The sequence below is a fragment of the Desulfovibrio sp. genome, from assembly GCF_047607245.1.
GTDB lineage: Bacteria > Desulfobacterota > Desulfovibrionia > Desulfovibrionales > Desulfovibrionaceae > Desulfovibrio.
Genome location: NZ_JASGDK010000002.1, coordinates 1 through 52,135 on the forward strand (window position 1 = coordinate 1; position 52,135 = coordinate 52,135).

The 52,135-nt window shown below is 52.8% G+C and carries 35 protein-coding genes, 3 tRNA genes and 1 pseudogene; 24 read left to right on the forward strand and 15 right to left on the reverse strand.

Going from position 1 to position 52,135, the window contains the following annotated elements; genetic code table 11:
* Both QM579_RS00070 and QM579_RS00075 read right to left on the reverse strand, forming a co-directional pair.
* Positions 1-2,676, reverse strand: a pseudogene (locus QM579_RS00070) (hypothetical protein); the annotation flags it as partial.
* Positions 2,677-2,737: 61 nt separating this feature from the next.
* Entirely contained in the window at positions 2,738-3,862 is a 1,125-nt protein-coding gene (locus QM579_RS00075; RefSeq protein WP_414997203.1) for a sigma-54 interaction domain-containing protein, read from the reverse strand.
* Between the two features lie 110 nt (positions 3,863-3,972).
* Here QM579_RS00075 and hrpB point away from each other — a divergent pair, with 110 nt between their 5' ends.
* On the forward strand, positions 3,973-6,684 hold the full coding sequence (hrpB, locus tag QM579_RS00080; RefSeq protein ID WP_414997204.1) for an ATP-dependent helicase HrpB: 2,712 nt from the start codon (positions 3,973-3,975) through the stop codon (positions 6,682-6,684).
* Positions 6,685-6,789: 105 nt separating this feature from the next.
* On the opposite strand, the gene QM579_RS00085 is transcribed toward hrpB, so the two are convergent.
* Positions 6,790-7,788, reverse strand: a complete 999-nt coding sequence (locus QM579_RS00085) for a YheT family hydrolase (protein ID WP_414997205.1) — start codon at positions 7,786-7,788, stop codon at positions 6,790-6,792.
* A gap of 105 nt (positions 7,789-7,893) precedes the next feature.
* Here QM579_RS00085 and QM579_RS00090 point away from each other — a divergent pair, with 105 nt between their 5' ends.
* Positions 7,894-9,231, forward strand: coding sequence for an NAD(P)/FAD-dependent oxidoreductase (locus tag QM579_RS00090; RefSeq protein ID WP_414997206.1), 1,338 nt, complete (start codon positions 7,894-7,896; stop codon positions 9,229-9,231).
* A 15-nt stretch (positions 9,232-9,246) separates the two neighbouring features.
* On the opposite strand, the gene QM579_RS00095 is transcribed toward QM579_RS00090, so the two are convergent.
* A complete protein-coding gene (locus QM579_RS00095) occupies positions 9,247-9,450 on the reverse strand; it encodes a dual CXXC motif small (seleno)protein (protein ID WP_414997207.1) in 204 nt (67 codons plus the stop codon).
* Positions 9,451-9,928: 478 nt separating this feature from the next.
* Between QM579_RS00095 and QM579_RS00100 the strand changes: the two genes are divergently transcribed.
* The 14 genes from QM579_RS00100 to QM579_RS00165 all read left to right on the forward strand — a co-directional run bounded on the left by QM579_RS00100 (position 9,929) and on the right by QM579_RS00165 (position 30,947).
* Positions 9,929-10,726 (forward strand): glycine zipper domain-containing protein, encoded by a 798-nt coding sequence (locus QM579_RS00100; RefSeq protein WP_414997208.1) that lies wholly within the window; start codon positions 9,929-9,931, stop codon positions 10,724-10,726.
* 77 nt (positions 10,727-10,803) lie between these two features.
* Complete coding sequence (locus QM579_RS00105; protein ID WP_414997209.1) at positions 10,804-12,018, forward strand: S1 family peptidase; 1,215 nt, start codon at positions 10,804-10,806, stop codon at positions 12,016-12,018.
* Complete coding sequence (locus tag QM579_RS00110; RefSeq protein ID WP_414997210.1) at positions 12,015-13,358, forward strand: SrfA family protein; 1,344 nt, start codon at positions 12,015-12,017, stop codon at positions 13,356-13,358. The genes QM579_RS00105 and QM579_RS00110 overlap by 4 nt, the downstream gene beginning before the upstream one ends.
* Positions 13,359-13,360: 2 nt before the next feature.
* On the forward strand, positions 13,361-16,471 hold the full coding sequence (locus QM579_RS00115; RefSeq protein ID WP_414997211.1) for a virulence factor SrfB: 3,111 nt from the start codon (positions 13,361-13,363) through the stop codon (positions 16,469-16,471).
* A gap of 22 nt (positions 16,472-16,493) precedes the next feature.
* Positions 16,494-19,121, forward strand: coding sequence for a putative virulence factor (locus QM579_RS00120; RefSeq protein WP_414997212.1), 2,628 nt, complete (start codon positions 16,494-16,496; stop codon positions 19,119-19,121).
* A 2-nt stretch (positions 19,122-19,123) separates the two neighbouring features.
* The gene (locus QM579_RS00125; RefSeq protein ID WP_414997213.1) at positions 19,124-20,200 is read left to right on the forward strand and encodes a sel1 repeat family protein; all 1,077 of its coding nucleotides are present in this window, start codon (positions 19,124-19,126) and stop codon (positions 20,198-20,200) included.
* Between the two features lie 38 nt (positions 20,201-20,238).
* A complete protein-coding gene (locus QM579_RS00130; RefSeq protein WP_414997214.1) occupies positions 20,239-22,230 on the forward strand; it encodes a vWA domain-containing protein in 1,992 nt (663 codons plus the stop codon).
* A gap of 10 nt (positions 22,231-22,240) precedes the next feature.
* Entirely contained in the window at positions 22,241-23,050 is an 810-nt protein-coding gene (locus QM579_RS00135) for an ATP-binding cassette domain-containing protein (protein WP_414997215.1), read from the forward strand.
* Positions 23,047-24,330: an FtsX-like permease family protein gene (locus QM579_RS00140; RefSeq protein ID WP_414997216.1), complete on the forward strand. Its 1,284-nt coding sequence runs from the start codon at positions 23,047-23,049 to the stop codon at positions 24,328-24,330. The genes QM579_RS00135 and QM579_RS00140 overlap by 4 nt, the downstream gene beginning before the upstream one ends.
* Before the next feature lie 25 nt (positions 24,331-24,355).
* A complete protein-coding gene (locus QM579_RS00145) occupies positions 24,356-26,023 on the forward strand; it encodes a formylglycine-generating enzyme family protein (protein ID WP_414997217.1) in 1,668 nt (555 codons plus the stop codon).
* A gap of 15 nt (positions 26,024-26,038) precedes the next feature.
* A complete protein-coding gene (locus QM579_RS00150; RefSeq protein ID WP_414997218.1) occupies positions 26,039-26,941 on the forward strand; it encodes an NAD(P)-dependent oxidoreductase in 903 nt (300 codons plus the stop codon).
* Between the two features lie 104 nt (positions 26,942-27,045).
* The gene (locus QM579_RS00155) at positions 27,046-29,079 is read left to right on the forward strand and encodes an alpha-amylase family glycosyl hydrolase (RefSeq protein WP_414997219.1); all 2,034 of its coding nucleotides are present in this window, start codon (positions 27,046-27,048) and stop codon (positions 29,077-29,079) included.
* 54 nt (positions 29,080-29,133) lie between these two features.
* Positions 29,134-29,210, forward strand: a tRNA-Pro gene (locus QM579_RS00160).
* A 126-nt stretch (positions 29,211-29,336) separates the two neighbouring features.
* Positions 29,337-30,947: an AAA family ATPase gene (locus tag QM579_RS00165; protein ID WP_414997220.1), complete on the forward strand. Its 1,611-nt coding sequence runs from the start codon at positions 29,337-29,339 to the stop codon at positions 30,945-30,947.
* 79 nt (positions 30,948-31,026) lie between these two features.
* On the opposite strand, the gene QM579_RS00170 is transcribed toward QM579_RS00165, so the two are convergent.
* The 4 genes from QM579_RS00170 to QM579_RS00185 all read right to left on the reverse strand — a co-directional run bounded on the left by QM579_RS00170 (position 31,027) and on the right by QM579_RS00185 (position 32,133).
* Positions 31,027-31,103 (reverse strand) — tRNA-Pro (locus tag QM579_RS00170).
* A 70-nt stretch (positions 31,104-31,173) separates the two neighbouring features.
* On the reverse strand, positions 31,174-31,437 hold the full coding sequence (locus tag QM579_RS00175) for a helix-turn-helix domain-containing protein (protein ID WP_414997221.1): 264 nt from the start codon (positions 31,435-31,437) through the stop codon (positions 31,174-31,176).
* Positions 31,421-31,696 (reverse strand): helix-turn-helix domain-containing protein, encoded by a 276-nt coding sequence (locus QM579_RS00180; RefSeq protein ID WP_414997222.1) that lies wholly within the window; start codon positions 31,694-31,696, stop codon positions 31,421-31,423. The genes QM579_RS00175 and QM579_RS00180 overlap by 17 nt, the downstream gene beginning before the upstream one ends.
* Positions 31,697-31,782: 86 nt before the next feature.
* Complete coding sequence (locus QM579_RS00185) at positions 31,783-32,133, reverse strand: helix-turn-helix domain-containing protein (protein ID WP_414997223.1); 351 nt, start codon at positions 32,131-32,133, stop codon at positions 31,783-31,785.
* 9 nt (positions 32,134-32,142) lie between these two features.
* On the opposite strand from QM579_RS00185, the gene QM579_RS00190 reads away from it, so the two are divergent.
* Complete coding sequence (locus tag QM579_RS00190; protein WP_414997224.1) at positions 32,143-32,508, forward strand: helix-turn-helix domain-containing protein; 366 nt, start codon at positions 32,143-32,145, stop codon at positions 32,506-32,508.
* Positions 32,509-32,725: 217 nt separating this feature from the next.
* On the opposite strand, the gene QM579_RS00195 is transcribed toward QM579_RS00190, so the two are convergent.
* The 4 genes from QM579_RS00195 to QM579_RS00210 all read right to left on the reverse strand — a co-directional run bounded on the left by QM579_RS00195 (position 32,726) and on the right by QM579_RS00210 (position 36,028).
* Positions 32,726-33,190, reverse strand: coding sequence for an OB-fold protein (locus tag QM579_RS00195; RefSeq protein WP_414997225.1), 465 nt, complete (start codon positions 33,188-33,190; stop codon positions 32,726-32,728).
* Between the two features lie 444 nt (positions 33,191-33,634).
* A complete protein-coding gene (locus QM579_RS00200; protein WP_414997226.1) occupies positions 33,635-34,636 on the reverse strand; it encodes a DUF362 domain-containing protein in 1,002 nt (333 codons plus the stop codon).
* A gap of 237 nt (positions 34,637-34,873) precedes the next feature.
* Positions 34,874-34,950: transfer RNA gene (locus QM579_RS00205), tRNA-Met, on the reverse strand.
* Between the two features lie 280 nt (positions 34,951-35,230).
* Positions 35,231-36,028, reverse strand: coding sequence for an undecaprenyl-diphosphate phosphatase (locus tag QM579_RS00210; protein ID WP_414997227.1), 798 nt, complete (start codon positions 36,026-36,028; stop codon positions 35,231-35,233).
* A 146-nt stretch (positions 36,029-36,174) separates the two neighbouring features.
* On the opposite strand from QM579_RS00210, the gene QM579_RS00215 reads away from it, so the two are divergent.
* Positions 36,175-36,366 carry a hypothetical protein gene (locus tag QM579_RS00215; RefSeq protein ID WP_183719584.1) on the forward strand — a complete coding sequence of 64 codons (192 nt, stop codon included), beginning with the start codon at positions 36,175-36,177 and terminating at the stop codon, positions 36,364-36,366.
* Positions 36,367-36,390: 24 nt separating this feature from the next.
* On the opposite strand, the gene metG is transcribed toward QM579_RS00215, so the two are convergent.
* Together metG and QM579_RS00225 are read right to left on the reverse strand one after the other, a co-directional pair.
* Positions 36,391-38,394, reverse strand: a complete 2,004-nt coding sequence (metG, locus tag QM579_RS00220) for a methionine--tRNA ligase (RefSeq protein ID WP_414997228.1) — start codon at positions 38,392-38,394, stop codon at positions 36,391-36,393.
* A gap of 25 nt (positions 38,395-38,419) precedes the next feature.
* A complete protein-coding gene (locus QM579_RS00225; protein WP_414997229.1) occupies positions 38,420-39,529 on the reverse strand; it encodes a PSP1 domain-containing protein in 1,110 nt (369 codons plus the stop codon).
* A 340-nt stretch (positions 39,530-39,869) separates the two neighbouring features.
* Here QM579_RS00225 and QM579_RS00230 point away from each other — a divergent pair, with 340 nt between their 5' ends.
* The 5 genes from QM579_RS00230 (at position 39,870) to QM579_RS00250 (ending at position 49,355) form a co-directional block, all read left to right on the forward strand.
* Entirely contained in the window at positions 39,870-40,427 is a 558-nt protein-coding gene (locus QM579_RS00230) for an HD domain-containing protein (RefSeq protein WP_414997230.1), read from the forward strand.
* Positions 40,428-40,444: 17 nt separating this feature from the next.
* Entirely contained in the window at positions 40,445-41,752 is a 1,308-nt protein-coding gene (locus tag QM579_RS00235) for an ATP-dependent 6-phosphofructokinase (RefSeq protein WP_414997231.1), read from the forward strand.
* 5 nt (positions 41,753-41,757) lie between these two features.
* On the forward strand, positions 41,758-45,081 hold the full coding sequence (locus QM579_RS00240) for a UvrD-helicase domain-containing protein (protein ID WP_414997232.1): 3,324 nt from the start codon (positions 41,758-41,760) through the stop codon (positions 45,079-45,081).
* Positions 45,078-48,050: a PD-(D/E)XK nuclease family protein gene (locus QM579_RS00245; protein WP_414997233.1), complete on the forward strand. Its 2,973-nt coding sequence runs from the start codon at positions 45,078-45,080 to the stop codon at positions 48,048-48,050. The genes QM579_RS00240 and QM579_RS00245 overlap by 4 nt, the downstream gene beginning before the upstream one ends.
* Before the next feature lie 162 nt (positions 48,051-48,212).
* The gene (locus tag QM579_RS00250; RefSeq protein WP_414997234.1) at positions 48,213-49,355 is read left to right on the forward strand and encodes an NAD(P)H-dependent flavin oxidoreductase; all 1,143 of its coding nucleotides are present in this window, start codon (positions 48,213-48,215) and stop codon (positions 49,353-49,355) included.
* 77 nt (positions 49,356-49,432) lie between these two features.
* On the opposite strand, the gene QM579_RS00255 is transcribed toward QM579_RS00250, so the two are convergent.
* Entirely contained in the window at positions 49,433-50,245 is an 813-nt protein-coding gene (locus QM579_RS00255) for a phosphoribosylformylglycinamidine synthase subunit PurQ (RefSeq protein ID WP_414997235.1), read from the reverse strand.
* Between the two features lie 261 nt (positions 50,246-50,506).
* On the opposite strand from QM579_RS00255, the gene QM579_RS00260 reads away from it, so the two are divergent.
* Positions 50,507-52,135: CTP synthase (locus tag QM579_RS00260; RefSeq protein WP_414997236.1), on the forward strand; the 1,629-nt coding region annotated here is incomplete at its 3' end.

The following is a 52,135-nucleotide window of genomic DNA, read 5'->3' on the forward strand; positions in this document are numbered from 1 at the left end:
CAACGAATTGGACAACTCTTTCTGAAAGGCTTCCCATATAAGATCGCGGGCTTCAGGAACATTGGCATTATCAGGGTAGGCGTCAATAAAATCTGCTGCCTTCCCCATTGCTTCGGTGTACTTTTTATCCCAGTAAAGCCACATGGCCTCTTTGAGGCGAGCCAGAACAGCTTCTGGAGCTGTATTTGATGCAGCTGCCAGATCACTGTAAATTTTCCACAGTGCTCCACTATCAGCTTTCGCAAATACAGAGCTCATTTCTTGATAGGTAATGGGCGAGTCGTAAATCCCTTTTTCCGCCAACCGTAACTGAGCTGTGGCGGCAGGTGAAGTGCCAGCATACTGGCGTTCAACGTAGCTGTATACAAACTCGGCGGTAGTCCAAACTCCTTGCCGCGCGTATATGTCGCCCAATTCAAGCAAAAGCGAATCATTGCCAGAATGAGCTGGAACGAGGTTATAATACAACCAGTACAGGTTTAAAGCTGTAGCGAGCTTGCCCAGTGCCTTGTCATTTCCAGCCTGTAAAAGCAGAAATGCGGGCTGATCAATATAGTAACGCGGCCAACGTTTGCTGATAAAATCAAGAATAAGCTGTGCGTTCTGAAATTTTTTCTGTTTGGTTAAAGCCTCGGCCAAACCCACAGAAGCTTCTTGTAGATAAGAGGATTCCGGGTACTTATCCAGAACAATGGAAAAAGATTGTTCCGCGCGCTCGTTAAGTCCACGTTTCAACTGTGCTTTGCCCAGGCTGGTAAAGCCCTGAGCAACACCAGGATAATCTGGATAACGGCGCAGCAAGGCCACAATGTATCCACCAGCATCCACCAGATTGCCAACGTTGACGTTAGCCAGACCAAGGCGCAACAACGCTTCTGGCACTCGCGGAGAACGCAGGTTGGCATTCATTGCCTCGCTGGTGGACGAAACAATCGCTTCGTAACCTGCAAGGGGATTGTCCGCATAGCGTGCCCACATGCAGTCACTAATGTAGTATAGTGTTTTTTCTAACAACTCCGGGCTGACGCCGGGCAACGTTTTGAGCTTTTCCAGTTGCGGCAGTGCTTCAACATATTTGTGTTCACGAAGAAGTCTCTCAGCCTCTTCCATTACAACTTCAGGCTTAATGGGCTTGGTTACGGGATTGCCCTGCTCGTCCACATAGATGACCGGGCGGTCTTCAGGCGCTTTGGCTGGCTCTTCAGGAGCGTGTTGCCCGGCTGTCAATCCCACGGTCTGCCCGCTTACCTTGCCGGATACGCTGCCTGAACCGCCAGCCTTGCCCTGTTCATCTGTGCTTCGTTGGGTGGTTTTTCCCGATGGCGTTGCGGTCGATTTGGTTGGTGCAGATACTGGTTGCGTCACAGGGGAAGTTGGCGTTGTCTTGCCTGCTCCACCAGTTGAGACTTGTCCGCCCTTCGCCTGCTGGTCAACAGGCGCCGCTGAGGGCTGCCCCGTGGTTTCAGAATGTGACGCGCTACTGGAAGAAACGGGGCTGTTTTCAGCAGAAGAATCCATACTGGTTGCAGTACCAGTGGTGGAAGCACCAGCGGCTCCATCACCTTGTTGCTGCATATTGCTGGAACTTTGTACTGGTGCTGCGTTGGGTGCGGGATCGCTTTTTCCGGAATCAGGCAGAGATTCTCTTACGGTTGAAAGCGCCTTATTTTCAGGCCAATCCTCGGGGCCCCCGCTATTCACCCTGCCAAGCACCGTTTGGCGATCAACCATGCCGCCCCGATCGCCAAGACTTTGCGTGACTGTCGGTGCAGATGGGGCCGATTCAGATGGCCGCTGCGCAGCCTGGGCTTCAGAGAGTCCCCAAAAGTCCCAAAAACTTCTGGAAGACGCTTCAGAATCAGCCGTAAATAATTCGTGTGAAGGCTCCGCCGAGCTAAGGCGCATCAGTTGCATAAAACTTAAGGATGATTCAGTGCCGAGCTTCTCACGCAGAACATTTCCCAAACTTTCAGCTGGGGCAGTTGCTACTAATCCAGCCTCGGCTGAAGTGGCATTCTCTCCCCCACCTATCGCTGGCGAAGCATCAAGAACGAAACTGGAACTGGACTTAGTAGCCTTTGGATCACCATAGACCACTTTTCCAGAGCCGGAGATATTCGCTATAAAGCTATCTGTATCGTCGGCAGAAAAGGAATTTTTTTCCTTTCCCAACCAATCGTTATGACTAGATTGGCCGACTGTTTCAAGGCCAGCGGCAAAAAATTCTATGTCCAGTTTATCTGGAGCTGTGCGGTGAACAGCGTGTCTGACGGTACGCGAGGAAAGCAAAATCCGGAGATGGTTATCAACAAGCCCAACATTTTCCAGTAGAGCCCCAGAGGGCGGCATTGAACCAATCAGCTCCAACGGCGGCACAAGCGATTCAGAAGAGTTCAAGTATAAGATTAAGGAATTGCCTCCAGCGCGAACCAAGCTGCTGGGCTGTGCAGGTTCATCAAGCTGTAAATGTAGTTTTTCAACGCCAGCCAGTGGCGTCGACCAACTCCACGAAAGGGCTTGTGCGTCAGGAATTTGGAAGGCAAGAACGCTCATTGCCAGAAAGCAGACAACAAGGGATCGCAACAGGTAATGCAACCCTGCTCTAACATTGAAGGCAAAGCCTTCGCTGGTGAAAAGTTGAAGCTGGGCAACGCCAGTGAGGATTTTTTTATTCACGTACACTTCGCGGGATGTTAGCAGGCATTGAAACTAACAAAATCTTGCAAAATAAATGCCATTAGGCATTGCGTTTTTTCAATTTCTCTATGAGTGTTGTGCGCTTTATGCCCAAAAGCTCGGCTGCCTGGTTTTTAACGCCCTCGGCCCTATCCAGTGCTTCGTCAATAAGACGCCCCTCAACAGCGTCAAGAAAATCCTTGAGGTTTACCGCTTGTGCCTCAAGCACGGCCAGGTCCGGCCAGACGAACTTCCCTGTTCCCTGCTGTGGAGCTGCAATCAATTGCCCCTCAGGGGCTCCGGCTGATTTTACAACTTCTGCTGCCCCTGACGAAACGTCCAAGCAGGACCCTTCATTGTATGCTGCTGCGTCGTCGGCATCTTCCTGAACCTCAGGCAGTTCTGCAATATCGCCAACATGATCAAGAATTTTTCTGGGTAAATCCTCTGGACTAACAATATCATCGTCCACAAGAATACTCAGACGCTCCATAAAGTTTTCAAGTTCACGCACGTTACCCGGCCAAGCATAGGCAGCCAGCACGCGGCGAGTATCAGCAGAGAGCGTAAGGACGGGACGTTTTTTCTTGGAGCAAAAATGATTCAAAAAATATCTGGCCAGCACAAGAACATCCCCGCCCCTTTCACGCAGCGGCGGCAAATGCAATGGAATGACATTAAGGCGATAATAAAGATCTTCACGAAAGCGCCCAGCGGCAACTTCGGCTTCAAGGTCTCGATTGGTGGCCGCAACAATCCGCACATCCACCTTTTTACAACCGCTGCCACCAACGCGTTCAATCTCTTTTTCCTGTAATACGCGTAAGATTTTGACTTGAAGGCTCAGATCCATTTCGCCTATTTCGTCAAGAAAGATGGTGCCTCCATCCGCAACTTCAAAGCGGCCAGGGCGAGATCGGATAGCGTGTGTGAACGCGCCCTTTTCGTGCCCGAAGAGTTCACTTTCAAGCAGCTCTTTGGGGATGGCACCGCAGTTGATGGGCACAAAAGGCTTGTCGTGACGACCACTATTGGAGTGCAGAGCACGCACCAGCAACTCCTTGCCTGTTCCCGATTCCCCGGTTACAAGCACGGTGCTGTCTGTGGGAGCAACCTTGCCCAAAACTTTAAACACTTCAACCAAGCTTGTGCTCTGGCCGATTATGCCGCTTTTGTTCAACTCCATGTGTACTTCTCCACCAATAGTCCTTTCTTGTGTCAATACACTGACGCGAAAAGGATTACCAGTAAAAAAGCTGTTTGAACTTTCGGTTCTAATGCAGCACCCGGCATCGCATGACTAACCACCCTGCCCGTTTAACTTCTGCGACGTTTTTGCCTCCCTGCCCTCTGGACACAGAGCGTCAGTCTCTTCTTGCTGCGCTGAGCGCAGGTTGCAATCTTGTTCTTGGCGCCAGCCCCGGAGCGGGAAAAAGCAGTCGAGTTCCATTATGGCTGCTTGATGCTCCCTGGCTTGAGGGGCGCAACATTATCTTGCTGGAACCTCGCAGAGTCGCCGCTCGCGCCCTTGCAAGTTATATGGCTTCGCTTCTTGGCGAAGACGTCGGGCGCGCTGTTGGGCTGCGCATGCGTGATGAAAGTTATATAAGCCGCCACACGCGCATTGAAGTTGTAACTGAAGGCGTACTTACTCGTCTTCTACAGCAAAATCCTGATTTACCACACACGGCCTGTGTACTGTTTGACGAATTTCATGAACGCTCGCTTACGGCAGATACAGGGTTGGCTCTCTGTCTTGAAAGTCAGGCTGTTTTGCGGCCAGACCTGCGTATTCTGGTGATGTCTGCAACGCTGGATATGCAGGCCGTTTCTCACATTATGGGGCATTGCCCGGTAATCCAGTGCCCTGGCCGTGCCTACCCGGTGGAAATGCGCCATATGCCGCAACCTTCCCGGCTGGGAGGCATGATGAGCACTGCAGGCTCGGCGAATACGTCAGCCTTGTGGCAGCACATGGCTCATTTAATCTTAAATTTACTGAATGAGGAAAAAGGCAGTTTGCTGGCATTTTTACCGGGTGCGGGAGAAATACGCCACGTAACAAACCTTCTTGAAGGCCGTCTGCCTTCAAACATTTTGCTCTGCCCGCTGTACGGGAACCTTTCGTCAGCCAGTCAGGATGAAGCCATTGGCCCAGCGCCAGAAGGCAAACGCAAAGTGGTTTTGGCAACATCCATTGCTGAAACATCACTAACCATTGAAGGCGTACGCATAGTTATTGACGCAGGACTAGCGCGCAGATCGCGCTTTGACCCCGCCAGCGGGCTGACAAGGCTGGTAACAGAGCGCGTATCACTGGCAGGCGCAAACCAGCGCGCAGGCCGGGCCGGAAGAACAGAACCAGGTATCTGTTGCCGTTTATGGCCAATTGAAGAAGAAAAAGGCATGCGTCCTCATATCCGGCCAGAAATACTGGACGCCGACCTAACGGGATTGCTGCTGCAGCTGGCGGCATGGGGCACATTGGACCCTGCGGGTATGTCCTGGCTGGACTTTCCTCCTCCTCCGCATCTTTCTGTTGCACGTCAGACCCTTGAACTTCTGGACGCACTTGATAGCGCAGGAAGACTTACTGATACGGGACGCCACATGGCACATCTGCCCCTGGCCCCCAGAACAGCTCGCATGCTTCTGTGGGGGACCCTGCACGGTCACGGGCCATTGGCATGTTGTTTAGCAGCGTTGCTTGAAGAAAAGGATCCCCTGATGCCAGCGACGCAACATGGCAGTCAGGGGCAACGTCCAATACATCAACCGGATTGCGATCTTGGCAGACGCATCGACTGGCTGTGCCACGAATCCAATGGCAAAAAACGTAACGGCAAAGCATTCGACATGGGGCAAAGGGCACGTTTACGCCGCCAATGCCTTCGCCTTGCCCGTTTTATGCCTACAAACGCAGCAAATTCAGCCGCCACTGCTCAATCAGATACAGACTCTGAGCGTTTTTTTGTTGAAGCGTTGGCAGATACTCAAGCATTAGGCATGCTGGTAGCCATTGCTTGGCCAGAACAAGTGAGCATGCTGCAACCTGGAGATTCCAAGGGCGGCAATATCGGAAACATACCTGCTGCCGTTTATCGCATGCGGAGTGGAAGGGCGTGCCTGCTTTCACAGGAGGATCCACTGGCCCGGCAGGATTTTCTGGCAGTGGCCCATGTGGATGGCGCATTGCCGCACGGACGCATCCGGCTGGCTGCACCGCTTACAGAAAAGATGCTTATAGAAGTTTTTGCGCAGCAGATTATCCAGCAAGACGTGACACGTGTCAGCGAATCCGGCCAGCTTACAACACGTCGCCAAAAAAACTTGGGTTCTCTTTTGCTTGAAGACACGCCCCTTCCACGGCCCAAACCGGAACAGGCCATAGAAGCCTTGTGCGCGTACGTGCGTGAGCAAGGTCTGAACTGCCTTCCCTGGGACGAACAGAGTCTTCAATGGCGCGCACGCGTGGCTTTATTACAACAACTGGACGGCGATCCCTGGCCGCTTATGGATGATCAGGCATTGCTTGGTGAGCTGGAAAACTGGCTTCCTCCAGCTTTGGAAGGATGCACCTCTCTGGCATCCATACACCCTGCTGCTTTTTCAGGCGCATTGAACAGCTTGCTGCCTGGACACTTACGCCGGCAGCTTGAAAACTTCGCCCCGACTCACTGGCAGGTGCCTTCTGGTGCGCAGAGGCCTATATTGTATGGTGAGGAAGGAGGCCCGACTCTGGATGTGAAGCTGCAAGAGATGTTCGGGTGCATTGACACGCCTACTATAGCTCAGGGGCGTGTTCCCTTACTTCTGCGCCTTAATTCTCCTGCTGGTCGCCCCTTGCAGGTTACTCGCGACCTGGCTCATTTTTGGCGCAACGGTTATCTGTCGGTACGTAGTGAAATGCGGGGGCGATATCCGCGGCACCCCTGGCCCGAAGACCCCTTGACGGCTTTAGCTACGGCTCTGACCAAGAAGAAGCTGGCCGCAACAGGCAAGAAATAAAATACGACATGCCGTGACCACATTCGGGATAAATCAGGCACAATGACAGAAGACGAGCATTCAACAGGTGTGTTCTGAGTCAAATAGCTTAAGGTTATTACAATTTCAGGCAATTTTAGCCTGATCCAGCAGGCTACGAACAAAGTCCTGCGCTCGTTGTTCACTGTAGTACATGCCGCCAGCTTGAACAAAACCCACGTGTCCGCCATGCCTCGAAACTTCAAGAAACAGGTGCTGACTTGCTCTTGCTGTGTCCCACGGATAACAGGACGGCGCGCAAAAGGGATCATCCGCCGCCATAAGAAGATACAGAGGGACGGATATGCGAGGCAAGTCCGGTAACACTGTATTTTTTTTCCAGTAGTCTTCAGCTGATGAAAATCCGAAGGTAGGCGCAGTAAAGCGGCTGTCGAATTCCGCAAAGGTTTTAATGGATTCCAGTCCGTCTATGGCCGGGTATCCCGGGAAATGTTCAGCCTTGTAACTCACTTTTTCGCGAAGCGTACGCAAAAAATACCACATGTATACCCGACAGGCAGAACCATCCATAACTGGCGCTGCGGCAGCAAGGTCGCACGGCACCGAAATGGCAATGGCTCCCCTTATCAATGGCGATACTGTTTCACCACCAAGATAACGGCATATCTGGTTGCCGCCCATGCTGAAACCTGCCAACAGCAAGGGACGGTCAAAATTTTCAGCAAAACGGATGACCGTTGAAAGGTCTTCAGTTTCTCCCATATGGTACAAACGGGACGTACGATTTGGTTCCCCCGAGCAGGAACGCATACTCCAGGCGAGCACGTCAAAACCCAAAATTCGCAAAGCCGCAGCCATTCCAAGGATATATTTGCGGCGGCTGTTGCCCTCCAGCCCGTGGGACAAAATAACTATCCCCCTGCCCATGCCAAAGCTCTGGCCGGATGCCTCCGATGTTGGATGCAGATCAACATCCAGAAAATCGCCATCAGGCGTATTAATGCGTTGCCGTGTCACACTGGGCAACAATGCGAACTGTGGCCGAAAAAGTGAAGGCCACATGGTGTTGACGTGGGGATTGGTCATGTACCAGGGGCAAAGATAATTCGAATCAAGTACAGGCATGATCCTCTCAGTTCGCGGTTTGTTGTTCCAGATTTATCAGGTGCAACTGAGTCACGGGGGTGGGGGCACCTTGGCAGACGTCGTCGTCTCGTATATTTTCACGCCATGCAAAGAACTTACTTACATAGCGCTCCCCAGAAAGAGCTGTCAAATCTTGGCGGCAAAACCGAAAACTCGATTTTTCCGCCTTTGCGTATCCCCTATCCAAAAGGCGAAGACTGTCAGCAAGATTCGGCCAAAAATGAAGCCGACGTGCTCATTCTGGGTGCTGGAGCCTCTGGCCTTATGTGTGCCAGAGAAGCCGCCGGGCGCGGTCTTAAAGTAGTTATACTTGAACGTGGAACTGTCCCTGGCCGTAAACTGGCTATCAGCGGTGGAGGCAAGGCCAACTTTACAAATCGGCAGATCAACGCATCCTACTATCGCTGCGCAGGCGTGGAGAACAGTGATTTTTGTGCTCCAGCTTTGCGTTCGTTTACTCCAGCGCACATGATTCGTCTGGTGCGTCACTGGCAGTTACCTTTCGAAGAAAGAGAGCATGGGCAGTTATTTTTGACTGTTCCTGCACAAAAAATTGTCAAAGCTCTGCTTGAAGACTGCCGTCAGCGTGGATGCCACGTTGAATGCAAAAAATCTGTGGAGTCTCTTCACGTTTTGGGTGACTTCTTTGAAGTAAAAACAACCTTGGAAGCATGGCGCGCCAAGAATGTTGTACTTGCTTTGGGCAGTCCTGCATGGCCCCAAGCTGGCGGCAGCGGTCAAGGCTACAGATTGGCTCAAAGTCTTGGACACAGCGTTGTGCTGCCACGTCCAGCTTTGAGCCCCCTGCTTCTGCCTGCTGCGCATCCTTTTACCGAGCTTGCTGGCATCAGCCTGCCGGTATGTATATCAGTAGGGCATCGCCATTGGCAGGATGATCTTCTGTTTACCCATGAGGGGTTAAGCGGACCAGCCGCATTGAAAGCTTCACTGTATTGGGAAGAAGGAGCCGAGATACGCGTCGATTTTCTGCCTGCCCAAAAGTTCAAAACACTTCTGGACGCCAACGAATCGGGAAAGCAGACACCGCGGGCCATTCTTGCCCGCTTGTTGCCGCAAAGGTTGGTAGATGCCCTGCTGCCACAGGAAAATGCAAGGCGCAAGGCGGCAGAGCTGTCGCGAGCAACACGTATAGTGTTGGAAGAAGCTGTGCACAACCATGTGCTGTTGCCTGTGGGGGTGGCCGGATTAAAAAAAGCAGAAATTTGCCTTGGCGGTGTGTCCACCTGTGAAGTGGACCCTTTGACCATGGGCAGTCTTCGTACTCGTGGGTTATATGTTATTGGCGAACTGCTGGATGTGGCTGGACTGCTTGGAGGCTACAACCTGCATTGGGCATGGGCCAGCGGCGTAGCTGCTGCCAGAGCATTATCTTCAGAAACTTGCCACACGCCCAAGGCATAGCGCAAACAACGTGAATCAGATTCGATTGCAATAAACGTTTTCCAAAAAGCTTTCCATCGCATCGTCAGCCTGCTTGATATATTCCTGCAAGGGAAATTCAACCTTGCAGGATGAACAGCGCATGAACACCTCATGACAGGTACGAACGATATGCAGCTTATCCGAGCAATTTGGGCAATCCAACGAAGTTCTGGCATCGCGAGAGGCAAAAAAAGCCATGACAACTCACAGAGTAAAAAAATGTTCGAATTTTGGTCTGCAACTCACTACAGATTGACTATGCAACTGGCATGAGCAGAAGATTATGATTCAGAAATTTTCACACAATCGGCACAACAACCGAAGGCTGTTTAATCACTGACACCATAATCTTGTCAAATACCACAAGAATCCGTTTGGATATCCATAACAACTATCTATTATTATTAGAAATTGATGGGATTTTTTCGATGCTGTGCAAGGGTAAATGTACAAATCAGCGCCCAGGTATTGCTGCGCTGCTTCTTTCAGACAGCTTTTGACCTCAGAGTGGGCTTTATTAGTACTCTTTTTTTTGAGCTACTAAAGCTGCGAGATTAGGCGCACGCACGCGCAATCCAGTGGCGCTTTGTCTTACCGGGACTTGCTGTTTGGCATGACTTTGCAGTATCATTAAAGAAGTGATGATTTTCTTTAACTTTAATCAGGAGGCTGTGGCATGCAGCGGCGCGTATATCTTCCTCTCGTGTTCCTTCTTGCGGGCAGCCTGCTTTTTTCGGGCTGCACCAGCCGTTATGGCGAGCAGAAAACACGAGTAAATTACTATCCCCAATGCTATGAGCCTGTAGCCAAGCTGCGCCAGGATGAAAACAGCACCGGCAAAAGCACGGCTGCTGGCGCTGCTGGTGGTGCCCTGCTTGGCGCGCTTATTGGTGGCCTCGCAACTGGTAAGGTGGAAGGCGCACTGGTTGGCGCTGTTGCAGGTGGTGCTGCAGGGGCTGTTGGCGGCAATATTTACGGAAAATCACAAGAACGGCAGCGTGATGCAAACTATCTGGCGGAATATAATCGCCAGATGGGAGCCGAGGCTGCCAGTATGAACCGTGCCACAGCAGCCGCCAAGCTGGCCACCAAGTGCTACGATCAACAATTCAAGCTGGCTGTCGACCAGTACAAGGCTGGGCAGCTTACCCGTCTTGAACTTCAAGATCGCTATAGTGAAATCCGTAGCGGCATGGAAGAAACCGCCTTCATTCTGAAGGACACTTCAGTCGCAATGGCTCAAAAAGATAGTGAATACGAAAAGGTGCTGGCAGGCTCAACCACTCAGGAACAGCCTGCGGCATCATCGACCACTACCGCCAAGAAAAAACCAACACCTGTTGCCAAGCAGGCGAACCTGACACCGCAGGCCTCGGAATGGAAATCTTCGCGTAAAGAGCTTGAAAGTACGCGCAGTGATGTTGACGCCCGCATGAACAGTTACGAGCAGACTGTCAATAACCTGCTCGGTTAGCCATATGATCGCGCAGCCCCATTCTTTGAGAGTGGGGCGCGCGAACATTTTTTGCGGCGGCACGCCGCGGAGTTGCTATGAGTCAAACGCCCGATCCCGCTGCTCAGGGGCAAGAAGCGCATACCAGCGCTCAGCCAACCCCCGCCTTGCCCTGGTTTCGCCGCCCTCTATTCTGGGGGATTCTGTTCTTTTTGAGCCTTCTTTTATTGGCAGCATGGCTCTTCTGGAAAGAGTGGCAGGCAGCAGAAAATCTCAAAGAACAAACAGCAGCGCGGACAGCTGAGATCCAGAAGCAGAATCAGTCTCGTCAGGATTTTATCGCTCGCTTACGCCAGCTTCTTAAAGAAGAGCCTTGCGAAGTACAGCGGCAATTGCCCTATCTTTCTGCCCCTGCAGGCATTGTTTGGCCGCCATTGGCTGGCAATGCTGAAAAAGCCGGGGGCACACTTCCTGAAGCTTCTGGTGCAACAGCGCGCCCAGCCCCTGTAAATCCTCAGGCTTCGCAACCCGCGGTTGCGCCCCAGGGTTTTGCAGCGCTTATGGAGCAGGCCACTGTTCTTGTTCTGGCCTTGCGGCAGGAAGGTTTGTCTATGGGTTCTGGCTTTTTTGTAGCGCCAGGGTACGTAGTGACCAATGCGCACGTGGTAGGCGCCGCTGAAAAGGCAGCTGTTGTCAACAAGGCTACAGGCTCGCCTCTTTCTGCCCGCGTATTGCGGACCGTTCAGAGCAATGGTCGTGACTTTGCCGTGCTGGCTGTGGATGGGGGCCCCGCAATCACTCCTCTGGCGCTGACCAGCGACGTTTGGCGCACTGAAAGAGTCAGCGCCTGGGGTTTCCCCGGGGCAGTGACCAACGACGATCCACAATTTTTGGCATTACTGAAAGGCAACGAAGCCGCTGCTCCCGAAGTGGTTTACACTGACGGCGTGGTCAGTGTCATTCTTGAGCGCAAACCAGCCCTTATCGTCCACACGGCAACCGTGTCACAGGGCAACAGCGGTGGCCCACTGGTTAATGACAAGGGAGAGGTTGTGGGCATCAACACCTTTATCAAACTAGATGATGAATCCTACAGACAATCCAGTTTGGCTATTGTAAGCGCCAGTTTGGCAGAATTTTTAAAGGCTGCGGGAGTGCCCTTCACGATGGCCCCACCCCGTGCAAGTCAGGGTCAGCCACAGTCCCCCAAGCCTTCTGACAAGGCAGACACATCCAATCAGGATACCACGGGCAACAAGGCACAGGATGCCCCTGCTGATATCGCCAAGGGCGCGCAAGGAGGCAGGTCATGAGCATACGCATTGCCGTAACCATGCGGGGCCCCATGCGGGCACTTGCCAGCCAGGGTATCCTGGCTACTGACTGCCATGCCCAGCTCAAAACCATCCTTCTGCAAAAGCTTAGCCCTGAACATGCGGCACTGCTGGCAGAGCCACAACACGATCCCGAGGCAAACACCGTTGACTGGTATGCTGAAGGCCAGGGATCGGCAATCGCCCTCAAAGATCTTTCAGAAGACGAAGCCAATGCTGTACGTTCCAAAGCCGCAGCCCTTGCACGGGATGTAGCTAATCTGTCAGAGCAACTTACCGCTGATGCTCAAGCCAGACAGGCTCTTTCAGGCCAGCTGTTGCGACAGGCCTTGCAGCATCCGTCCGACGATGATGTCTGGTCTGTAAACGGGCAGCCAGTGCTTATCAACTGGGGCTTTGCCCCCGGCAGCTCCGGGGCATTGCCTCAGGATCTGACGCGCCTTGGCGCGGCATCTCCGCCTCCCCCACCTGTTGCGCCAGTCCCCACGCCTGTGGCCCCTGTATCCGGTGGCTGCTTGCCTTGGCTTTTGCCCTTGTTGCTGCTTTTGCTTCTGCTTTGGCTTTTGGGTGCAGCTTTGGGATTTTTGCCATCACCCATTCCCGCGGGCTGCATGCCAGTAGACCGTCAAAAACTCGCTGCAGAAGAGCAACGCGCAGCTGCTCTTGATGATGAGCTGGCCCTGTTGTGGAACCAGCTTCAAGAGCGCGCAGCCATGTGCAAACCTGTAAAACCAGTTATTCCTCCTGTAGTGGAAAAACAACCGGAACCAGTCGAACCTGCACCTGAACCCGAAATGGTAGAACCATTCCTGGGTGAAACTCCCGTGGAGCCTCCTCAGCCTGAAAAGCCGAAGGAGCAGCCCAAGGAACAACCCAAGCAGCAAAAGCCGGACCCCAAACCCGCAGAACCGCCCAAAGAACCGGAAAAACCCAAGAAAAATAATGAAGATCTGACCATTCCGCAGGACGCAGCCAAAAAGAATGATTTGAGTTTTCTTGAAGGTTGTTGGACCAGCGAAACGGGCCTGTATTCACATCCGTCCAATGAGCCGATCATTGCGGAATACTGCTTTGACAAAAAAGGCAGTGGCCGGCGCTTCGTGCGCGAACGCAACGGTCAGGTGTGCAGCGGCCCGGCTTCGGCCCGCTTCCAGGGCAACAGGTTAAATTTTGACTCAGGCCAGGCCAAATGCCCCAAAGGCGGCACCTACGTTCCTCAGAAGGTCGAATGCACCGGCAGTGAAAACACCACGCAATGCAAGGGCAGAGAGCAAGGTGCGGGCAACAATAAGTGGGATGCCCGCTTCAGAAGGAAATAAGCATGAATGTCATACCCCGTTACCTTTCTCCTGTGAGCATCATTCCTGGTGGCTGCCCGCAGTTTCTGGACTTCTCTCTTCCAGAGGACTCCATTCGGCGAATGCGGCGCTACTTTCGTGAAGAAAAAAAGAATCAAGGCGATCCTGATGGGCGTTACACGCATTATTTGCGCTGTCTGGCCGAAAGTGAAAACGGCTTTATTGACCAACTGACCGGCCAGCCCTGCGATGAAGACTACAGTGTCGAAGCCCGGCGCGCCGTTGGCGTGTGGGAAGGTCACTGGCTGCCTATTCCTTTTTTGCGCACTCTTGACCAGTCGTGGCCCGACGGCGGTAAACGCTTTGAATGTGGCCCCTCAAACTGGGCGCGAGCGCGCGTCATGCAGTCAGAGCGCCATCCCGACCAATTGCGCATTGTTCTGGCCTTTGACACCAATGTGGAACAGCGCCCTGCCGAAGGTGAAAACTATCATGCCCTTTCCCCGCAGGACGTGGCTGCTCACGGCCATTTCATGCTGGCTCACCTGGTGCGCGACAATTCATGGTTTCTCAATGCCGCGTGGGTCGATGAATGGTTGAGCGGTATTTTTGATACCTGGCGGCAATCGCAGCATCGGGGGCGCGGCTCGTGGAAGGATGACACCCCCTATGTTCTGGAGCATCTGGCCAATTACCTCACTTGGCTTGATGTGGTGCGCATGGCCCTCAACGATCTGGCGGCACAGGTCATCAACCCTGACCGCGATACGCCTGTAGACGTGGATCTTGTGCTGGATATTGGCAACTCCCGCACAACAGGCATACTGGTGGAAACGCTGCCCCAGCGCGTGACCAACCTCAATGACAGCTATTTACTGGAACTGCGGGATCTGAGCGAGCCAGAGAATATTTACTCAGACCCCTTTGAAACCCGGGTTGAGTTTGTTGATGCGGCTTTTGGCAATGACGCGCTTTCTCGTCGTTCCGGCAGACAAACTCCTGCCTTTGCATGGCCTTCCGCAGTACGCATCGGGCCGGAGGCTGCACGTCTGGCGACTCAGGCTGTTTGTGCCGAGGGCACAACAGGCATGTCCAGCCCCAAACGTTACCTATGGGATGAACGCCCCTGGCAGCAAAGCTGGCGATACAACACGGGCGGCAAGGCTGAACCTATGGTAAGCCGGGGTCTTTTTCCCCGGCAGCTTAATCCGTTGGGTACCCCGCTTGCCTGTTTTGACGACCCGCTTTTCAAAAAAAGCCCTGCCCTGCAAAAACAGCAGGCTGAACCGATCTTTGAATCATTGTTCACGCGCTCATCGCTCATGCACTTCATGCTCGGGGAAATTCTTACGCAGGCCCTAGTAACCATCAACTCTCCGGCAACCCGCGCACGCCGTGAATTGCCCAATCTGCCACGCCGCCTGCGCAGGCTCATCTTTACTGTGCCTACAGCTATGCCCGTGGCCGAAAAACGCATTTTCCGCCGCTGGGTTGTCTGGGCTGTTCGTGTTGTGTGGAATGCCTTGGGCTGGAGCCAATGGTATACGCCCAAAGCTTTGGTGCGAGGACAAAGTGGTGACTACCGCCAAAGCCCACAGGTGCGTTGTGATTGGGACGAGGCCAGTTGTTCGCAACTGGTGCTGCTTTACAATGAACTGGCTGTCAAACAACACGGCGATGCCCATCATCTTTTCCGCCTTTTAGGCAAACCCCGCGCCTCGTGTCAGGGGCGCCCCTGCGTGCGAATGGCTTCCATTGACATCGGCGGCGGCACGACTGACCTGTCCATCGCCACTTACGAACTGGCCAGCGGCGAAGGCGATACAGCGCGAATAGTGCCGCATACCGAATTCAGAGACGGCTTCAATATTGCGGGAGACGAGGTCTTGCGTGAGGTCGTGGCCAACCATGTAATCCCGGCTATCGGGCAGGCGCTGCTACAGCAGGGATTGGCCGAACCCCGCGCCCTTCTTGGGCAGCTTTTTGGCCGCGATTCCATTGGTATGTCCCAGGAAGATCGCAATACACGGGTCCGTCTGGTGCGACAAATTGCAGTGCCTGTAGCGTTGGGCCTTCTTGCTGCCTGCGAAAACCCGGATATGCGCCACGCCAGCTACACATGCGCATTGCGCGACTTTTTTGAACCTGATCCTCTTGGTTCACCAGATGGCGAACACGGTTCAGGCAAAGAGAACGACGAGGGGGCACGGTTTGAGCCAGCGGCTCTCGCTCCGCGCCCGCTGGCGGCCATCCTTAAGGCCGTGGAAAATATGGTTCGCAGGGGAGCACCCCTCATCCAGAACTTTAACATTTTGGATGTTCCCATCACGGTCAGCCCTGCTGCTGTTGATGTAACTATACGCTCTACCCTTGGCCCCACGTTGTCAGCGCTGTGCGAAGTGGTACATATGTACGACTGTGACGTTCTGCTGCTGACGGGCCGCCCCAGCTCATGGAACGGCGTTGTCGCCTCTGTTCTGGCCAAGCTGCCTGTTCCTCCAGACAGAATAATTCCCATGCGCAGCTACCATGCCGGATCATGGTATCCCTTTGCTGACGCGCAAGGCCGTATTACCGACCCCAAAACCACTGTGGTTGTGGGTGCCATCCTTTGCGCCCTGGCAGACGGGCATCTTGAAGGTTTTTCTTTTGATTCTGGCGCGTTGCATCTCACCTCAACAGCCCGATATATTGGTGAAATGGATATCAACAGCCAGCTCAAAAAACCCAAAGTCTGGTTTGCCGTTGACGTGGACAGTAACGAAGGCACAGAGCAAATACGCCGTGTGGCATTCAGTGGCCCGCTCTCCATTGGCTACCGGCAACTGGATGCAGAGCGCTGGCCCACAACACGTTATCATCTGCTTACTTTCACCAATGAAGATGCGCGCGCCAGAGCTTCCGGCCGCCTTCCCTATGAAGTGGAAGTACGCCTTACTGTTGAAGATGTGTGGGATGATGCCCCTAGAACTGACGATGAAAAAGACCGCAGTGAAGGCGAATTCAGCATCATTTCCATTGTGGACAATCAGGGCCGCGGCGTAGACAGGCGGGATCTTGAGATCCGCTTGCAGACGTTAAAGCTTGATGAAGGTTATTGGCTGGATACGGGCATTGTGACCGATGCCGGTTAACGGCGGTTAAGTGAGGCAATATATGGTTATGCAGCAGGATATGGACCTTGCACGTAAATGCCGCCAATTTGCGGACACCGCCCGAAAGGCCGGAACGTGGCTTCAAGACAATGCCGAAATGGTTGGTGGCGAACGAGTCTCCTTGCTTAAGGATATGCGCCATGCCGCCCGTTTTTTCGGTAAATGCGGGCAGGCAGCCGAACGCAAAATGTGCGCTGGCGTATTTGGCCCCAGCCAATCCGGTAAATCATACCTGATTTCCGCCCTGGCAAGTGATGCCAATGGAGCGTTGTTGGCTGATTTTTGTGGCGAGAGCCATGATTTTCTTAAAAAAATCAATCCTGAAGGCGGCAAGGAGTCCACAGGGCTCGTAACACGCTTTACTACCACGCAGCCCGAGGGGATTTCACCAGAATTTCCCATACGTTTACGCCTGTTGTCCGAAACAGATGTAGCCCGCGTTTTGGCCAACACCTACTATGCTGACTGCGACCATCAGGACGCGCCCAGCGCAGAGGCTCTGGTAAAAGCTCTCGACGCATTGGAGGCAAGCGCTCCCGCCAGCCCCGTTGCAGACGGGCTTAATGTTGACGATGTTGAAGACCTGCGCGATTACGTTAACAAGAATTTCAGCTCCCGCCCGCGTGTGCAGATGCTCCAAAACGGTTACTGGGCACGCGCAACAGCCCTTGCCCCTCGCCTGGACATGGAAGCCCGCGCTCGCCTCTTTGGCCTTGTGTGGGATGAAGTAGAAGAATTTCAGTCAGTCTATCTGCAACTGTGCGGAGCGTTACGAAGCCTTGGCAATGCTGCCGAGGTAAATTGCCCACTTGAAGCTCTTATCCCGCGCGAGCGGAGCATCATTGATGTGGAACGCCTGCAAGGCCTGAAACACCCGACAGACGATACATTGCCGATTCTTGCGCCCAGCGGGCTCAAGGTCAGCTTGCCCAGAGCCGTGGTTACTGCTCTTACGGCAGAAATAACCATTTACATGCGCGAAAAACCTGACGATTTCTTTGATCACACTGACCTGCTGGACTTTCCTGGTTACCGCTCGCGCTACAAGTTCACAGACCTGCGCGCAGCTCTGGGCAGCAAAGAAGAAATGCTTAAAGAGCTTTTCCTGCGAGGTAAGGTCGCGTACCTGTTTGAGCGCTACCGTGAAGAAAAAGAGCTCACCAGCATGCTTTTATGCATTGCCCCCGGGCCGCAGGAAGTTCATGACCTGCCACATGCTGTCTATGAGTGGATATGTTCCACACACGGCGAAAAACCTTCAAGCCGTGCGGGCAAAGCTCCGGCTCTTTTCTTTGTGCTCACCAAGATGGATATGGAGTTTGAAAAAAAGAAGGGTTCTCCTTCTGTCGAGACGCGATGGACCACCCGCATGGAATCGTCGCTGGTCAAGTTTTTCGGTCAGGTGCACGATTGGACGGAAAACTGGGATGGCATCCATCCCTTTAATAACGTCTTTTTGTTGCGCAACCCCAATTTCACCTGCGAAGCCATTTTTGACTATGACAACGGGCGCGAAACCGGGGTTCGTCAAGACCAGTTGGCTTTTGTGGAAGAGGTTCGTCAGTCTTTTCTGCAGTCGCCATTAGTGCAACGTCATGTGGGTTCGCCTGAGGTAGTCTGGCAGGCGGCCATGACGCTCAACGATGGCGGTGTAAGCCTTTTGCGAGACAGCTTGCGCCCTCTCTGCAATCCTGAGCTCAAACGGCAGCAGATCCGCGTCAGTCTTGATGAAAAAAGAGAACAGATTATAACACGCCTTTCGCCCTTTTACCGCACGGACGACAGAGAAGAATTGCGCCGGCAAAAAGAACAGCTTTCGCGTACTTTGATCACCCTGCTTGCCAAGCTGGCTGAAAAACAGCTTTTCGGTGAATTTTTGCGTCACCTGCAGGTGCGGGATTATGATCTTTACGAGCTGTGCCTCAATGCACGGCAAATTCCAGAACAGGGGCAAGGCACTACAAGTGTGCAGGTAGTGGGTACCCGAGTGTCAGCTGATGACATTCTGGGTGACATTTTTGGCGACAGCGCTGAAAGTGCGCCAGTAAATCAGGATAGTGCCGAAGAACAGGCAAGAGATATGGCCGGGGTATTTGCCTCTCTTGTTATGGAGCACTGGATTGGCCGTCTGCGCGACCTTGGCGCATCCAGCGAGGCTCGCGGCCAGTTGGGGCTGCCAGCCCTTGAGCTTGATCAGTTATGCCACGAAATCATATTGGCCGCTTCTCGCTGTCATTTACGGGAAAATCTTGAAGATAACCTGCGGCGCAGCATGTCTTACAGCAATATCGCCCGCGAACGGCTGATCTGGAAGCAGGTCAGCCTGGCTGCTGATGCCATTAATGCCTTTGTGGACTGGTTGGGCTTTGACCCCCGCTTCAAAAACCAGGGTCAACGCACAATTCTTTTTGGCGGCAAAAGCATCAGCTTGTTTGATCCGCCGCCGGATATCGTTGGTGAGCCACGCATTGCCGAACAAGAAGCCCCCTATGACCGTTTCTGGTATACTGACTGGCTGCGTGCTCTGGCTTTCAGCATTACTGCCAATGTAGACTTTGATGGCCAGCAAACGCTGGATCCTGAACAAAATAACCGCCTGCGTGATATTTTGCAGGTTTTCAAGGGATAATTATGCGCGCCACCATTGCAGTGGATCCATCACGTGGGCCCGGTTACGGCATTATTGAAATTGAAGGCGTGGGCGGTATATCTTCCCCGGTCTTTGTGCTGCAACGGGCCTCAGACGGAAAATGCCTTTCTTCTGGCGGCTGGCAGGAAAGTGAAACCACAGTTACGCCAAGCGACTGGAGCGCCACTGACAGCAGCGTGCGCCTGAATGTTGGCCCTGAAGTTGTGGACGAACTGGACAGTCTGGACGCCTACCGCATAAACCTCCCTGGCTTTGGGGCTTGCGCTATGAGCGTAGGCAAGATCATGTATTCCAATATCAGCGGTGGACAGGGCATGGCGGGTGGTTATCAAGCGCCGGAAGCTCCAGCAACACGGCCTGATCCCGATCCTGATCCTATGCCAGTAACACCGCCGGAAGAAATTCCCATACCGGAGCCGGACCCTATTCCGGTGCAAGTAGAACTGCCACTACAGATGGCAAGCACCCCAGAAACTTCAGGCAATGGTTCAGGAAAGTTGATCGCCCTGATTGCGGTGCTTGTTCTTCTGCTCTGTGCCGGTTTTGCGTTATGGTGGTTTGTACTGCGTGAGCCTGCAACCCCGCCTCTGCCAGCTACTTCAGAGCAAACAAGCTCCCCAGCGGCGTCTGCAACATCCCCAGCTCAAGGGGCAAGCGCAAACCCCTCTGAAAAATCTCCTCTGGCGACCGCACGCGAACAGTTGCGAGGCGAAGCTCTGCCCGATGTAAGCCTGGCTATGGCCAAACCCATGCGCAAGGCTGAAGCCAGCCCTGAAGAGAGCGACGCTGCCTTCCTTTTACTGGAAGACGCGGCTCAAAAGGGCAACGCTGAGGCAATGCTGCTTGTGGGACAATTCTACGATCCCACAGCTACCCTGCCCCGTGGCAGTATTCCGATGGACATGACCCAGGCAAAGCGCTGGTATGACGAAGCCCTGCAAAAAGGACAGGACAAGGCGCTGGCACAAAGTTCTCTGGACAAGCTCAAGGAATATGCCAAGGCGGAAGAAGCCAAGGGAAATGCCGAGGCCCGCGCCCTGCTGCAAACGTGGAAATAAAGCCCTAACGGCTGCGAGGATATGCCATGCGCTCTGCCATGACTCAATATTACCGACATTCCCTTTTTGCCATTATAGTCTGCGCCGTTACCTTGGTGTCTGTTCTGTATACTGGCATGGTCTTTTCTGCTACTGACGCGCAGGCCGCGCCATTGCTGCTTGAAGGCAAAAAAACGCTTTTCCAACGCGTAGTGAGCCATCCAGGCGCACGTCTTGTGGCGGCTCCCGCTGCTGACGCAGCTGTGGTGAAAGAAAAAGTAACGCCCTTTACGGTGTTTTATGTCTACGCCCGCAATGAAGGATGGGTTCAGGTAGGCACTGGAACAGCGTCTCCCGAGGGCTGGTTGGAAGCGCCCAAAACTACAGAATGGAATCAGTCGCTCACCCTGCTTTTCACCCCGCGCACGGGCCGTGATCCTGTTCTTTTTTTCAAAACAGAAACCGCGTTGAATGATGTCTGTTCAGCGCCTGATATAGACGCCCGGCTGGACAAGCTTGGTACAGAAGCCACCAGTCTGTTACAGGGAAGTAAAACGCCCCCTGCGGATTTTCCTGTAATTGCCAGTGAACCTGTGGATGCCGCCGGAGCTGTTTCGGAAAAACGTTTTTATCTCATGCCCATTCTGGCCATGAAAGATCCCTTTGATGGCGTAAAGTTTTTGCGGGTAGCTTCCATTGATCCGGGCAGCCTTGGTGGTGGTCAGGATGGAAAAGGCGGTCCTCCCAAAACAGGCATTGCTCTTGTTATTGACACCACGATTTCCATGAAGCCCTACATTGACCAGAGCCTCAATGTTGTGCGGCAGATATACGACAAGATCGAGCAGGACAAACTGGAAGACAACGTCGGCTTCGCCGTAGTGGCGTTTCGCAACAGTACGACAGCTACTCCCGGTTTGGGTTACGTAGCCGAGATTGTAAGCGACTTTGCCACAGCCAAGAACCGTAAGAGTCTTGAAGAAAAACTGGGCAAGGTGCAGGAAGCCACTGTTTCAAGCCACGACTTCAACGAAGATTCTCTGGCGGGCATTTACAAAGCCGTGGAGTCTTTGGACTGGAGCGGCTACTCATCACGGCTCATTCTGCTCATTACGGATGCTGGCCCTCTTAAAAGCACAGACAAATATGCCTCAGTCAGTATGGGCCCCAATGAACTTAATGACTTTGCACGGCAAAAAGGCATCTGGATAACAGCGCTGCATATCAAAAGCCCAAGCGGAGCCAAAAACCACGCCTATGCTGAACAAAATTACCGCGCTTTGAGCAAGCTTTCTGGCAACCGTTCCAACTACCAGGTGGTGGCTGCCCCAACTGCCGCCGCTGGCGCAAAACAGTTTGCTGAAGTTGCCAAGGTTCTGGCTTCTGGCATGGTTGATATGGTCAAAAACACCGCTTCCGGCAAGGTTATGACCAAACCCAAGGACGAAAAGCCCCAAAAGCTTACGGCTGAAGAAGAAGCCGCGCGCCTTGCCGCCACCCTTGGGTATGCAATGCAGCTTGAATATCTTGGCAGAGCGCATGAAAATCAGGCTCCAAGCGTGGTCAGCTCATGGATCGCCGATATGGACCTCAAGCGTCTTGCCAAAAGTGAGCAAAGCCCCAGCGTTGAAGTTGCCGTGTTATTGACCAAAAATCAGCTCAATGACCTCAGCGCCCAGATAAAGGCCATAATTGACAGTGGCGAACGCACCAAAAAAACTGATTCGCGTGACTTTTTCCAGGGTGTGCTTTCTGCCTCTACCCGTATGGCACGAGATCCCAATATGCCTACTCAGGGCAAAAACCTTGCGGAGTTGGGTGTTCTGGCGGAATTTCTTGATGGCCTGCCCTACAAGAGCGACATCATGCTGCTGCGTGAAGAAGACTGGTACCGCATGAGCGTGGGCGAACAAACGGCCTTCATCAACAGACTCAAGTCCCGTCTAGCCCGCTATGAAGAATACGACCGCGACAGAGCCAACTGGGAAAGCTTTGGTCAATCCAACCCTGGTGATTGGGTATACCGTGTGCCCCTGAGCATGCTGCCCTAAAAGAATTTGTATGAATGATCTGGTCTTTTCATTACGCAATATAGGCAAAAGCCGTCCCGGTGCGGATGGCTTTTGCCTGCATATAGCAAACCTTGATGTGGCGCGAGGCAGCCTGCAAGCCTTGGTGGGCCCAAGCGGATGCGGTAAAAGTACTGCTCTGGATCTGCTGGCTGGCATACTTCGCCCTGATCTGGATATTCAGGAAACACCTTCTGCAATAGCACAACGTTTTCTGTTCAGCCCAGTGCATCATGAAGGCATCGACGTACTGCAAACGTGGCGCAGGGGTGGGCTCAACGCTCTGGCCCGTCAGCGGCAACGCCACCTTGGCTATGTGCAACAGACAGGCGGCTTGCTGCCTTTTCTCACAGCGCGCGATAATATTGCATTGCGTTGCAGCAGCTTGGGGTGCCTTGATGAACAGCGTCAGCAGATGCAAAACATTGTGGATGGCCTGGGCATTGGACGCCTGCTCGAACAGTATCCCGCCACTCTTTCCGTTGGCGAGCGTCAGCGGGTAGCCATTGCTGCCGCCTTGGCGCATGCGCCTGAAATGGTACTTGCGGACGAACCCACTGCAGCCCTTGATCCGATGCATGCGCGCAATGCATTACGAATTTTTGCAAACCTTGCCCAAAAGATGGGCATTACCGTGCTTATGGTGACACACAGTCTCGAAATGGCTGTGGAGGCCGGATTCAGCCCCATCCAGGTGACGATTGACCAAAGCGGGCCTAGCTCGATATCCCGCATTGATCATAGCATAGAGCAGAAACCCGTTGCCCCGGCCCCCCACCAACAGCAAGGAGCACGGGCATGAGCAATCAGTCTGCTCCTCCGCGCCGTCGTAAAACATTGAGGCAGATGCTTCGCCTCTCCTGGCGGGATTATGCGCATGAAAAACTGCTCTCCGCTTGCGCTGTTTTGGGATTGGCCGCCGTTCTTACCCCCCTGCTGGTTCTCTATGGCGTCAAGTTCGGGGTGATGCAAACTCTTACGGACAGACTGCGCAGCGAACCACGCACCCTTGAAATTTCTCCGGTGGTCAGCGGCCGCTTTTCAATGAAATACCTTGATGATCTCGCCGCGCATCCTGACGTTGCCTTTGTGTTGCCACGCACGCGCTCTATTGCTGCCACTATGGACCTTGTGGCAGGCCAGGGCACAGACCGAACAACCCTTCTGGTTTCGCTTGAACCGACGGCAAAGGGCGACCCGCTTCTCCAGCGCTATGGCGCAGCACCGCCTGCCATGCCGCAGCACCCAGACAAAGAAGCCATTGGCGTTTCACTTTCAGCCACCGCTGCAGAAAAACTGCATGTCTCGGCAGGCGACACCATTACTGGCCGTGTCGAGCGCCGCTATTCAGGGCAAATGCAAAGCGTGCGCGTCCCTTTGCAGATTGTGTCTGTTCTTCCCCTTGCAGCGCAGCAAAAGGATGTGGCCTTTATTCCGCTGCAACTGCTGGAAGCTACGGAAGACTACCGCGATGGCCGTGCCGTGCCTGAACTTGGCACAGGCAATGGCTGGACGGGCGAAGCCCGCCCGCAAGAGGCCCGCCTGTACCCTGGTTTCAGGCTGTATGCCAAGGATCTGGATGCCGTCATGCGGCTGCGTCAGGGATTTGCACAACAAAAGCTTGATGTGTACACCCATGCCGAAGAAATTGAGCAGATCAACAGTCTTGCACGTGCGCTGAATCTCGTTTTTGCTCTTATTTGCGCTGCCACGGCAGCCGGATTTCTGTCCTCCACAACCAGCAGCACTCTTGCTAGCGTTAAACGCAAAGAACGCACGCTGGGCCTGCTGAATCTGGCGGGCTTCACCACAGGCGAACTGATGTTGCTGCCCCTGACGCAATCCCTGCTCACTGCCTTGCTTGGCACGGCTTTGGCCTCTGGCCTGTACGCACTGGCAGCAGTGGCGATAAACCATTTGTTCAGTGCCAGCCTCAGCGGTATGGAGCAGGTTTGCCGTTTGTTGCCCCAGCATTTTCTGCTGGCTTTCGCGGCCGTGGCTGGCCTGGCCCTGGCAGCGGCCCTTGGGCCAGCGCTACGGGCCGCTCGCATAGAACCCTCGGAGGTCATCCGTGAAGTATAGGTATTGTCATCGCGCAAATTTGCCCTTGCTCGGCCTAATTTTGCTTTGCAGTCTGCTCCTCACGGCATTCCCCGACTCGGCAAATGCCGCACTGGCCCGCAAGGGTGAACTCAGCCTTGCGGACGCCAGCAATCCCAAACCAGCAGATGACGACATCATACTGCCTATGCCCTGTAATCTAAGCATGGCATTCAAGCTCGTAGCAGTACCTGCCAAAGGTTTGCTGTGGGATATGCCTATGCGGCCTGGCATAGACGACAGCGCCAATGCCGACCGCGCCTTCTATGACCGCCGCTATAATACGGCACTTTCCGGGGCATTTTCGCTAGAAGATCTGCCGCCGGATTGGCGCAAACTGGCTCCCAAGGGGCAAAACTATTTTTATCTCATTGCCAAATACGAAGTTTCAAACCTGCAATGGCAGGCTGTTATGGACAGCGCCTGCCCGGTAACGCAACCACCCGCAACTGATGCCGCCAAGCCTGTCACCGACATAAGCTGGTACGCAGCCGTAGATTTTACGCAAAAATACACTGCCTGGCTTTTGCAGAATTCGCCCCAGTCATTACCACGCTTTTCAGGTGACAGCCGCAATGTAGGTTTTGTGCGTCTGCCCACTGAGACTGAATGGGAATACGCCGCGCGTGGCGGTCATATGGCAGGCAGCCAGCAGCTTTTGCAGGAAGATTTTTTTGCCCTGCCACCAGATGCCAACAAGGCAGACTACGCCGTTTACCGGCCCGAAGGTTCAGCCCGCGTTGAAGACACCGCCAATATAGGTTCCCGTAAGCCCAATCCCCTTGGTATATACGACACTGCAGGCAATGCTGCCGAGATGGTGCTGGACGCCTTTCGCTTTTCGCTGGCTGGACGCCTGCACGGCTCTGCTGGCGGTTTTGTGCGCAAGGGGGGCTCATTCCTTTCTGGCGAAGCCGAAATTTTGCCTGGCCGCCGTGAAGAAACCCCTTTCTTTATGGCCGATGGCCCGGCTCATTCGCGTGATATGGGTTTTCGCCCCGTCATTTCAGGCATCAATACCCCCGGCGGCGACCGCCCGCAGGAATTGCAGGCTGAATGGAGCAAAGCGGGCGAATCGATGACCGCAGCAGGATACGACACGCAGGCCGCGCGCAACCCCCTTGAGGAGCTTGACCGCCTGCTGGTGTCTGCCCCCAATGAGGCAGTGAAAAAGAACCTTCAAGAATTGCGCAATACCATCAAAGAAAACAATATCATGCTCGAACGCCAAAAACAGCTTGAGGCTCAATCGCTCTTGCGCACTGGCGTTTACATGACTGAAACCATCCGCAATTACTCCAGCAGGCGCAAATCGCTGCAATCGCAGCTCGAAGGCATGCAAAGAGACAGCAAGACAGCCAAAGGCGCCGAACTTGAAAAACTGCGCCAGATAATAGATACTGCCCATAGAGGGCTTGTCATGCTGGATACCAGCCTGGACAAGTCTTTGACCTTTTATCGCAGCAAGGTTGAAGACGGCGCGCAACTGACGCCGGAAACACTCTCTGCAGCCTATGACTCTTTGAGCAAAGACTTCAGCGGCAGTGACCCCTTCAACGAAAACATGCGGCGCAATCTTGAGTTGTACCGCAAGCATGTAGACTTGTTCCGTAAAAACAAGGCCCTGCCGCGTGAGGCCATGCAAAAGGAAATTTTGGAACGTCGCTTTCAGTAGTCAAAGGAGTTTTTTATGGCTGACAAAATGCGCATTGGGTGGATTGGTACTGGCGTAATGGGTTTATCCATGGCGGGGCACCTGCAGGCCGCAGGCTATCCTCTGACCGTATACAACCGCACCCGCGCCAAGGCCGACCCCCTGCTTGCCAAGGGTGCTCAGTGGGCTGATACCCCGCGTGAAGTAGCGGCCAACTCTGATGTGGTCTTTACCATTGTGAGCTACCCCCGCGATGTGGAAAGCGTAATTCTTGGCGAAAATGGCGTGCTGCAAGGTCTGGCTTCCGGCGGGCTTGTTTGCGACATGAGCACCTCCAGCCCGGTTCTTGCCGAACGCATTGCCGTGGCTGCCCTTCAGCAGGGCTGCGTTTCTATGGATGCCCCGGTAACTGGCGGCGACATCGGCGCACGCAACGCTACCCTTTCTATTTTTGTGGGTGGCGATAAAGAAGGCTATGAAAAGCTTGAACCCTGCTTCAATGTAATGGGCAAAAGCATTCTGCACTGCGGCGCGGCTGGTTTTGGTCAGAAGGCCAAACTTGCCAACCAGGTGGCCATTTCTGGCGTTATGTTCAGCGTATGCGAATCCTGCTTTTTTGCGCAGGAAGCTGGCCTGGATGTAGCCAAGTGGCTGGAGCTGGTGGTGCAGGGCGCTGCTGGCAGCAAGGCTATGGATACCCTTGGCCGCCGCATTCTCAAGCAGGACTTTGACCCCGGCTTTTTCATCAATCACTTCATCAAAGATCTCGGCCTTTGCCTTGATGAATGCCGACGCATGCAGATTGTGCTGCCCGGCATAGGTCTGGCTGAACAGCTCTACCGCAGTATGCAGGCCAGAGGCCAGGGCGATCTGGGCACTCAGGCGCTTATAGACTGCCTTGCCACCCTTTCTGGCAAGCAGTGGCACTCGCACAGCTAACATAGCCTTATTTCCGCCCGGCAGCATTGTCTGCCGGGCGGTTTCGCTTGCATGACGCGCCTGCGCCCCCCTCTCCTTGGGCGAACCAGTCCGTGGAGGCCGCCATGACCCAACATATCCCACAAAATCCTTTACAGGACCCAGAACTGGAGTCCTACCGCTCCTTCCTGCTGGCAAGAAGCGACAGATTCAAAGCCGAAATGGAGCGCATAAATGGCCTCTACGGCTCCTTGCGCTCATATGCCAATCTGCACACCACCCTTGGAGTACATGAAGCCAAAGATGCCTCAGGCAAGCCCGTATGGCGTCTGCGTGAATACATGCCCAATGCAAGCGCGGTGTGGCTGACCACAGACAAACTCAATTTTCAACGTCATGCGCGTTATCAGTACCAGCGCGATAATGATGGCTTTTTTGAACTCACCTTGCCGCATGATGCATTGCAGCACGGCACATATATGGAGCTGCGTGTTCAGGCCGATGGAGCCACTGGCAACGGCACTCAGGGCCGGGCCTTGCGCAGAGTGCCCGCTTTCGCCTGTTGGGTTGAACAAGACCAGACCATGCCTGGGCAATGGTGCGCCCGCCTCTGGCAACCGGAAGAGACATTTCGCTTTAAGCACCGCATGCCCCGCGTGGAGCCGTTCCCCCGAATTTATGAGGCCCATGTGGGTATGGCGCAACCAGCCCTGCACCACAGTGCCGACAGTGTGGGTAGCTACGTCGGCTTTACGCGCCATATTCTGCCTCTCATACGTGAGCGCGGCTACACCGTGGTGCAGCTAATGGGTATTCTTGAGCACCCCCTGTACCGCTCCTTCGGGTATCAGGTCAGCAGCTACTTTGCCCCGTCTTCGCGCTACGGCACACCGGACGAGTTCAAGGCGCTGGTTGACGCAGCTCACGGCCTTGGCCTTGCGGTTGTGCTCGATATTCCGCACGGGCACGCCTGCCCCAATACCGAGCAAGGCCTGGCGCAGTATGACGGAAGCAGTTATTTTTTTACCAATCAGTTTAATCAGTGGGGGACACCTTCATTTGATTTTAGTCAGGAGATGGCACGCCGATTCCTTCTTTCCAACTGCCGCTACTGGATTGAAGAATTCAGGGTTGATGGATTCCGCTTTGATGCTGTGGGCAACATTCTGTATCGCGACCACGGCAAGGATGACGATTTCATTCATGTCAGCCACTGCTTTTACGACAATGTGGGTCTGCCGCGCACTAATGAGAACGGCGAACTATACCTGTGCATGGCTAACACGCTTATTCACCAGCTTTACCCCTCTGCCCTTTCCATTGCGGAGGAATTTTCAGGCATGCCCGGCCTGACCTGCCAGCCAGAAGACGGCGGGCTTGGTTTTGACTACCGCTTCGCAATGGGCATACCAGACTACTGGGCCAAATGTATTGAAGAGCCACGCGACATGGGCAGCCTGTGGTACGAAATGACGAACTACCGCCCGTATGACCGCACCATCAGCTATGTGGAATGCCACGACCAGTGCATCAATGGCGAAGATGCAATGATATGGCGGCTGCTCGGTAATCGCATGTACAGTCATATGTCTGTTTTTACGGATAACTGGCATGTATCACGCGGCCTTGCCTTTTATCGGCTCATGAGGTTCATCACACTGGCAACGGCAGATGCGGGTTATCTTAACTTTATGGGTAATGAATTCGGGCATCCCGAATGGCTGGATGCAGAGGCTTACGCCCACAGGCAGTGGCATCTGGCTGACGCCCCCGAACTCAAATATGGCTTACTGGCAGCATGGGACAAGGCACAGATGCTTGATCTTGTTCGCATCCACCTTGAGAGCTTTTGCCAGAAGCCAGTTTTTCGTTTTATTCATGAAGAAAAACGCCTGCTGGCCTTTGAGCGCGGCCAGCTGCTTTTTGTGTTTAACTTTCATGAACTTGAGGCGCAAAAAGCCCTGACCTTTGCCGTAACGCCCGGCAAATATGTTGAGATAATGAGCTCTGACGAAAAACGCTTTGGCGGGCACGGCAACCTTGATGTTGACGGGCAAATAACAGAGCATTTTACTACCCCGCTGCCCGACAGGCCGGAAGGCGATATTCGCCTGTATCTGCCGCCATTGGTGGGCCTTGCCTTGGTTCGCAAAAAATAATTTAGAAATTGTGTTGACAGACCAGGTGGTTCAGCGTAGTTATCTCTCTCGCGTCGGGATGTAGCGCAGCCTGGGAGCGCACTTGAATGGGGTTCAAGGGGTCGAAGGTTCAAATCCTTTCATCCCGACCAGAGATTTAAAGGGTTTACGGTTAACGCCGTGAACCCTTTTTCTGTTTAGGAAATTCTGGCCCCACTATAGCCCCACCTTTAAAACAGCAACGACTTAGGATATTGATTAAAAATAAGGGGGGGGTAATGAAAGTCTCAAATATTACCTTTACTAATTTTAAAAGATTTACCGGACTGTCCCTAGTTGATATTCCTTCTACAGCCCGCCTAGTCTTACTCGTTGGCCCTAATGGCTGCGGAAAATCCTCCGTTTTTGATGGATTGATGCGCTGGCGAGATACTCACAAAGGCATTGGATTTAGTCCAGACCATGAATATTACAGAAAAGAGCATGACAAACCATTCAATGATACTTCTAATGTTTCTGTGGGATTTCATTCAACCCCCGCACAAGACAACGTTAAAAACTGTATATATGTAAGAACTGCATATAGAAATACGCCTGATTTCAAAATTAATGTTATTGGTACGGAAAGTTCCCCCGAAGCTCATGTTCGTCGTTCCATTGATGTTGACACTGTTGTAAACAAAAACTATCAGGCGCTCATAAGTTCAATTTTTAGTGGGATATTTGATCCAATTAACAATAATACAACAGTAAAGACATTTCGAGAAGGATTTATTTCAAATTTAAACGAATCGTTAAATAATGTTTTTGGAGATTTTGAACTAGTAGACCTCAATAGCCCAATAAAAGATGGTACTTTTTTCTTTAAGAAAGGAGTAGTTGAGTCTATAAACTATAAAAATTTATCGTCAGGCGAAAAATCAGCGTTCGATCTTATTTTGGACTTTCACCTCAAAAAAGTATTTTTTACAAAAACTGTATATTGCGTTGATGAAATCGAAACACACATACACACGAGCATTCAAGGAAATTTGCTGAAGGAGCTGCTACGAATTCTTCCTGCACAATCTCAACTATGGGTATCCACTCATTCTCTTGGTGTGGTACGGGCTGCACAAGCACATGCAGCTGCCAACTCATCAGAAGTTGCCTTGTTTGACTTTAGTGATCTTAACCTTGATGAACAAATCGTGTTGGAGCCGTCTAGCCTGACGGCCGCTAGTTGGAAAAAATGTCTTTCACTGGCGTTAGACGATATGTCAGGCAGAATAGCCCCCGAATATGTCGTCCTATGCGAAGGCAGCAGCTCAGGGACTCGCCGGAAAGATTTTGATGCATTTATCTACAATAAAATTTTCGGGCGGGAATTTCCAAATATTCTTTTTGTATCTGGTGGCAATTGCCACCAAGTAAATGGCGTCGCTGATGCCGTGAGAAATGCCCTTCAGGGGATTCTCTCTAGTGCCAAGTTTATATCGCTAGCCGACAGAGATGGAAAGACCCAACAAGAGGTTGATGATGCGCTCAGGAGCGGCACCATCACTCTTGGAAGACGGCACCTTGAAGCTTATCTATTTGATCCAAGTAATCTGATACTGTTAGCCGAAAAGCAAGGCATGACTGATGCCACTACTTTTCAGGAGATTAAGAGAAAATTTGACGCTGCTATAAAAAATAGCATTTCTCGTGGCAATCCCCACGATGACTTTAAATCAGCTTCTGGAACTATTTATAATGAGCTAAAGCAGATTTTGAATTTAAATCGACACGGTAACAATACAGATGAGTTTTGCAAGCATACTTTGTCTGGTACTGTAGAACAAGACACAAATATATATAATGAGCTTAAAAATGATGTGATTGATAAAATTTTTTCCTATGCTAAATAGAATTATTTAAGGTGGGGTCGGACCACCACCCCAAACGAGAAAAGGGAATTCATGCTTGCATGAATTCCCTTCAAATCTCTGGTCGGGATGAAAGGATTTGAACCTTCGACCCCTTGAACCCCATTCAAGTGCGCTCCCAGGCTGCGCTACATCCCGACGCGAGAGAGATAACTACCCTGAACTGCCTTGTCTGTAAACCCTTAAATCAACCACAATTAAATTTTTCTCAATAATCACAAGATTTTTCTGCATCAGCAACCATTGCGTCAACCATTTCTCCGGGCGCTACCCCTAAAGCTTGGGCAATTTTCACCAGCAGGTTCAGGTTTGGGGCTCTATAGCCAAGTTCCAGTGAAGATATGTAGCTCTTGGAAATTCCAACCTGATCTGCAAGTTCTTGCTGAGACATGCCAGCTGCATCACGATACCTTCGGATCACAGCAGGCATAAAAGTTTTCGCCAACTTATCTTCATCAAAATTCTTTTTCATGCCCTTGAGTACATTTTTTAGGTTCATGCATGGCAGCAAATAACTCCTCAGGCTTCACTTCAAGCGCTCCTGCGATTTTCAGGATATTGAGCAGGCTCAAGTTTCTGCGCCCTTGCTCAACGCCACCGATGTAAGTTCGATGTAAGCCAGCCCTATCTGCCAACTCTTCCTGAGAAATTCCTAACGCATTACGCTTCACTTTAATAATCGCCCCAAATGCCTTCAAAACTCTTGCGTCACTTTGACTATAGCCTGGCATGTCTTTTCCTTGCATCGTTCAAGAATCAATGACGATAACTATACGGCTATAATCTAATTTGCTTGGAGCGCGCTTGAATCAGGCATTCATGAGGTGGCTTTTTTATTTTTTTCGTACTCATCCAGCCACTTATCGGGATTATCTAAGGCCTTTTCTATAGCAGTGACGATCGTCCCTGCTGGAATCTTCAAACCCCTTGCAAGCAGAATCAGCGTTTCCACTCGAATGCCTGACGTGCCCTTTTCAAAGCGACGCAGCCACGCGTAGTCAACGCCCGACTCTTTCGCCAGAGCATAGCGGCTCATGCCTAGTCCTTCGCGAAGCGATTCAACAATTAGTCCCATGATTATTTTCGTTTTATCTTTGTCCATTGCGCCAGTAGATATGAAAGCTATAACTTGATTAAGAGACTTTAGTCCTATAAAGTCAAAATTCACGGAGGCGCTATGAACGATACAAATGCTGACGCGAACTTCGACGAACAAATGGGGCGCATAAAGCTTATTACAGGCAAAAGAACACAGGTTGAGCTAGCTGACCTGTTAGGCGTCAAACAGTCTTCCATTTCAGATGCTAAGCGGCGCGGAAGCATCCCGGCCAATTGGCTGATTGTTCTCATGCGGCTTAACTACGCCAACCCGGAATGGATATTAACGGGCAACGGCCCGCTTTTTGTTTCTTTTTCTTCCATAAGGCCGTTGTACAAAACGGAAGATGAAGAGGCAGACTATAAAGCTAAAGAAAAAGTTTTGCGGCAGCTTCCTACACGAATGCTGGCTGACGAACTGGTGCGCAGAATTTCCATAGCGTGAAGCTGGTGCACCATTTACAGCAGCATTGCCAGCGTTGCTTTTCAAACAGGCGCTGATTGATAATCGTCAGCGCGTCAAAAGCGCTCTGGCCTGCTGACGGCCCCCGAGTTTGCCCACTGCATGCCCATCATCTCGTAATTTTTGTTAACCTTGCGCAAAGCCAAATAAAAAAGAGGCCCACTGGAGGCCTCTTCTTACTATCTATTTGAGATTATAATCAATGCACAATCTGGCTATCGATTATCATCGGCAAATGCTGATCTTTATGGATGATGTTATTCAAATCATCAATGCGCCCGTAAAAGACAGCAATAGAGCCCTGCTTAAGCTCGGCCACTTCATCCTGCTTGTTGAAGTTGAACCGGCAGACAATTCTTTCTGAAACCTTGCCGTCCTTGTCGTTCAGATCAACAAGATAGTAGGTGCGCCCATCAATTATGCTTTTCATCTTGCTGATAGCCGCGATTTTTCCGGTAATTTTAACCCACTTGCCAGCATAGTCTTTATTGGCTTTGACGCTGTTTTCTTTATAGGTAGTAACAAAGTCCGAAACCTGGGCCATAGGGGCTGACGCCACCTTATCTGAGCTGGGGCCAAGCAAATCATTAACAGGTGAATTTTTAAGGCAGCCTGTGGCAGTCAACACTGTGGCCAAAGCAAGAGTGAAAATAAATGAACGCATGTTTGTCTCTCCTTATTTCATTTAGCCGTGGCGTGTATCATGAAAAAAGGATTAAGTCTAAACATACAAATATAAAACATGTTTATTATTATATCTGGCAATAGAACATTTTTTCTGCACCAGATATATTTTACATAAAATCCATCAAGTTCTTAGACTACTGCCAGTAGCACTGGCTTATTACTTTCGAATAATCAGCACGCGCCCTTCTGAAATAACTACTAGAGTGTGCGTAGCAAAAGTTTATGATGCAAAATCAGCAATCAGCAGTTGCCCGTCCGTAGCCGAACAGCACACGTTTACTGCATGGCGGCCTTTATGAACAGCACGTAGGTGTCACAAAGGCAGCAAGAAAAATCCCCTGTCTGCTTATCTCCCGCTTCAGTTACTGCGTGTCTTGTCCGCACTCAGTCGCACCGAGTTGAGCAGAGGCCGAAGCTACTGTCAGGCATCAATGCCCACAAGTGTGTACTGCTGACAGCCAATGCCAAGCGACTCGGCATGATCAAGCGCATGCACTCCATTGCGTGATTCAATACGCATTCGCAAGGATGCGCTCTTTTCGCTGTCTGCTGCGTAAATGAGGTCAACGCAGGCCCGGTCCAGGGCCACTGGGTCAAAAGAAGCCAGAATGCCAATATCGTCCAATTCTGGGGGTGTCGGGCGTCTGTCGCAATCGCAATCAATGGACAGATTGTTCATCAGGCTGACATAAACGATTTTGTCTGTGCCCAGCTTTTCAATCACTGAGCCTGCCGCTTCTGCCATTGATTCCATAAACAGCTCTTTTTTCATTCTGTAGCAACGGCTGAAATTGCCCAGGGCTCGGCTGGTTCCGGCAGTATGAATCCACATTTTACCTTCACCGGAAGCAATACCGATGGATACATTTTTGAGGGCGCCGCCAAAACCGGCCATCGCATGCCCCTTGAAGTGGGACAAAATCAGAAAGGAATCATACTTGGCAAAGTTCGCGCCAACAAAGTTTTCTGTGATATTTTTGCCTCGGGGAAACGGCAGACTGATGGAGCCGTGTTCGTCCATAACGTCTACCGGGGCGATATCCATAAAGCCGTGATCCTTGATGGCGACGAGGTGGTCGGCTGTATTGAAGCGCTTACCCGAATAGGCGGTATTGCACTCGACAATAGTTCCGTTCACAGACTGCACAAGGTCTTTAATCAGTGCGGGCGCAGGGTAATTATGCCCCCCAGGCTCGCCGGAATGCAGCTTCACCGCCACCTTGCCCGGCAGCGCGCGGCCCTGCATCAGATGCTCGTAAATTTTTGTTAGCCCGCTTGAGCTGATATCCTTGGTAAAATATACGGTTGAACCTTCCTGCGCGTTGGCAAAAGCTCCTGTGCCTGACATGGCCAAGGCCCAAAGCGCGATAGCCTCCGATTTGATGAAGGTACGCCGGGAAACGGAACTATTTGAGCTATCCACAGTATTCTCCTCTGTAACCATATAAATCAAACCGTAAGGCTAAGAAATTCTGGTTCTGTAACACTGGCCGCAACTGGGCGGCCAGCCTGCCCCACAGGAACATCGTGTCATGGGACAATGGTGATCGAATAAGGATAAAAAACGAGGCGCTTATGCCTTCTGCGCACGTTTAAGTACACATCGAAGCATAAGCGCCTTTTATTTTTGGCACTCATTTTCTCAAGCGCCTATACTACTTGGTAGCAAGGGAGGGATTTGAACCCCCGACACTGCGGGTATGAACCGCATGCTCTAACCAACTGAGCTACCTTGCCGTGTACTGCCCTCAGGCAGCGCGACGATCTAAATATAAGATTTGCCCAACCTTGGCAAGTAAAATTTTTCCAACACCCTGCACCCTATCAATTTTCGTGCCTCGTCATGCGACAGTCAGCGCAGAATAAACTTGAGAAGATAGATGCTCAATTTTTAAGGAGTATCCGTTCAGATGTTAGAAAAATGCAATAATATTTTCCAGTTACATTTATTTACAGTATCTATCCACTCACCTGCCTGAGCATTTCAAAGTAAAAATGCTCCAGCCTGCTATGTGGCTCAGTTCACCATAAAATAATACACAAAAGGCGCGATGAGCAGCCGATAAACGGCAAAGGGAACCAGTGTCATGCGCCCCACCAGAGCCACAAAAACCTTAACTGCCAGCAAAGCCGACACAAAAGAGCCGATCATGCCCACCAGAAAGAAAGGAATATCAGCGGAGGTGAACATGCTCAGGTTTTTCAGCAGGTCGTAGCCTGTGGCCGCCACCATAATGGGCACAGCAGCGATAAAGGAATACTCTGCCGCCAAAGGCCTTTTGGCTCCCAAAAGCATGCCGCCCATAATGGTCGCCGCAGAGCGTGAAAAACCGGGCCAAAGGGCAAGGCACTGGAAGCAACCGATGCCTAGAGCCAGCTTGGGCGTCATGTCGTCAAGGCTGATGCAGGTAGTCTTGAACTTGCGCTTTTCAACAAAAATCATGCACAGGGCACCCACCACCAAGGCAATAAGCACCGTGGACGGGCGGAACAGATATTCCTTGATGTAGGAATGCAGCAGCAAGCCAAGAACGCAGGCAGGCAACGACGTAAGAATAAGCAGCGTAATACCGCGCATGCCAGCAAAGCGCACATAGGGTTGGGGCCGCACAAGACCCCAAAAGCGCTTCCAGTAAAGCACCACAACGGCAAGTATGGCCCCAAGCTGAATAACAACGTCAAACGTGGCCGCCTTTTCACCGACAAAGCCGAGCAGGTCGCCAACAAGAATGAGGTGGCCGGATGAAGATACCGGCAAAAATTCTGTCAGTCCCTCAACAATGCTCAGAATCAGGGCAGTGAGCAAGTTATCCATATAAAATGGCCTCTATGTGCGCGCCATAAGGCGAGTCTCTGGCTAGAGCGTTGTGCCCGAAACTGGCGCGGTATATTCGCGTATTGATGTTCCGTTATTGCCAAAAAACGGTCAAACAGCTATTGGTGAAAAAAAGGACGTATCCAATGAATACCATCATGCCGCAAAGTGAGCTCGTGCGCAAAGCTGCTGCCTATCTGACAGAAGAGCTGAACCGGAATTCCGGCAAAAGCCTGGCCACACTGCTGGATGAAACAGGCATGCGCTTTAATCTCACACCATTGGATGCTATGTCTCTGGAGCGATTGTTCCAGAAAAACGGCGGCAAGGCAGATTAACCAACCCGCCGCCGTGTCAATTTACTAGGCTATTTCGCTGCCGTTTGGCACGTCTGCGTCAAGACCAAGCAGGGTCAGGGCCGTATCATTTCCGGCTGTGAGCACCATACCGTGCGACATGAGACCGCGAATTTTACGTGGCTCAAGGTTAAGCACTGCGCAAACGCGTTTACCCACCATAGCCTCTGGCGCGTAGTGTTCGGCCAGGCCAGAAAGAATCTGGCGGGGCTGCCCTTCGCCAAAGTCAATTTCCAGGCGCAAAATGCGGTCGGCATTGGGATGCTTTTCAGCAACCAGCACGGTGCCCACACGCATATCCACGGCCTTGAAGTGATCAAAATCTATATTCGGCTTCCCCGCCGCAGCGTCTGCAGGCTCTGCGCCAGCGGGCGCAGTCTGAACCGGGCTTTTCGCCGCAGCCTGCTGCTTGGCAGCTTTCTTTTCTGCCTTGGCGGCCTTGGCTTTTTCCGCTTCGTCCGAATCTTTTTTTACTTCAATGCGCGGGAACAAGTTAGAGGCTTCAGCCACCATCGTGCCGGGCACAAGCCCGTCAAAATGGTCCATTTCAGCTTCCAGTGACTTCACAGGAGGCATGTTGGTTGCAACAGGCTGGCCAAGCTGTTCCAGCATCTTGCTACAGGCTATGGGCATGACAGGCCACAGGCACAGGGCCGTCTTACGCATGGCAGATAAAAGCACATACATAACGGTAGCAAGCCGCTCCATATCACCCTGCTTGTGCAGGGCCCAGGGAGCCTGACTATCCACATACTTGTTCAGCGCACGCACCAGTTCCCACAAGGATTCAAGCCCCTGCGCAAACTGCACGTTGCCGAAAAGCTGGCTGAAATTACGCATGGCCGTGGAGGTCAGTTCAATGATGGCTTCATCCGCCTCATTGAAACCCTTGGGAGCCGGAATACGGCTGCCGAAATATTTGGCAGTCATTGAAAGCACGCGGCTGAACAGGTTGCCGAGGTCATTGGCAAGGTCGGCATTGATGCGGCCAACCATCGAATCATCACTAAAGCTGGCGTCAGAACCAAAGTGCATTTCACGCAGCAGGAAGTAACGGAAGGCATCCGCCCCGAAGCGCTGGCTTGTGGCCTCAGGCTCAACAACGTTGCCCAGCGATTTTGACATCTTGGTGTCGCGCACAAGCCAGTAGCCGTGCACATTAAGATGCTTGTACTGGGGCAAGCCCGCAGCCTTGAGCATTGTAGGCCAGAACACCGCGTGCGGCTTGAGAATATCCTTGGCAACCAGATGTTCGCCCGGCCAGAAGCGTTCAAAGTCTTCGCCATCAGGCCAGTTAAGCGCACTGATATAGTTGATAAGGGCGTCAAACCAGACGTAGCACACATAGTCTTTGTCAAAAGGCAGCTCAATGCCCCAGGTCAGACGCGATTTGGGCCGGGATATGCACAGGTCGTCCAAGGCGCCGGATTCCAGCATGGCCAGAACTTCCGAACGGTAGCGTTCCGGCCTGATGAATGAGGGATTCTGCTCGATATGCTCCTTGAGCCACGGCAGATACTTGGACATACGGAAAAAATAGTTCTTTTCGCTGATGAATTCCGGCTTGACCATATGCTGGGGGCAAAGGCCATTTTCCAGTTCCTTTTCGGTGTAGAACCGTTCACAGCCATAGCAGTAGTGACCGCCAAACTCACCAAAGTAAATGTCTCCGGCATCATAAACTTTTTGCAAAAATGCCTGCACCGAAGCCTTGTGCGCGTCATCGGTAGTGCGCACGAAACGGTCATTGGCAACATCCAGCTTGGGCCAGAGGGACTGAAACCGCGCGCTGATGTCATCCACAAATTCCTTGGGCGATTTACCTTCTTTTTCGGCAGCCTGCACGATCTTGTCGCCGTGTTCGTCCGTGCCCGTGAGAAAGAGCGTGTCCTGACCCATCAGCTTGTGAAAACGGGCCATAGCATCAGCTACAACAGTGGTATAGGCATGTCCAAGATGCGGCTTGGCATTGACGTAGTAAATAGGCGTTGTGATGAAAAAGGTGTTCACTCAAGGCTCCGTAAGCTTGATTTGGCTATTGATTCTCTGGTTTACTATGCGGTTTCCGACGCCTTTTACGCCGGGGCTTGCCTGAATCGCCCTGCCCGTCGGGGCCATGCGCTTCGCCACCGTCGCCTGCGCTGTGGTTAGGAGCGCGTCCGTTGCCCTCTTGCCGACTGTTATTGGCATTCGAAGAGGCTAGGGCATCCTGCGAAAAAAATTCATCCATTGTATCAAGATGATCAAGAGTGTCAGGCGCGGCTGAAACCACCAGCAAGCCGTCGCCAATCTGAGGCTTGGGCGCTTGACGCGGCTGAGTTTGAGCGCATTGCACGGCTTCTGGCCGATGTGGCGAAAGTGCCTGCCACTCTTCGAGTGTCAGTTCAACTTCTTCATTTGTCTCAGTGAGCACAGCCAAAGAGTTGCGGAACATATTGGCCCGCAGCACCTTCATCGGGCCCTTGTCGGTCTGGTATTTTTTGCCAAGCCGCGGGCAATTCTTGTGAAAATGGTCATAGTTGTCCTGCTCATAAGAAAGGCAGCACAATAACCGACCGCAGATGCCGGAAATTTTGGCGGGGTTTAGAAAAAGATTCTGCTCCTTGGCCATGCGAATGGTCACAGGCGCAAACTTGCGCAGGTATCTACGGCAGCAGCAAACCATGCCGCAGTTGCCCACCGCGCCGACCATCTGCGTTTCGTGACGCACTCCAATCTGGCGCAATTCGATGCGGGCGCGATATTCACGCACCAGATCTTTTACAAGATCGCGAAAATCTATGCGCGAGGGAGCTGTGAAGTAAAAGATGAGCTTGCTGCGATCAAAAAAAACTTCCACATCCACAAGCTTCATATCCAGATCACGCTGGCGGATGCACTGCCGGCAGAACACCTGAGCTTCTTTGCTCAATTGCTCATTAGCCTCGCCGCGCTTTACGTCGTCGGGGCTTGCCAGCCGCAGGATTGAAGGCAGCGGTTCACTCTCCTGCCCCGGCAGATTATGGGCCGGACCAGAAACAATAAGGGCCAGAGCATGCCCCTGTTCAGCTTCAATAAGCACATGCTGCCCAGGTTCAAGACCAGGAGGGCCACTATAATAGTTTGTCTGGCCAAGCGCGCGAAAACGCAGGCCATATATAGGCATAGAGGTCACAGTGCAAAACCTTGTGAGACGATTTCTGAAAAAATTCTTTTCGGCCATAAAAAGCCTGCTGTCAACAGCTCAAGCCCGAATAAGGCCGATTGTGGGCGTTTGAAGCCAGAGTTTTGTCACAAAGTAACAGTAGAATAACGGCCCACTGCCGTGCAAACACCTTGATGTAGGCTGGCACGCCCTTAACAGGCTTACGTTCCCAAAAGGCAGGAGCACAGGCCCGAAAGGGGCAAAACGATTAACGCAACGTCACCATTTATAGGGTCGCCCCAGCCTGACTTGCCTTCACCCGTGCTCTGATTTACGTTGATGGAGATATAGGAGCAATACTATGATACAAAGAGACGAAGCTTTAAAACTTCTGGCTGACAATAATACTCCGCCCTCGCTCATGCAGCATGCGCTGGCTACCGAAGCCATTATGCGCGACCTGGCGCGCCGCCTGAACGAAGACGAAGACGTATGGGCCCTTACGGGTTTGCTCCACGATCTTGACTATCCGGCTACGTCAGAAAATCCACAGAGGCACGGACTGGACAGCGCAGACCAACTTGCTGGCAAGTTACCGGAAGCCGCTCTTGCCGCTATTCGCGCTCATGCTGCAGAGATGAACGGTGGACAGCCCGAAAGCCGTTTTGACTATGCCTTGCGCTGTGGTGAAAGCATTACGGGGCTTATCAGTGCCGCAGCTCTCATGCGGCCTACTGGCATTGATGGTATGGAAGTGAAGAGCATCAAAAAAAAGATGAAAGACAAGGCTTTTGCGGCCAGTGTCAGCCGTGAAAATATCCGCCAGTGTGCCGAGGCAGGGTTGGAGCTTGACGAATTTCTGGTTTTGTCTATTGAAGCCATGCGCGCCCATGCCGAAGAACTTGGACTGAGCAAATAACAGAACGCGAGGGTCTCATGAACAACGAATGCACAATGCAAACGGGCATCCGCACCCTTGGCCCCTGCAAGTTGGACTCACATCTGCCCTACCGCACATGGGCCGATGACAAATCCATACAGATATTCGTGGACGAAGAGTTGACTGAAGATGCGGGCCAGCCGTTCAGCATATGCTTTGAGGCCGCAGGGCCGCGCCGCAAGCTTTACTTCGACACCACCCGGGCCAAGTGCGCCATTGTCACCTGCGGCGGACTCTGCCCGGGCATCAATGACGTTATACGTGCTATAGTTATGGAAGCCTTTCATGCCTACAATGTGCCTTCTATTCTTGGCATTCCTTACGGCCTTGAAGGTTTTATTCCAAAATACGGCCACACCCTTCAAGAGCTTACCCCCAAGGGCGTGGCAGACATTCACCGTTTTGGCGGCACCATGCTTGGTTCTTCGCGCGGGCCGCAGTCAGCCGAAGAAATTGTGGACACTTTGGAACGCAGCAACGTCAACGCTCTCTTTGTCATTGGCGGTGATGGCACAATGAAGGCCGCACGGGCCATCAGCAATGAGGTGCAGGCTCGTAACTTAAAAATTTCTGTTCTCGGTATTCCAAAAACCATTGATAATGACATCAATTTCATTCCCCAGTCTTTTGGGTTTGAAACCGCTGTCTTCAAGGCGACGGAGGCCATTGAATGCGCCCACACCGAAGCCTGTGGCGTGCCCAACGGTATCGGCATTGTAAAGCTTATGGGACGCGAATCGGGATTTATTGCCGCACGGGCCGCACTAGCGTTGAAAGAAGTGAATTTTGTGCTCATTCCCGAAGCGCCGTTTACTCTTGACGGTGAAGGGGGCCTGCTGCCTGCGCTTGAAGAACGCCTGAAATCACGCGGGCACGCTGTCATTGTGGCAGCCGAAGGCGCTGGGCAGCATCTGCTGGCAGAACAGAGCGGCACGGACGCCTCAGGCAATCCCGTGCTGGGCGACATATCCGAACTGCTGCGTCAATCTGTTAATACCTATCTTGATGCACGCGGTATGGCGCACTCCATAAAGTACATTGACCCGAGCTACATCATCCGCTCCATCCCGGCCAATGCCAACGACAAAGTCTATTGCGGCTTTTTGGGACAATACGCTGTGCATGCCGCTATGGCTGGCCGTACAGACATGGTGGTGGGCAAAATTCAGGACCGCTACGTACACCTGCCTCTGGAACTGGTCACGCGCAAACGCCGCAAGCTCAACATCTACTCTGATCTTTGGCGAGCCGTACTTGAATCAACAGGTCAGGGCATGCTCAAAGGCATGCTGCCGCCTGTCTAACTTACATGCAGCACTTACGCCAAGTTAAGGCATCTGCGGGATCGGGCAAAACCTATGAACTAACGCGCTGTTTTTTACAGCGTCTTGTTAGTTGCGGCGCACCGGGCAGATCGGGCTCCCCTGCTTGCGCCCTTGGTACTGGCGGTCCCTGCGGCTGGGGCGATATTCTGGCCGTAACCTTCACCAATGCCGCAGCCACCGAAATGCGAGAGCGCGTCATCAGACAACTGAAAAGCGCGGCTTTGGGCTGCCCCATGCAGGGTATCACCCTCAACTCCGAAGCCGCCGGACGTTGGGTTGACGCCATCATGCGCGACATGAGCGCCCTGAATATACGCACCATCGACAGCCTGCTGCACCTCATAGTTCGTGCTGCGGCTCTGGAACTCAAGCTACACCCCGATTTTCAACCTGTTTTTGCAACAGAAGACGCCCTGACGCCCTACCTTGACCTTTTGATGGAAAAGGCGTGGCAGGGTGACGAAACCATGCGCGACCTCTTGCGGCAAGTGTGTCGGGCTATGGTCTGGCACGGAGGCAGTAAAGGCTTTTTGGCAGGAGAAAAACTGCTCCATCAGTTACGTCCATTGCTAAATAGCGCCCTTCTGGGTGATTTTGGCGAACTTTCTTCGTATGCTGAGCTTGACGAACGCCTGACGGCCCTCAACAAGGCTGCACACGAAACCGCAGTTCACTTGCTGCAATTGGCAGCCAGCCGGGAACTCCCCTGGCAAGCCAATGCATTGAAAGCTGTTACAGCGTGGTCAAATGGCGAACGTAAACCATCCGCCTATCTGAACAAGGAAGAAGCAGCCCAGATTTTCAAAAAAGGGGCCAAGGTCGACAGTGAGGTGGAGTACGCATACGTAGCTTTTTCCCGCGCAGTCCAAACGTACACAACAGACGGGCACATTTTGCGGCAAGCTCTGCGCCTTGAGCCTTCCATCCGTATGGCCCGCATTCTCGCTGCGGCTTTTTCGCACAATCAGGAACAGGAAGGCACCCTGCCGGGCTTGCTTGTCCCCTACATGGCGCGTCAGGTGCTGGAAAGCGATCATGGCGTGCCCGACACTCTTTGCCGTCTGGGCAGCCGCCTCAGTCATTTTCTTGTGGATGAATTTCAGGACACGAGTCAGGAGCAGTGGCGCGCGCTGCGTCCATTGGTGGAAGAAGCCCTTGCCCACGGCGGTTCACTGACCTGGGTGGGCGACGTGAAGCAATCCATCTACGGCTGGCGCGACGGCGACCCTGAACTTTTTGACGGCATTCTGACCGATAAGGGCCTCACGGCCATTGCTGCAAGTACCAGTCGCGACAGCCTGCCCTTCAACTGGCGCAGCAGTAAGCAGGTGGTGGAACACAACAACGCTCTCTTTTCACCTCTGGAGCAGCCAGAGACGGCACGTGCCGTCATGAGCGCCCTTCTGCCCAACGAGATGCCGCCAGATCTGCGTGAAGAAATTATGACGTCATCTGTCGCTGCTCTTGTAAGCGCCTTTACGGGCACAAGCCAGCAATGCCCGGAACACACGCCTGATAGTGGTTTTGTTCAGGTTGAAGACATATCGGCTGATTCGTCCGAACTTTTGAACGACGAAGTTTTCATGCGCTTGAGCGAAATCCTGCACGAAGATATTGCTCCGCATCACCCCTGGGCCGATGTTCTGGTTCTTGTACGCAGCAATAACGGGGCGGCACTTCTGGCCGATCATCTTGTACGTCAGGGCATTCCTGTCATCACTGAGAACAGTCTTCTTCTTTCTGCGCATCCTCTGGTTATCCAAACGGTGGCTCTACTGGCATTTCTGGACAGCCCGGACGATAACATCGCTTTTCTGACTCTTATTACTGGCAATATTTTTCATGACCATGCTGATGCTGCCGACCTTGCCCATACAGATTTGGACGGCTGGTGTGCCTTACAAAAAAAGGGCCTTCTGTATCAGAATTTCCGGCAGCGCTGGCCTCATGTATGGCAAACCTTGCTTGCTCCGTTCTTCAGCCAGTCTGGCCTCATGACGCCGTATGATACGGTGCTTGAATGGTACGCGCGCCTTCAGGTCGAGCAGCGCTTTCCTGAAGCAACCACTTTTTTGCGCCGCTTTATGGAAGTATTGCACAGTGCTGAAGAAAAAGGACTTGCTACTCTTTCTACCTTTCTTGAGCACTGGAACGAAAAAAGTAACGAAGAAAAAGTTCCTATGCCAGAGAATATGGATGCCGTGCGCATCATGACCGTGCACAAATCAAAAGGACTTGAAGCTCCCGTGGTTTTTGTTCCTTTCACTGGCCTGAGTCTCTCCGTTTCTGACAAGCCGGTACGTGAAGAGCGCCAGGGATTGAGCATGATGGTGCGCAACCAAAAAGCTCTTGGCCGCCCATATTATGAAGATTTGGCCCAGCAGGCCCGCGAAAGCCTCAATCTGCTCTATGTGGCCTTTACCCGTGCCAGAGATGCCCTGTACGTCTTTCGAACCTCTGCCAAACGGCAGTCGCCCGTTCTTGCGGGCCTTGACATCCTTTGGGAGCGCGCAGGCTGGCAGCCACCTTATACGCTTGGTCACCTGCCTTCTGCTCTTGAAGCAACTGAATCTACCGATATCACGGCACAGACTTCTGTGATGTGCGCATCTGAGAAAAATATTGCGGCAAAATCCGTTGCTGCTAAGCCAACTGCGCAGGCAAAGATGGAACCTGCGACAAATCCCACGCCTGCCTCAAACCGGGATCATATCAATTCTGAAGATTGGCGGCCTATGCAGTGGCTGCCTCGGCTGAAAATTTTTCGCAATCCGCTGGCGACGTTTTCTTTCAGGCCAGAAGACAGGGGCAATCTGCTGCATTTTTGTCTGGAACATTTGCGCCTCACAGGCAACTCGCAAGAAGACGTACAGGCAGCCTTGCACTTCGGTTTACGTCATTATCCTCTGCCAGTGCCGGATGACGCGGATCTGCGCCAGGGCGTAACAGAGGCATTGCACTGGCTGGCAACCCAACCACAGACAGCTCGCTGGCTTGAAAAAGGCTGGCCCGAACATTCCATCATGACCGAAGATGGCCGACTTTTGCGCATGGACCTGTTGGTGCGGGAAAGCTGGGGCCTGCTTGTTCTTGATTACAAAAGCGGTCAACCTGAAGAAGAACATGTGGAACAGGTCAGAAAATACCTTGCCAGCCTGAATCAAGGCAATGAAGAAAAGCAAATGCCTGCCAGGGGTTTGCTGGTATACCTTGACCAGCGGCGCTTCCGCCTTGTGACACAGGACAGTGCTTCAGAACTTGTTCCACACTGCCACGACATGCTGCCCATCAAAGAAGATCTGTCATGAATGCCTCGCCCTTTTTGATTTTCCCCTGGCAGCGTCCTTTTTTACCAGCCCTCAAGGACTACTTGAACCAACTCACCCAAAGGCACCCGGGTTCGGCCCTGCTCCTCGTGCCGCACAACCGCCCTTGGCGCTATCTTGTGCAGTTATACGCATCTGAAGGCTACACGGGGCTTTTGCCCAAAGTCATGACCTTGTCCAACACGATAGCCTCGTGGCGCGCCTTTGACAGTGCCGCTCCTCTGCATACTGCCAACACGCTGGACCGCGTGGCGTTGCTGTACCAGTGTGTTAGGGCACTGGCACAGGATGACAGCAACCTTGCGTCCCGCTTCGCCCGTATGGACATGGCACTTTTTCTGCCTTGGGGCTTACGACTGGCTGCACTTCTGGAGGAAATGTACGGACAACTGGTGGAAGCGACAGATCTGACACACCTGGAAGACGAGGTTGCTGCGCCCGCAGCCGCTCTGTTGGGCGCCTTGGGCCGCATCAGCAAAGCCTACGAAACAGCGCTGCTGGAAAACAACTGGACAACGCCGGGTCTTGATATTTTTGCTTTGGCACACAGCGATTCTCCTGTTCCTTCACTGTTAGAGCCGCAGCATGACCGTCCAGTGGTGGTGGCTGGTTTTTCCCTGCTTACGGGCGGCGAAGACCATCTTTTAAAACAGCTTTGGCAAGCTGGAGCGCAATTTTGTCTGCACGGTGATCCAGCCTTGGCAGGAGGAGAAGGCGGCATCCATTGGGCTTGCGAAGAGCAAGCCGCATGGTTGCGCCGCTGGAAAACGCAGGCACTTCCAGCCATGCAGCTTGGCGACGCAGAGAAAGCCCACCAACCCCGCTACCACTTTTTTGCAGGCTACGATTGCCATTCACAGCTTGCCGCCCTGCGTCGAGACCTTGAGCCGGAGTGCAAGAGCGATCAGGCAGAAGCAGATGATACAGATTCTGCTGCCTCTACAGCCGTTGTACTTACAGACAGTTCTTTGCTCATGCCTGTGCTTCATCACTTGCCGAACAAGGATGTTAACATCTCCATGGGTTATCCCCTGGACCGTTCACCTCTCAATCGACTGCTGGACGCATTGTTGCGGCTTCAGGCAAACCGGAGCGACGAAGGACGGTACTACTGGCGGCAAGTGCTGCAATGCCTGCGTCACCCCTATGTAAATATGCTGCGCACGCAGGATGACAACGGGCAGCCCTTGCTGCTTCGAGATGCACTGCGCCCTCTGGAAAATCTCATACGTGAAGGCACGCGCTTCGTTGATCTGACCGAAGTGGCGAACTCTTGCCGAAACCAGCTGCCTGAACCCTTGTCTCGATTGCTGGAAGAAACACTGCACGTGCTTGTTCATGCGCCGTCCACCGCCAGTACCACAAGAGGCATGGCCGACGTACTGCAAAACTTGTGCTCCTTTTTGCTCAACCGTGGCGGCGACTTGTGGAAACACTTCCCTTTGGATGCAGAGGCCATGTACCGCCTCATCCGGCAAACTGTGCCCGTCTTGCGTGAAAACCTTCTGGCGGACACGGATTTTCCCCTCACAACACTGCACGGAATGGTGCGCGAAGTGCTCGGGCAAGAGCGGGTGCCTTTTGAAGCCGAGCCTCTTACAGGCCTGCAAGTGCTTGGCATGCTTGAAACACGCCTGCTGCATTTTGACCGGGTATTTATTGTGGACGCCACTGATGACAGGCTGCCCGGCAACCCTGCACAAGATCCGCTACTGCCGGATTCCTTGCGGCAAACTCTTGGCCTGCCCGATTCGCGCCGTCGTGAAAGAGCTGCTGCGCACACCTTGTACCGCCTTTGCGCCGGGGCGGATGAAGTATCATTTTTCTGGCAGGAAGGCATCAGCCGCTCTGCGCTCTTTGACGGTAAAAAAAGCCGCAGCCGCTTTGTGGAACAACTGCTCTGGCAGGAAGAGCAACGGCGGGGAGCTCTGCTCACTCCCGGTGAACCGCCGCTTGAAACAGCCGTTTGTGAAGTACAGGCTGCCGCCTCTGAAACAAAAATCCTGACGCGTGGGGTTGAACTCAATACAGCTCTGACGCACCTGTTGCGCAAGCCTCTTTCCGCTACCAGACTGGACGTCTACCTTCAGTGTCCCCTGCGCTTCGCCTGGCAATACCTGTGTGGCCTGCGTCCGCCCAAAGAAATCAATGAGGGTGATGATCCCGCTGCGGTTGGCACCTGCATCCACAACACGCTCAAGGCTCTTTACGAGCCCTATCTACACAAGGTCATACGCACTGGTGATATTTCCACTGAAACCGTGCGCGCACGGTTTTTCGAGCAACTTGAAGCTGCCGACTTGCGCCGCCTGTTGCCCGCAGACAGTTGTCTGATGCTGGAAGAGGCAGCCCCCATGCGGCTCATGAATTTCTTGTCGGGCCAACCAGACAACATCATGATCATGGCTCTGGAAAAAGAGATTAGCGCCACATTACGGCTGGCCGAACGCGATTATGCTTTTGTTGGCACGGTTGACCGCGTAGACCGCCGCGACGGCCTGCTTCATGTACTTGACTACAAAACAGGAACCATCAAAAAACATGACGGCAGCCTATGGACTGACCTGCCGTATTTTACCAATGCTGACGCCCTGTGCGCAGCGCTGACGCCAGCGACAGAAGCCGATGCTGGACAATTGAAAAACCTTGAAAACCTTTTTGAAGAGTTACGTACACGCCTGCCCAGCCTGCAGTTGCCGTGTTACCTGTCGATGGCTGGCGCTTGCGGTATGGCCCAGTTGGGAGATGCGGCTCTGGTGGAGTTGCGTGATGAGGGAAAAGAGCACCCTCTTTTCGGAGGCCTGGTGGACGAAGATTTGAATGCTGCTCTGGGATTTTGCCGCACAGCCCTTGCTCTGACCCTGTTGCATATGGAATATTCCCCAACTTTCACTGCCCGTCCCGACAAGCATTGTCAGTGGTGCCCATATTCTGGCCTTTGTTCTTTATAAATGCCGGGTTGTTGACGCCATCCACAAAAGAGTGCACGCTTTTGTTGCATCTTACAAAAATTACAGCTACTGTTGCGCCTAATTTCCATATGGGGATACTCTCAGTAGCGCCCACGGGAGCTGCCGGGCTTGTTCCATATAAGTCAGGACGGAGGTCTTGAAATGTCATTTCCCGCACTTAAAATCGGAAACCTCACCGCCAAAATCCCAGTTGTTCAGGGTGGCATGGGAGTTGGAATATCGCTTTCAGGCCTTGCTTCTGCTGTGGCCAACCAGGGCGGCATCGGCGTTATTGCCGGAGCCATGATCGGCATGAAGGAACCTGACGTTGCCAAGGATCCTCTTACTGCCAACCTGCGCGCCCTGCGCAATGAAATTGAAAAAGCCCGCCAGATGACCAATGGCATTGTTGGCGTTAACCTTATGGTAGCCCTGACAACGTTCAGCCAGATGGTGCGTACCGCTATCGAGCACAGAGCGGACATCATTTTTTCTGGCGCTGGCCTGCCTTTGGACATGCCCAAGCATCTTTTTCAAGCATGCGAAGAAAAAAAAGAAGAATTCAAAACCAAGCTTGTGCCCATAGTTTCTTCGGCACGCGCGGCTTCAGTCATCGCAAAAAAATGGATATCCCGCTTCAACTATGTGCCTGACGCCTTTGTGGTTGAAGGCCCCAAGGCTGGCGGACATCTTGGCTTCAAGGCTGAAGAGCTTTACGACCCAGCGCATGCGCTGGAAGTGCTGGTTCCTCAAGTGGTTGAGGTTGTGAAACCTCTGGAGGACAAACACGGTAAAGCTGTGCCCATTATTGCAGCTGGCGGTGTTTACTCCGGTGCTGATATCAAAAAGTTTCTTGACCTTGGCGCTTCCGGCGTACAGATGGGCACCCGCTTTGTCGCCACACATGAATGCGATGCCGATGATCGCTTCAAGCAATCGTACCTTGCCGCCACGGCCGAAGACATCACTATCATCAAGAGCCCGGTGGGCATGCCCGGACGCGCCCTGGACAACAGCTTCATTCACGCCGCACGCGAAGGCAACAAAAAACCCTTCAAGTGCGTTTTCCACTGCGTGCATACCTGCGAACAGGAAAAAACGCCCTACTGCATCGCTCAGGCTCTTATCAACGCCATGAAGGGTAACCTTGAACGCGGCTTTGCCTTCTGCGGGGCCAATGTCTCACGTGTAAACAAGATCACCTCTGTCCGTGAGCTTATGGACAGCCTGCAACACGAATTCGATGATGCTATGGCCTCGTTGAGCAAGAGCGTGCAGAGCATGTTCAATGGCAACAAGAGCTGACTGGAAGAGTAAATAGTAATGAAAAGAGCCGGGCATTGTCACATGCCCGGCTCTTTTCATTACTAAAATTTATAAAACTATTGCTGCCCACGCAGGTAGCGCACGGCATTGACGAACAGAAGCGTCCCCGGAGGATCCAGCTCACCACGTGTCCAGGCCGGATGGTTGGTCACATGATGGAAGGCTTCAGGGTGAGGCATAAGACCAAGAACCCGGCCTGTCGGATCGGTAAGCCCGGCAATGGCCAGAGCAGCACCGTTAGGATTTAACGGATATTCCTGCGTTGGCTGCTTTGTTTCGGGGTCAGCATATTGAAGTGCGATGAGGTTTTCCGACACAAGGCGTTGCAGACATTCTTCGTCACGCGGCACAAGTTTGCCTTCTCCGTGACGCACAGGCATGCTTAGCAGGGGCATATCCTTAGTGAAGACACAGGGGCTCTTGGCGTTGGGCAGCAAATGCACCCAGCGGTCTTCGTAACGGGCGGAGTCATTGTGCCCAAGCGAAACCTGGCGTTCAAAACGCACGCCGCCCAAGGCTGGCAACACGCCCAACTTGACCAGCAACTGAAAGCCGTTGCAGATGCCGAGAATGAGCTTGCCCTGATCCAGAAAGTCGCGCAAACTTTGCAGCAAAGGAACGCCTTGCGCATCCTTAAGGTAACGCCAGCGCATTACAGCGGCCTGGGCAGCGCCCAAGTCATCGCCGTCAAGGAATCCGCCGGGGAAAACCAAAAAGTGATAGTCGGCCAACCGAACTTTGGCAGCCACAATGTCTGAAAAATGGACTACGTCCGCCCTGTCTGCACCGGCCAAGCGGGCTGCATGGGCGGTTTCCAGATGAGAATTTGTTCCATAACCGGTGATGACCAGCGTATTGACCATGCCCATGCGGGTAAAGCCTCCTTGGCTTGCTAGCAGATCTTTTCGAGCCGTGCTGATGCCGGCAGACGTGCACAGTGCGGCCTTTGGGCCGAAGTCAGCCCGCACCTCACGAGCCGCAGGCAAAGCCAAGCTGTACCTGCGCATGCTGGAGAGGGAATAACACACTACTTACCTTGTTTTCGATAGTCAATGCTAGCCAAAAAAATCATTTTAGGCTAAGCATACAGGGTTGTGCCAAAAAGCGATCAAGATATTAAGGTGGGAGCCATGAAAACGAAATTTATCTTTGTGACAGGCGGAGTTCTGTCCTCTTTGGGCAAGGGCCTGGCGGCCGCCTCATTGGGCGCGCTGCTGCAAACCCGTGGCCTTTCGGTAACCATACAGAAACTCGACCCCTATATTAACGTTGACCCTGGCACCATGAACCCCTTTCAGCATGGCGAAGTTTTCGTTACTGACGACGGCGCCGAAACTGACCTGGACCTTGGACACTACGAACGCTATCTCAATGTGCCCATGTCGCGGAAGAACAATACCACTTCAGGGGCCATCTACAATCAGGTTATCGCCAAAGAACGTCACGGCGATTATCTGGGCGCTACGGTGCAGGTTATTCCTCATATTACCGACGAAATTAAAAGCGTGGTTTTGTCTTTGGCAGAGGGCGACGATGCCCCCGATGTGGCCATCATTGAAATTGGCGGCACCGTCGGCGACATTGAAGGACTGCCTTTTCTTGAAGCAATACGCCAGCTGCGTTCAGATATTGGGCGCGATAACTGCCTGAACATCCACCTCACATTGGTGCCCTACCTGCGCACTGCTGGCGAGCACAAAACCAAACCTACTCAGCACAGCGTGAAGGAACTGCTTTCCATCGGCATTCAGCCTGACATCATCCTTTGCCGTTGTGAACAGAGCATTCCTGAAGAGCTGCGCCGCAAAATCGCCCTGTTCTGCAATGTGGATCAAGATGCTGTATTCTCTTCGGTGGACGTAAACAACATCTACGAAGTTCCCCTGAAGTTCTACGAAGAAGGCTTTGATCAGAAAGTGGCCATCATGCTGCGCTTGCCAGCACGTAATGCCCACCTTGAAGCCTGGGAAAAGCTCGTTAGTGACTGCGCCGACCCCAAGGGCAAGGTTACTATCGCCATTGTGGGCAAATATGTGGACTTGAAGGAAGCTTACAAAAGCTTGCATGAAGCGCTGATTCACGGCGGCGTGGCCAACCGCGTTCAGGTGAACCTGCGTTACGTCAACTCTGAAAACGTGGATGACAGCAACGCTGCGGAGCACTTCAAGGGCTGTGACGGCATTCTTGTGCCTGGCGGCTTTGGTTATCGCGGCGTTGAGGGCAAGATCACGGCTATTCGCTATGCCCGTGAAAAAAAGATTCCGTTCTTCGGCATCTGCCTGGGCATGCAATGTGCGGTCATCGAATTTGCCCGCCACGTTGCCGAGATGGCTGATGCCAACTCTGAAGAATTTGACCACCGTTCCAAGCATAAGGTTATCTACCTTATGACAGAATGGTATGACTTCCGCACCAAGAACGTTGAAAAACGCGATGCCGGAAGCGACAAGGGCGGCACAATGCGTCTTGGCTCCTATCCCTGCAAGGTTCTGCCCAATTCCCGGGCTCTTGATGCATATAAAAGAGAACTGGTGGAAGAACGCCACCGTCATCGCTATGAGTTCAACAACGAATTCAAAGAAGCGCTGGCAGAAAAGGGCATGGTCTTCAGCGGCACCTCGCCGGATGGAACACTAGTGGAAATTGTTGAGCTGCCAGACCATCCTTGGTTCCTTGGGTGTCAGTTCCACCCCGAATTCAAATCTCGGCCTATGGACGCCCACCCTCTCTTCCGCGAATTTATCGGGGCTGCTAAAAAG

Excerpts from the sequence above, each read along its gene's own strand:
- QM579_RS00075 (WP_414997203.1), bottom strand. The coding sequence starts at position 3,862 with ATGGAGTTGAACAAAAGCGGCATAATCGGCCAGAGCACAAGCTTGGTT.
- hrpB (WP_414997204.1), top strand. The coding sequence starts at position 3,973 with ATGACTAACCACCCTGCCCGTTTAACTTCTGCGACGTTTTTGCCTCCC.
- QM579_RS00085 (WP_414997205.1), bottom strand. The coding sequence starts at position 7,788 with ATGCCTGTACTTGATTCGAATTATCTTTGCCCCTGGTACATGACCAAT.
- QM579_RS00090 (WP_414997206.1), top strand. The coding sequence starts at position 7,894 with ATGCAAAGAACTTACTTACATAGCGCTCCCCAGAAAGAGCTGTCAAAT.
- QM579_RS00095 (WP_414997207.1), bottom strand. The coding sequence starts at position 9,450 with ATGGCTTTTTTTGCCTCTCGCGATGCCAGAACTTCGTTGGATTGCCCA.
- QM579_RS00100 (WP_414997208.1), top strand. The coding sequence starts at position 9,929 with ATGCAGCGGCGCGTATATCTTCCTCTCGTGTTCCTTCTTGCGGGCAGC.
- QM579_RS00105 (WP_414997209.1), top strand. The coding sequence starts at position 10,804 with ATGAGTCAAACGCCCGATCCCGCTGCTCAGGGGCAAGAAGCGCATACC.
- QM579_RS00110 (WP_414997210.1), top strand. The coding sequence starts at position 12,015 with ATGAGCATACGCATTGCCGTAACCATGCGGGGCCCCATGCGGGCACTT.
- QM579_RS00115 (WP_414997211.1), top strand. The coding sequence starts at position 13,361 with ATGAATGTCATACCCCGTTACCTTTCTCCTGTGAGCATCATTCCTGGT.
- QM579_RS00120 (WP_414997212.1), top strand. The coding sequence starts at position 16,494 with ATGGTTATGCAGCAGGATATGGACCTTGCACGTAAATGCCGCCAATTT.
- QM579_RS00125 (WP_414997213.1), top strand. The coding sequence starts at position 19,124 with ATGCGCGCCACCATTGCAGTGGATCCATCACGTGGGCCCGGTTACGGC.
- QM579_RS00130 (WP_414997214.1), top strand. The coding sequence starts at position 20,239 with ATGACTCAATATTACCGACATTCCCTTTTTGCCATTATAGTCTGCGCC.
- QM579_RS00135 (WP_414997215.1), top strand. The coding sequence starts at position 22,241 with ATGAATGATCTGGTCTTTTCATTACGCAATATAGGCAAAAGCCGTCCC.
- QM579_RS00140 (WP_414997216.1), top strand. The coding sequence starts at position 23,047 with ATGAGCAATCAGTCTGCTCCTCCGCGCCGTCGTAAAACATTGAGGCAG.
- QM579_RS00150 (WP_414997218.1), top strand. The coding sequence starts at position 26,039 with ATGGCTGACAAAATGCGCATTGGGTGGATTGGTACTGGCGTAATGGGT.
- QM579_RS00155 (WP_414997219.1), top strand. The coding sequence starts at position 27,046 with ATGACCCAACATATCCCACAAAATCCTTTACAGGACCCAGAACTGGAG.
- QM579_RS00165 (WP_414997220.1), top strand. The coding sequence starts at position 29,337 with ATGAAAGTCTCAAATATTACCTTTACTAATTTTAAAAGATTTACCGGA.
- QM579_RS00175 (WP_414997221.1), bottom strand. The coding sequence starts at position 31,437 with ATGAAAAAGAATTTTGATGAAGATAAGTTGGCGAAAACTTTTATGCCT.
- QM579_RS00180 (WP_414997222.1), bottom strand. The coding sequence starts at position 31,696 with ATGCCAGGCTATAGTCAAAGTGACGCAAGAGTTTTGAAGGCATTTGGG.
- QM579_RS00190 (WP_414997224.1), top strand. The coding sequence starts at position 32,143 with ATGAACGATACAAATGCTGACGCGAACTTCGACGAACAAATGGGGCGC.
- QM579_RS00195 (WP_414997225.1), bottom strand. The coding sequence starts at position 33,190 with ATGCGTTCATTTATTTTCACTCTTGCTTTGGCCACAGTGTTGACTGCC.
- QM579_RS00210 (WP_414997227.1), bottom strand. The coding sequence starts at position 36,028 with ATGGATAACTTGCTCACTGCCCTGATTCTGAGCATTGTTGAGGGACTG.
- QM579_RS00215 (WP_183719584.1), top strand. The coding sequence starts at position 36,175 with ATGAATACCATCATGCCGCAAAGTGAGCTCGTGCGCAAAGCTGCTGCC.
- QM579_RS00225 (WP_414997229.1), bottom strand. The coding sequence starts at position 39,529 with ATGCCTATATATGGCCTGCGTTTTCGCGCGCTTGGCCAGACAAACTAT.
- QM579_RS00230 (WP_414997230.1), top strand. The coding sequence starts at position 39,870 with ATGATACAAAGAGACGAAGCTTTAAAACTTCTGGCTGACAATAATACT.
- QM579_RS00235 (WP_414997231.1), top strand. The coding sequence starts at position 40,445 with ATGAACAACGAATGCACAATGCAAACGGGCATCCGCACCCTTGGCCCC.
- QM579_RS00240 (WP_414997232.1), top strand. The coding sequence starts at position 41,758 with ATGCAGCACTTACGCCAAGTTAAGGCATCTGCGGGATCGGGCAAAACC.
- QM579_RS00245 (WP_414997233.1), top strand. The coding sequence starts at position 45,078 with ATGAATGCCTCGCCCTTTTTGATTTTCCCCTGGCAGCGTCCTTTTTTA.
- QM579_RS00250 (WP_414997234.1), top strand. The coding sequence starts at position 48,213 with ATGTCATTTCCCGCACTTAAAATCGGAAACCTCACCGCCAAAATCCCA.
- QM579_RS00255 (WP_414997235.1), bottom strand. The coding sequence starts at position 50,245 with ATGGGCATGGTCAATACGCTGGTCATCACCGGTTATGGAACAAATTCT.